This is a genomic window from Bacteroidota bacterium, from assembly GCA_018266755.1.
In the GTDB taxonomy this organism is placed as follows: Bacteria; Bacteroidota; Ignavibacteria; order Palsa-1295; family Palsa-1295; genus JAFDZW01.
The window spans coordinates 403,699-461,369 of sequence record JAFDZW010000005.1; the positions used below are offsets into that span (position 1 = coordinate 403,699).

Genomic DNA, 57,671 nt, shown 5'->3' on the forward strand with positions numbered 1-57,671 from the left:
TCTCGACGGCATCGAGAAGAAGATGAAGGTACCGGCACCGGTCGAAGAGAATATTTTCGAATTCACCGACGAGGCCGCTGCCGCTCGTGGAATCACCACCGTTGCGAAGAACCTCATGGAAGCCCTTGACGAACTCAGAAACGACAAGGTCATCCGTGCAGCACTCGGCGAATTCTGCGTCGAGAAGCTCATCGAAGCGAAGACCGCCGAGTGGGACAGCTTCCGCATGTCCGTCACCCAGTGGGAGCTCGATCGCTACCTCGAACAGTATTGATCGTTTCTTAGCCTCATTTCAAGCCCCTGTTCGTTTCGACGAGGAGGGGCTTTTTATTTCCTGATGTTGGACACAGTACATCTCTCCTTTTATAGAGTAATGTACACCTCAGAGAAGCTGTCTTAGAGTTATGTTATAACGGCCTCGAACACATTTTGAAACCCAAGCAGCCGTGGGAAACAACGGATGAGAGCAGGCGGAAGTGTAAACCCGCTGATCTCATGACGTGTAATACGATAGCCGGCTTCTTCAATCAGTGTGCGAGCGCTGCTTGCCGTAAAGAACTTTAGGTGTGTTCGATCGAGAATACCGGAGTCGGTGTAGTCGAAATTACCCCGCAGGAGTCCGAGCCGTATGCGCCAATACGCAATATTCGGCAGACTTACGATAATATTTCCGCGGGGTGCAAGCAATGTACGGGCTGCACGTAGCACACGATCGGGGTGTGGTGTGTGTTCGAGAACATCGCCGAAGATGATCGTGTCGAACCGCGTCCAGCCCATTGCCTCGACCTCTGCTTCCCAACCCGGCTGCCAAAGATCGACGAGCGCAACGCCTGCCAACCGTTTCGCTGCCTGCGCCAGCGCTACGGAATCTGCATCGATACCGATGACGTGCGCCTGTTTATGCTGTGCGAGCGCCTCACCGAGAATACCGGTATGGCATCCGACATCAAGCACCCGCGCATATTCGGGTACCATATCGAATTCAAGGCGATGCACATTGATCGGATTCGCAAGTTGCAATTGAAATTCGTATCGTGTGTGGGCCAGCGGACGATCCAGTTCGAGGAGCATAGGAGTAGTGTTTGTGTACTCCTAACGGACACCCGAACTCCGCATATCATAAGCGTGGAGTTCGGGCATTAATCGTTGACCTACTCACTGCTCAGAGCAGTCGCATCGCGATCATCGCCACCGACATCACGATCATAAGCCCATCTTCGAGAATTGTGATCGTTCCCATCGGTAGGTTGAACACTGTCCCGAGACACGCACATTTGATCGTACGTTTGTTCGTCACCGACTCGATGACTCCGACGATACTCACCGACATCACCGCAAGCGAGGCTGAATAGAGCCACAGTGTTTGCGGAAAGAACAGGAAGCCGATTCCAAAGCCAAGTTCGATGAATGGATAGATATACCCAAATCCGAGCCAGCGTTTGGTAATGATATCGTACGACGAATATGATGCCGCAAACCCACGAAGATCGAGCAGTTTGAAGAACGAGAAGGACAGAAAGAATCCGCCCATGAAGTCACTCATGAGACGCTCGGCCGAGTATCCGCGTACTACCTGCTGCAACAGAACTATTCCAATGATATAGCCGAGCACAAGTCCGAGTGGATAGTATGCACGAAGTCCGGCCGGTGTCTCCGCTTGTGGAAAGTCGATGTTAATTGGCATTGTCGCAGGTGCCTGGTGCACCGCCGAATGGCTCCCCTCTTCTGTCAAGCGATACGCACCGGCCGTGCTCAGAGCCTCATTGAGACGTTCGGTATCTATATGACGGCGCATCGTGATCGTCGCACGAGGTGGATCTTGTGTTACATCAGCGCGTTCGACGTCCTCCAGCGTTTCGACCGCCTTCTGTACGCGGGCGGCACATGAGCCGCAATGCATGCCAGTTATGGAATATGTATGTGTCATGGAATGAATCGTGAATATATCTATTCTCGATTCATCCTACTCGGAAGCGTATTACACAGTTACCACGAACAGTTACAGGATTTTATGGCTGAGTCACCGCATCGATTGCCGTTCGTTTTTCGCCTTTGAGGATCTTAAAGTATGATGGCGTGAGCCCGGTGACCTTCTTGAACTGGTTCGAGAGATGCGCCGTACTGCTATACCCGACCTTCCGAGCTATCGCAGCGAGCGTAAGTTCATCATATACGATCAGCTCTTTTACATATTCCACCCGCTGCAGGATCGCGTATTGTTCGATCGTGATATTCTCAGTTGCCGAGAAGAGTGCGCTCAGGTATGTGTACTCCCTGCCGAGTTGCTTAGCAATATGATCGGACAAATTTCCTCGGACGCGATTTGGATCGCGAACCGCGTCGATCACAATATGTTTGATCTGCTCGATCAGCCGCGAACGGTGGTCCTCGAGCAGTTCGAACCCGTTGCGACCCATAGCCTCGGCAAGCGCATCATACTCGTCGTTGCGTACGGGGCGTTCGAGGGTTACTTCGCCAAGTGCAATAGACGCAATTGGAACTCCAAGCCGAGTTATCTCCTCTCGTACGACCCGAATACATCGGTCGCAGACCATATTCTTGACGTATATGACGGTATGGGGGGTGGATGACGGCATGTAAAATTGCTCTATTCCAAATTAACAGTTGGACATGCCCATTTGTTTTCTCGTCACAATGCTTGTATTCAACACCCATTATTGCATAAGATCGCCGCTTCGCCGATAGGAATTATTCCGACGGACTCGGTGCTCTTCGGTAGTTCATCATTATTACGATCATCCACTTCATGAATCATCTCTATCCTTCGAAGATTGTCCGATGGGTGTTACTATGCTGCCTGATATCAACAGCCATCGGCTGCGGATACATCATTGATCCACCCAAACCATACTCCGGTTGGACGATGAACACGCTCTGCTGGAGTACCGATGGGACTAAGCTCTTTGTGTCCGGCACACAATCTGACACGTCGTATGAGAGCAATTTAGGCATCTACGATAGTACCGGTACGCTTATTCAAGAGTTCGACTCCCTGTCATTTGCAACTGGGTACTACAGTCAATCCGCAGCCAGCTCCGATCCTCAGTCACTATTATTTCAACAAGGTAGTTTAAATCCGTTCGTCATGCGGTACTTCCCGTTGTCGGATTCTACCTCAATCATCGCAGGCGGCTATATGTATGCAATTTCCCCCGATAGGCGCCTTTTATTGCTCGGACCAACATCGTATAACAATACAAGAGCTCGGATGCTGGTGGTTGATGTGAGCGGCCCGACACCACGAACCGTCTTAAGTTGGGACGAGGATATTGGTCCGAGTCGTAGTATTGGTGTGTGGCTGTCTTCGACACGATTCGCATATCCATCGCACAATTCGCTGAACCTCGAACATCTTGTGATCCGCGATACCTCAGGTGCAATTCTCGATTCGATCGAGTTTACTCACAGTCCGTTCGATCCGGGGTCGATGCCTGCCAACGTGTGTTTTGCACAGGGGACGTTCTTCTTTAGTACTAGTGCTGGCGTGACAAGAGTCGATTCGGCCACGAAGCAAATATCCACCATCTCGGCCGATGTCAGTTCGAATATGCAGATCGCTCAAGATGCATCGTTCGTCGTGTACCGCAGCTCCACCAACTATCAGGTGTCGATCCTCAATTTAAAGACTGGTCGTATCCAGTCGTTGGGAATATCTCCGAGCTTCTTCGTTCTTAGTCCGGACTCACGGCACCTTGCAGTGTCGTCGAGATCGTCTTCAAAGACTCTGCCTAAAACTCTTGATATTCGTTCGGTGAGTGCACCGTAATCGAACACATATCTACAGACTGATAACAAAACGCCACTGCTTCCCTTAGACGGGAGCAGTGGCGTTCGCATTCAGATATTCGGCTGATGGAAACCCTTAGTTTCCGAACCGGCCGAGGATCTGTGCTTCACTGGCAGCAGTGTATGCCCGAATGACCATTGAACGATCGACTTTGTGGAAGTCGTTGTCGGGGTCGAGATCCAGCAATACAGCACCCGCAGCAATGATGCCGATGTGTTCGGCGTCTGAGCCGCGCGAGAAGTTCGGCGCTTCAACTGCGAGCATCGAACGCGGTATCTCCACCGTATGGTGGCGATGCCGTTCGTCGGAAACGGTACAGCGGAAGTAATCCGGCCCTTCCTGCCACTTCACCAGTGTGACATTGACCATGCGTGTATCCTCCTTTGTTACTCTTGATGAGAAATGATCGGACTCTTGCCCAACCTCTCGCCTATTCCAAAGGTTCATCCTCGAAGGTTATCCGTTCGTGATATTTTCTTAGCAGGATCATTAACGCCGAACGGCTGAAAATGAGAAAAGTCTCATGAACCTTTATTAAGACTTAATCTTTATTACTGACGTCAATACGCAAGGATGACGGGGCGGGTATGTGGGCCGAGGTTCACTTTCCATCATCTGCGCTATGTATCTCAATCCTACAATCAAATTACTTGCTATTCTTGGAGTGGCAAGCGTCGTATCGTCGTGCAAGAGTACTTCCGAACCTGAGACCTCGGTAGAGGCGAAGAAGATAGAAGTGGGAAGAAATATATTCTTCGATACGAAATTATCAAACCCTGTCGGTCAATCGTGCGCAAGTTGTCACTCCGCGTCGACAGGCTTCAGTGATCCGAACCATGCGATCGTCTCTGAAGGAGCGGTGAGCGGATTATTCGGCAATCGAAATGCACCGTCCATCGGATATGCATCTTTCACTCCGCTGCTTCACTATGATACTACCGATTCCACCTGGGTCGGCGGTCTCTTCCTCGACGGCAGGGTCAATACGCTCGAAGAGCAGGCCAAAAAGCCGTTTCTCAACCACCTCGAGATGAATAATACCTCTGTTGCGATGTTGGCGAGCAAGCTACGGGCAGCATCGTACTATCCTCTCTTTGCAGAAGTATTCGGGACAACCGCTTCGGATGATTCCGTGTACGAATATATCGCGCAGGCAATTGCCGCATTCGAACGTACTTCGGCGTTCGCGCAATTCACATCGAAGTACGACTACTACCTCAAAGGAATGGCGACGCTCTCCGAACAGGAAATGCGCGGACTTCGGCTCTTCGAAGATACAGCCAAGGGGATGTGTGCAAATTGCCATATTACAACTCCCGATGCGACAAGCGGGAAGGTACTCTTTACAGACTTCACCTACGATAACATCGGCGTCCCCAAAAATCCGAACAACCCATACTACACGCTAAGTGCGAACGAGAATCCGAGCGGCAATAATTATATCGACCGAGGACTTGGTCCGATCGTCGGGCAGAGCGAGTCCGACGGTCAGTTCAAAGTACCGTCCCTTCGCAATGCGGCCGTATCCGGTCCATACTTTCATAACGGATATTTCTCGACGCTTGAAGAAGTGGTTCACTGGTACAACGTTCGCGACTCAGCGACTGCCGCAGGTGGCTTCCCTCCCCCGGAAATCGAAGGGAATGTCAATCATGAAGAGTTGGGTCATCTACACCTCAGTCCTCAGGAAGAAGCGGATATCGTTGCATTCATAAAGACACTGACGGACGGATACAAATAAGTCGTCGCTGTCGCCGTGGGAAGTGGCTCAGTGTGTGGCGTCTACCTGAGCCACTGTTCGGCATCGAAACCGGATGCGTACTTCGCTGACAAAACGGGGCCAAAATCGACCGGATCTGTGTTCCTATTGCCAATGAAATCGCTCCTACAGCTCATACCTTATTTCAAGCGCCATCGTTGGAAGTACGTTTGGGGACTCCTGTTCACGATCCTCTCGGCACTTGCGACCGCATTTCTGCCTCGATACGTCGGTCATGCCATCGATTCGCTTCAGGCGGGCACGGCAACGACAGCTTCGCTGCTTCGCGACGCAGGTATCGTGATCGCGACAGCGGTAGCCTCCGGATATCTGTTCTATTTGGTGCGCCAAAATACGATCGTGGCAAGCCGCGAGATCGAGTACGATCTGCGCAACGATTTCTTGCGTCACCTTCTGAAGCTCTCGATGCGATACTTCCAGAACACCCCCCAGGGTGAAGTGATGGCATACGCGACGAACGACATCAATGCAGTGCGAAACTTCGTCGGACCGGCGATCATGTATGCCGGTGATACGATCTCGACATTCGTATTCACCTTGTTTTTCATGATTACGATCAGCCCGAGGCTCTCACTGATCACGCTTGCGCCGCTGCCGCTGATGTCGGTTGCCGTGTATCTGATCGGCAGAAAATCGCATCCCCTGTTCGACGCCGTACAAGCGCACTACTCGGATATTACCGCTCATGCGACGGAATCGATCAGCGGCACGAAAGTCGTCAAAGCATATGTCCGCGAAGAGTACGAATCGAAGGTGTTCGATGAACTGAGCTACGGGTACTATCTCAAGAACATGCGTCTCGTCAAGCTCCAAGGCTTGATGATGCCTGCAATCTTTGGTTTTGTTGGGCTTTCTATCGTCTTACTTCTCTTGTTTGCCGCACCGAACATCATGTCCGGCCAGATGAAGTTGGGCGAAGTAACGCAGTTCATCATCTACCTTGGCATGCTCACATGGCCGTTCATTGGCATCGGCATCATCACAAATATGGTGCAGCGTGCGGCGGCCTCGATGACCAGGCTCGATAAGGTGATGACGCTTGTGCCCGATATTGCCAATGGTGCATCTGTTGATCCGTCGATCAATTCAATTGACGGTGAAATCGAGTTTCGTAACGTGCGCTTCCGCTATCGCGAAGAACTGCCGGAGGTATTACGCGGGATCTCACTGAAGATCCGGCGCGGACAAACACTCGCCATCATCGGAAAAACCGGCAGCGGCAAATCGTCATTCGTTCAGCTCATCCCGCGCCTCTACGACATAACGGCCGGACAACTACTCGTCGATGGGCACGACATCAAAACGATCCCAATCGAGGTACTGCGCGAACACATCGGCGTCGTGCAACAGGAGTCGTTTCTCTTTAGCGAGACGATTCGTGAGAATATTGCATATGGTCTCGACAACCCTCGTTCTCCACGCGTCGAAGAAGCAGCTCGATCGGCGGAGATCTATCAGGACATCGCAGATTTCCCGAACGGCTTCGAGACGATCGTGGGTGAACGCGGTATTACACTCTCCGGCGGACAGAAGCAGCGTACGGCGCTCTCGCGTGCCATCGCTCGCGACCCGAAGATCCTAATCCTCGACGATGCAATGAGCGCGGTCGATACACACACCGAAGAGCGAATCCTCTCGAACATGCGTTCGGTGATGAACGGCCGGACCAGCATTATTATCAGTCACCGAATCTCTACTGTCAAGGATGCGGATATGATCATCGTCCTCGACGACGGGCTCATCGCCGAACAAGGTACCCATGAAGAATTATTGAATCTCAGGGGACAGTATCACGATCTTTACCGGAAGCAACTGCTGGAGGAAGCGTTGCAGAACGCGTAGAGCATCATTCCCTCGGGAACAGAACGCAAATATCGTTGCCCTACTCTTCGAAATCGGGCAGCATGAGCTTTTCGATCATTCGCCCGATCTTCTCTGTCTTTTCGAAGAGGGGCTTGATCTCAACCTCGGGGACATACTTAAATCTGGCGGCGAGTTCAAGGTGCGTCTGCAACATCCCAAGTGTTGCAAGCGCGTAGGCGTAGAACCGGAATTCCATCCCTTTGCGCCCGCACGAATACCCTGCGCCGATCTTCGCAGGTATCTTAATTGCGACATTTCTCATCTGCCGAATCAGCACCGCTTCTTCGTTCGACGGGAATCGATCGCTGATGGCGTACACTTCTTGCACTAATTCCATCGCAGAATGCCATACGTCAAGATCCTCGAATGCTTTGATGTTCTTCATTGGGATGGGATGAATGGGTTGTGAATGCTGAACGACACTCGTGATCGCGACCGCCGCGGCACAGGGTGCTCCGCGGCGGTCAGGATCGAACAATACCCTACCGATGCATTATCCGTGCAATGCGGAATAGCCGGCCTCGCCGTCGAAGCTCGAAAGATTCTCGGTCTTCACGACGTCATAGCCTGCCTTGCTGATGCCGGTGATCACATCTACCACCTGCTGATACGAACACGTACCGTTCTCTGCGGCAAGGAACCGGGCACGCCAGAAATCGGTGTAGGATGCAACCGGCTGTGCATTCGGATACACCTTCACGCCTTTGTTCTCGATGATCGAAAGCTTGAGATTGCCGGACGACACTTTCTCGATATCGGCCCCGATCTTTTGCGGTTCACCACCGCTATAGTCAAGAAAAATATCCACGCCGTGCAATTCCTTTTTGGCCTTGTACGACGACTTCGGCGTGACGCCAAGCTTCATCGCTTCATTGGCCTTGCTATAGTCAGCCACTTTCAAGAGCTGCGGCTTTTGGCCAATGCGAGCGATGACTGCTTCAGCGAACTGCTTCGTCCCGACCTTCTGCTTGCTGACACCATCTTTGAAGATGTCGTAGGTGTGCACTCCGTCCTCAAGTGTGCGAAGCCATGCGTTATGCACCTTCTCAGCCACATCGTTCTGTCCGATATGCACGAGCATCATCACGCTGCCGAGCAATAAGCCCGACGGGTTCGCAAGGTTCTGGCCTGCACGCCGGGGCGCCGAACCGTGAATCGCTTCGAACATCGACGCGGTCTCGCCAATATTGGACGAGCCAGCCAAACCCACCGAACCGGCGATCTGCGCAGCAACATCGGAAAGTATATCACCGTAAAGGTTCGGCATCACGATGACATCGAAATTTTCCGGCGTGTCGGCAAGTTTTGCCGCGCCGATGTCTACGATCCAGTTCTCATTGATGATGTCCGGATACTCCGTCGCGATCTCGTCGAACACTTTATGGAACAGGCCATCGGTCAGCTTCATGATATTATCCTTCATGAACACCGTAACCTTCTTGCGGCCATTCGTGCGAGCGTACTCGAACGCATACCGGATAATCTTCTCCGAACCCGGACGCGAGATAAGCTTCAGCGCCTGATAAACCTGATTGGTCTGGCGGTGTTCGATGCCGGCATAGAGGTCTTCTTCGTTCTCACGCACGATCACAACATCCATTACCGGATGCTTCGTACCCACAAACGGGTGATAACTCACGCACGGACGAACGTTCGCATACAGACCAAGTACTTTGCGGGCCGTCACATTCAGGCTCTTGTAGCCGCCGCCCTGCGGCGTCGTGATCGGCGCTTTCAAAAAGACTTTCGTGCGGCGCAGCGAATCCCAGGCGCCGGGTTCGATCCCGGTGTTGATTCCTTTGAGATAAAGCTGTTCGCCGATTTCGATCTCTTCGATATCGAGTTGTGCGCCTGCTGCGAGGATAATATCGAGCGTCGCTTGCATGATCTCCGGTCCGATACCGTCTCCGCGTGCGACCGTAATTGGGGTCTTGGCCATAATAGAATCGTATTCGTTATACGTTAGATGATAGAGATGCCTGCTTCACGTGCACGATGCGTTCCTGAGGGGCCGTGACCGCAGAGTCACGGAAGGTGCCTGACGTGATGTATCCAGACTTACAAAATTACGACGATTCCGCGACGCGGTCCGCACTTGCACGTCTGAGCCGGTCATTAATCGCACGACCAAGTCCGCGCTCAGGTACCAACTCGGCATAAATGACATCGACATCGAGTTGGTCGAGTTCTCGTAGTGCAGCGAAGACAGCCCGAGCGGCCTCTCGCAGGTCTGCTTTTTCTGAAAGAATACGTTGATTCTCCGGAGGAAGATAAGGAGATGTAGCCGAGAAACCCAAATACCCCGTCCGACTATCACAGTTGGTCGGTGGCGCGGCGATCACTACACTTTTATGCGGTGCGTAATGCGACGCAAGCATGCCCGGGCCAACCGGCAAACTATCGGAGCCCGGCCTCACGTCCAGTGTGCCGAGATATGGCTCGAGCTGCTCCAACGCAACCCCCCCTAATCTGAATACTGACGACCGTCCTTCTAACTCACCGACGATCGTCGACTCCACACCGACCCTGCATTCCCCTCCATCGAGAATGTAGTCCACCGTATCGGCCAGCTGATCGGCAACATGCTGCGCTGATGTCGGACTGATATATCCAAACGGGTTCGCGCTCGGCGCCGCAAGCGGGAACGGTAATTGTTCGAGCAATTCTAGCGTCAATGCGTGATTCGGCACCCGCACGCCGACGGTGTCCAACCCCGCAGTCACAATGTCTGGGATAATCTGGCGTTTCGGCAATACGACCGTGAGCGGACCGGGCCAGAAATGTTCGCTCAGCACCTGTGCCCAATCCGGCACAGACCGCACAACCGAAGCGAGGGTGTCCGCCGAAGCAATGTGCACGATGAGCGGATCGAATGTCGGGCGATTCTTCACCTCGAATATGCGAGCGACTGCAGCGGCATCGAAGGCGTTTGCGGCAAGTCCGTACACGGTTTCGGTCGGGATCGCCACGATCCCCCCCGAACGGAGTATGGCTGCAGCTTTTTGAACGTCTGTTCCGATAATGTTCATCGTTGCTACGAATATACCATTGGATCGAGCCCCCCACTATCTAATACGACGAGATTTCAAAATACCACCGACGGGGTGAGTATTTTTGTAATGAAATGAATGCTTTCAGCCGTACCCGCTTCCCCGAAGCCGTAAAGTACTATGCCCTCGGCCTCTGGAATGGGCTCGATGAAGATCACTGCTTCATTTTCGCCTCCGGCATCGCGTTCAATGTGCTGCTCTGTATCATTCCCCTCTCGCTCATCTTGTTTCAGGTCTTCTCCATCATCATTCAGAATGATGAGACCGCTAAGCAAGCGGTGATTCAATACATCCAGAAAAGCCTGCCGATCGAACAATACGGCACCGTACTCCAGGATTGGGTACAGACTCAGTTTTCCTATTTTTCAAATGCGTCACTCATTCCGGGCATTATTGCGATCGTGGTTCTCATTTGGCTTGCAAGCGCTTTGTTTTCGTCGTTGCGCTCGGCGGTGAATGGTATATTCCATATCAAGACGCGGCATAATATGGCCCTGTTGAAATTGAAGGATATCTGGATGATCTTTGTTGTATCGTTCTTTCTGTTAGTCACCGTCCTGATTAATCCGCTGATCGGAACCCTGCAAAAAATAAGCGACGACCTGCTGCCGCCAATTATCTCCGGCCTCGTTCACAATACAGTGGTCACGATCATCCCGATCGCATTGATGGTCGTGCTATTTCTCTATCTCTACAAAACATTGCCGCACCAACGCATTCCGTGGCGCGTGGCCGCACTTTCGACAGCGATCACGGTAGTATTGGTCGAACTGATGCGTTACGTCTTTATCTTCTATCTCGAACGCATCTCGAGCCTCGGCGCAGTCTACGGGACATATGCCTTTATCGCTGTCGTCGCGTTGTGGGCATATTACGTCGCATTGGTGTTTACGATCGGCGCGCTCTCGGGCAAACTTTATTATGCGCGGATCGCTGCAAAACACTGAGTCGACGCCTCCCCGGTACTTCATTCGTATATTCGTATTGGATTCTTGAAGCGAATTGACCTGCAGGTTTCCCCGCCTGCACCCAGCTGCCTCATATTGTGTGCCCCCGCCTCAATAGAGCAACATCCCCCCCAGGTCCCCGCCTGGTGAATGCATCAAGACCAAAACCCTAAACCAAACTGAATCATGTATTCCCTGGACGAACAATCGATCCGACCGCAGTCAACCAAATTTGGCAGTGGTTTCATGACCGACCAAGGGCGTCGTCCGGGTGTCGTATTTCACACATCGACCGACACGAAGTTATTGATATAATATAAGGTTGCTCGCATATCGTCCTCGCCTGCACTACGCAGATATATTCTGCAGTGGGTTTTTATTTTCTTGTTTTTTGTTGTATGGTCCCAAAAGTATATTATATTTGCCCCCATCGTGTAGCGTTATGTGCTATGCGGAAACACACGAAGACTTCATCTCTCTTCATCCGCGACAGCACGAACGGGATACTGTAACTTCATCGATCAACCCTAAACTCACTATGAAATCCAACTTTCGTGTGTGGAAGCGAGGCGTCATGGTGCTTGTCATTACGTCGGTAATCACAGCGCTTTGTGGACTTTCTTCAAACTCTCTTGCTCAGAATGCGGGCCGCGTGAATAACTATGGCCTGCTAACATTCTCCGGAGGCTTCACCGATGTCACCAGTAGCGGGACTCCCCTCTACCAGTATTGCGGTAGTTACTCATACGCCTTCGGCAGCAATGTCGGCTCTGTCAGCATGCCGTTCGCATTCAATTATGACAGTGTGAACTACGCCGCCGGATCGCCGCTCTATCTGCGTTGGGATGCGACTATGGGCTTCCAGCAGACATACAATTCGAATTACGGCGGTGGTATGACTAACGGCTCGATGCCGAACCAGATTATGATGTGGTCGCAGGCATACAACGGCTTCATTGGCTGCTATTCACCACGCTCAGGCGTGTACTACCAGACCGTCGGTACCGCGCCGAACCGTGTCTTTATCGTTGAATATGCCAACGTTGCCTTTTACTGCTACTATGGGTATAACTATGGCTACTATGTATCCGAAGAGGTGAAGTTCTACGAAACCTCGAACTACATCGACATACTATATTCACAGAACGGCAAGTATATGTACTATGCGTACAAAGGCAATATCGGTCTTACCGGCCGTACTTCGCCGAGCTACGTGTATAAAGCAGCACAATCAAGTAGTGATTTCAGCGGATTCCAAACATGGAGCACGCCGACGTCAAACTATCGCTTTAGCTGCCCGCAGGTTCGGTTTGACCGAAACATGTCGACTACCCCGAAAGTCGTGACCTTCTCGAACACGATGGTCGGCGACTCATTGACACAATACGTAACGGTTAGTCATGTGGGCACCGAACAGAACCTTACCGTCAGCAGTGCAACAACCGTCGGTTCGGCAGATTTTTCTGTCGTATCTATCCCCGGTCCCATTGCCCCGGGCGGATCCGATGTGATTGCTTTGCAGTTCAAACCCACAATCACCGGCAACCAGACGGCGACACTCACGATCGTATCGGACGGCCGAGACAGCGGAACGCAGTCGATCGTACTCAACGGGACAGGACTTGCCCCATTAATTACGGTGGATACGAACATTCTGTTCAAGAAGACACTCACAAAAATGGGACAATCCCAAATGCGACGTTTGATCATAAAGAATGTCGGCAGTGGTGTCATGTATTGGAATTCGTTTACCTTTACCGGCATCGATGCTGATCAATACAGCATCGCACAGTATCCGACAAATAATCCGATCGCAATCGGCGATATGGATAGCGTTTTTGTAGCCTACACCCCGACACGCGAGGGCCGTCATACGTCGACGATGTATATCAACACGAATGCGCTGAACAATCCGTCGGTGCCGATCCAGTTGATCGGGACGGGTATCCTGCCGCATATCGTGGTGACACCGAGTGTGATCCGGTTCGATTCGACCTACGAAGGCGATACGGCCCGTCAGTCGCTGACGGTGTACAACCCGGGCTCGGACACGCTGATCATCAAGCAGAACATGCTCGTGAGCAACGACGCCGATTTCGGTATCAACGTGCTCACCGGTACGGATGCGATCATCCCGCCGGATAAGAGCCGCACGATGACCGTCACGTTCGTCCCGAAGCAGATGGGTGCACGTCAGGGCCGCTACGTGCTCAAGACGAACATCATCCCGACGTTCGAACAACCGAGCCGCGATACGGCCGGCACCATCACGGTCGATTTCGCCGGGACGGGCGTCCCCTTCGGCGTGCTTGCGCAGAGCATCGGCGGTGCCACCCACGATACCACGATCAAAGGCACGCAGGTCTGCCGCATGGATACGCTCAGCAATAACGGCGATGCCGATATCATGCTCACCGGCTGGAACATCTCCGGCTCCAATGCTACCGACTTCACCGCGTCGGGCATCACCTTCCCCTATCTGTTGAAGGCTCGCTCGTCGGTCGTCGTGAACATCTGTGGTACGCCAAGCGACTTCGGTCTGCGCTCGGCAAAGCTCACCGTCAACGGCACCTCGAACAAGAAGGCCGTTGCGGTCAACGTGACCCTCAACGTCTACGGCTTGAAGGTCTGCGCCTCGGCCGACCCGTCGGGTCTCTTCAACGGTGCGTACGTCCTCGAGAATACCGACTCGAGCGAGTGTGTCACCGTGACCAACTGCGGCGAGCTCGCAGCGGTCTACACCGTGAAGCTCTCGAACAACGCCGATTACTCGGTGACCCCGAGCCAGTCGGCCTCGATCCCGGCAGGCGGCACGACCACCTTCTGCGTGAAGTTCCATCCGGCAGCCTACGGTGCATCGAACGCATCGCTGACCGTCTCGACGCCGAACGTCAACGACATCGTCGTCCCGATCACGGGTATCGGTGCCTGTGCGAACGTCAGTGCTCCGCAGCCGGCGATTGCATCGACCGGAAAGGACGGACACCAGCCGTTCTCCGTCACGATCACCAATGCGGGTAACTACACCTGGACCCCGGGGACCGAGACGATCACGCCGAACGACGGTGTGTTCGCCATCACCGGCTTCACGCCGGTCACCGGCAACAACGGACAGGTCGTCGTCAACGGCACGTTCAACCCAACCGAGATCAACAAGACCTACTCGGCGCAGGTCACCTTCCCGCAGGCCGCTCCGGCTTGCGCGTCGGCTCTGACGATAAACCTCTCGGCACAAAGCACCAGTGCTTCGGTACCGACGGTCGTCGAGCAGGCCGGCTTCAGCCTCGGACAGAACTATCCGAATCCGTTCGCTGCTTCGACGAGCTTCCGCTACACCACGCCGACCGAAGCACCGGTCTCGATCACGATCAGCGACCTTACCGGTCACCTCGTGAGCACGATCGCCAGTGGCCGTGTCAGCGCCGGGGAGCATCTCGTCAGCTTCGATGCTTCCGAGCTCGCTAGCGGGACATACGTCATCAGCCTCAAGAGCGGAAGTATCTCCCTCGCACGGCAGATCGTCGTCACCAAGTAATAAAGCATACTACACAGAGGTCCTAATTACACACACACGGATAGCCGGGACGTGTTGCTTCCGGGCAACACGTCCCGAATCCGCTTGATATCCCAGATTTCTTCTATGTAGAAATAACCACCCGCAATGCGGGTGGTTATTTTTTTTTGTTGAGGAAATTTTTTTTGTATTATATTTGTACCCACTGTGTAGTTTTGTGTGTGATTGGCGCAATTGGACCATCGCTCGTTCGTTGCGTCGGTACTATGAGACCCGGGACATAACTAAACCCCTGAAAGATACTGGCAGCGTACCCGGCATCAGTGTGTGTGTTTCAATTAACAACCTAAACCAACCAACTCTATATGAACACCAGGTATATTTACCTACCTCTTGTCATTGGATTGTTGTTACTTGCCTGTCTGGCTCCTACTGTCCAGACCGTGCATGCGCAACCTTCCCCGAACGGTTATGCGGCCCGAGTGAACAACTACGGCCTGGTGAGCTTCACCGGTGGTTACACCGAGATCTCGTCGACCGGTACACCGCTCTACCAGTACTGCGGTTCATACAGCTATTCGTACGGCAATAATGTCGGTTCGATCAGCATGCCGTTTGCATTCAATTATGACAGCGTGAACTACGCCGCCGGCTCACCGCTCTATGTTCGGTGGGACAATACGGTTGGTTTCTCGCAGAATTACAATGCCAACTACGATGGTACCGGTATCCAGACCGGCAGCTTCCCGAACCAGATCATGATCTGGAATCAGGCGTACATGGCATTTCAGGGATGCAGCTACCCGTACTCTGGTGTGTACTATCAAACCGTTGGTACGGCCCCGAACCGTTCACTCATTGTCGAGTACTATAATATCGCCTATTACGGATATTATGGATACTACTATGGATATACGGTTTCCGAAGAAGTAAAATTGTACGAAGCCAATAATAACATTGAGCTTCTGTACTCGTCGAATAATCGCTACATGTACTACTGCTACAAGGGGTCGATCGGCCTCTGCGGCAACTCGTCTCCGACATACGTGTATAATGCAGCACAGACCACGACGAGCTACAACTTCGGTACATGGTACACGCCGACAAACAATATCCGCTTTGTCTGCCCGTTGATCAATTACAACCGAAACATGTCTGCAACGCCGAAGGTCGTGAACTTCTCGAACACGATGGTTGGCACGCTGTCCACTGCGAACATCACGATCAAGCATGTTGGCACCGAGCAGAATCTCGCGATCCAATCGACCACACTAGCCGGTTCGGCAGACTTTTCGATCCTCTCCGCACCGACTTCCCTGTCGCCAGGGCAAAGCGGGACGCTTACCGTTCAATTCAAGCCGACGATCTTCGGCAGCCAGACCGCGACGCTCACGATCGTATCCAACGGTCGAGACAGTGGAACGCAGTCGATCGTGCTCAACGGTACCGGCCTCGCTCCGCTTATTGTCGTGGATACGAATATCCTCTTCAAGAAGACGCTAACCAAGATGGGCCAAGGCTCCACCAAGCGCCTACTCATTAGCAATACGGGTACCGGCGCTATGATATGGAATTCGTTTACCTTCACCGGCATCGATGCTGATCAATACAGCATCGCACAGTACCCGACGAATAATCCGATTCCCATCGGTACGACCGACAGTGTATTTGTGACCTACACTCCAACCCGCGAGGGGCGTCATACATCGACGATGTACATCAACACGAATGCGCTGAACAATCCGTCGGTGCCGATTCAGTTGATCGGTACGGGCATCCTGCCGCATATCGTAGTGACGCCGAGTGTGATCCGGTTCGATTCGACCTACGAAGGCGATACAGCCCGTCAGTCGCTGACGGTATATAACCCGGGTTCGGACACGCTGATCATCAAGCAGAACATGCTCGTGAGCAACGACGCCGATTTCAGCATCAACGTGCTCACCGGTACGGATGCGATCATCCCGCCGGATAAGAGCCGCACGATGACCGTCACGTTCGTCCCGAAGCAGATGGGTGCACGTCAGGGCCGCTACGTGCTCAAGACGAACATCATCCCGACGTTCGAACAACCGAGCCGCGATACGGCCGGTACCATCACGGTCGATTTCGCCGGTACCGGCGTTCCCTTCGGCGTGCTGGCTCAGAGCATCGGCGGTGCTACGTACGACACCACGATCAAAGGTACGCAGGTCTGCCGCATGGATACCCTGATGAATAACGGCGACGCCGATATCATGCTCACCGGCTGGAACATCAGCGGCTCCAACGCTGCTGACTTCTCCGCCTCGGGCATCACCTTCCCCTATCTGTTGAAGGCTCGCTCGTCGGTCGTCGTGAACATCTGCGGTACACCGAGCGACTTCGGTCTGCACTCGGCAAAGCTCACCGTCAACGGGACGTCCAACAAGAAGGCCGTCGCCGTCAACGTGACCCTCAACGTCTACGGCCTGAAGGTCTGCGCCTCGGCCGATCCGTCGGGTCTCTTCACGGGTGAGTACGTCCTCGAGAATACCGACTCGAGCGAGTGCGTCACCGTGACCAACTGCGGCGAACTCGCAGCCGTCTACACCGTGAAGCTCTCGAACAATGCGGATTACTCGGTGACCCCGAGCCAGTCGGCATCGATCCCGGCAGGCGGCGCGACCACGTTCTGCGTGAAGTTCCATCCGGCAGCCTACGGTGCATCGAACGCATCGCTGACCGTCTCGACGCCGAACGTCAACGACATCGTCGTCCCGATCACGGGTATCGGTGCATGTGCGAACGTCAGTGCTCCGCAGCCGGCGATTGCACCGACCGGCAAGGACGGACACCAGCCGTTCTCCGTCACGATCACCAATGCGGGTAACTACACCTGGACCCCGGGGACCGAGACGATCACGCCGAACGACGGTGTGTTCCTGATCACCGGCTTCACGCCGGTCGCCGGCAACAACGGACAGGTCGTCGTCAACGGCACGTTCAACCCGACCGATCTCAATAAGACCTACTCGGCGCAGGTCACCTTCCCGCAGGCCGCTCCGGCTTGCGCGTCGGCCCTGACGATCAACCTCTCGGCACAGAGCACCAGTGCGTCGGTACCGACGGTCGTCGAGCAGGCTGGCTTCAGCCTCGGTCAGAACTATCCGAATCCGTTCGCTGCATCGACGAGCTTCAGCTACACCACGCCGACCGAAGCGCCGGTCTCGATCACGATCTGCGACCTCACCGGTCACCTCGTGAGCACGATCGCTAACGGCAGAGTCAGCGCCGGTGAGCATCTCGTCAGCTTCGATGCATCCGAGCTCGCTAGCGGTACGTACGTCATCAGCCTCAAGAGCGGAAGTATCTCCCTCGCACGGCAGATCGTCGTTACCAAGTAAACAAGCGTACTACACAGAGGTCCTAATTACTCGTAAGGGGCCCGCCGCAAGGCGGGCCTTTTGCGTTATGACAAGTCCATTCGCTCCGTCAGCCTGACACTTCCCTGCCAACCTGTCCGCCACTTCGTCCGTCGTGCGCCGTTCTGTCAGTCCGGAAATCCGACTCTCCCTCGTTTTTCGCGTGTATTCGACGTTCTCGAGTTTGGCACGCTTTTTCAATTAGTGTCCATCAGAATTTAATAACTAATTGATGAGAATCATGACAAAGATCATTGCAAGACCCCGTAACGAATTCGATGTATTCCCCCGCTACTTCCGCCACATGTTCGAGGACATCAACCGCGAGCTCGGCGCTGTCGCACCGACCGGTTCGTATGTCCCCCGCGTGAACATCTCCGAGGATGCGCAGAACATCTACGTCGCCGCCGAACTTCCGGGCATGACGAAAGAGGACGTGAAGATCACCGTGACCGAAGGCGTGCTCACGATCCGTGGCGAGAAGAAGAGCGAAGCAAAGCAGGAAGGCCGCAACTACCATCGCATTGAGCGCCGCTTTGGCGAGTTCGTGCGCCAGTTCACGCTCCCGGACAACGTGCAGGAAGAGAACGTCCACGCTTCGTTCAAAGATGGCGTCCTTGAGGTCGTCGTTCCGAAGAAGGAGCCGGCAAAGCCGAAGGAGCGCCAGATCGAGATCAGTGTCAACTAAGAGACACGATAGTGTTCGCATGCAGAACGTGGTCGGGCCTCGAACGCCCGGTCACGTATCTGCGTGTGCAAGAGATTGAATTCAACCACCGGGGCCACTGTTACAGGCGGCCCCGAACCTCGCAGAAAGGACGAACGGCTATGTTCATCAAGATCGTAATCTGGATCATTGTCGTGCTGGTGGCGGGACTGACCGGCGCCCAGTTCATTGCGAAGCCGAAGCGCTAAGCGCATCGGACGAACAAAGTGTATTAAACAGAAAGGTATCAGAACAGTATGAGTAAGATCATTGGAATTGACCTTGGCACTACGAACTCCTGCGTCTCCGTCATGGAAGGCACGCAGCCGGTTGTTATTGCCAATGCCGAAGGCGCACGCACGACGCCTTCGATCGTCGGCTTTACGAAGTCGGGCGAACGCCTCGTCGGTCAGGCTGCAAAGCGCCAGGCCGTCACCAACCCGACGAATACCGTGTATTCGATCAAGCGCTTCATGGGCCGCCGTGTCGACGAGATCGGCGAAGAACAGAAGCTCGTCCCCTACAAGATCACCTCGGGCGACGGCAGCTCGGTACGCGTTGACGTGCAGGGCAAAGAGTACACGCCGCAGGAGATCTCCGCGATGATCCTGCAGAAGATGAAGCAGACCGCCGAAGATTATCTCGGCACGAAGATCACCGAGGCCGTCATCACGGTCCCGGCATACTTCAACGACGCACAGCGTCAGGCCACGAAAGACGCCGGCGAGATCGCAGGCCTCACCGTGCGCCGCATCATCAACGAGCCGACGGCAGCCGCGCTTGCCTACGGACTTGATAAGAAGCAGAAGAGCGAGAAGATCGCCGTCTATGACTTCGGCGGTGGTACGTTTGATATTTCCGTGCTCGAGCTCGGCGATGGCGTCTTCGAAGTGAAGTCCACCGATGGTGATACGCACCTCGGAGGCGACAACATCGACTCGCGCTTGGTAGATTACCTCGCCGACGAATTCGTAAAATCCGACGGCATCGACCTGCGCAAGGACCCGATGGCCCTGCAACGCTTGAAGGAAGCGGCCGAGAAGGCAAAGATCGAGCTTTCGCAGCTCATGCAGACCGACGTCAATCTGCCGTTCATCACCGCAACGGCCGAAGGCCCGAAGCACATGAACCTCACGCTCACGCGCGCAAAGTTTGAGCTTTTGGTAGATGATATTCTCCAGCGTACCATCGAGCCGTGCAAACGCGCGATGGCGAACGCGAAAGTCACGCCCAACGACATTGACGAAGTCATTCTCGTCGGCGGTTCGACGCGCATCCCGAAGGTGCAAGAGCTTGTTCGCAATCTCTTCGGCAAGGAGCCGCACAAGGGTGTGAATCCGGACGAAGTCGTTGCGATCGGCGCAGCCATCCAGGGCGGCGTGCTCGCCGGTGAAGTGAAGGACGTGCTTCTTCTCGACGTTACCCCGCTCACGCTCGCGATCGAAACGCTTGGCGGCGTTGCCACGCCGATGATCCAGGCGAACACAACGATCCCGACACGCAAGAGCGAGACGTTCTCGACGGCATCCGACAATCAGCCGTCGGTCGAGATTCACATCACGCAGGGTGAACGCCCGATGGCGATCGACAACAAGTCGCTCGGCAAATTCCATCTCGACGGCATCCCGCCTGCCCCGCGCGGCGTCCCGCAGGTCGAAGTCACCTTCGACATCGACGCCAACGGCATCCTGAACGTCAGCGCAAAGGATAAGGCCAGCGGCAAGGAGCAGTCGATCCGCATCACTTCGTCGGGCGGACTCTCGAAGGAAGAGATCGCGAAGATGAAGACGGATGCCGACGCGCACAAGGCCGAGGACCTCAAGCGCAAGGAAGAGGTCGATCTGCGCAATCAGGGCGATCAGCTCGTCTTCCAGTCGAAGAAGCAGCTTGAAGAACTCAAGGACAAGATGAAGCCCGAAGCGCAGGGCAAGATCAACGATGCGGTCGCATCGCTCGAGACGGCGCTCAAGGGCTCCGACACCGGCGCGATCAAATCGGCGATCGAAAGCCTCAACAAAGCCTGGAGCGAAGCTTCGACCCAAATGTACGCCGACCAAGGCGCCGCTGCCCCACCGCAAGGCGAGCCGAATCCCGGCTCCGCCAGCACCGACGGCAAGAACGTCGAAACGGCGGACTTTGAGGTGGTGGATGAGAAGAAGTAATTCGTGGATAGACCGAATTCGCAAAAGGCGGGCAGCAGTGCCCGCCTTTTTCTTTTGCGCTAAGGCCCAACCACAGTAGGACGGACTCTTAGTCCGTCCCGAAGCGATGCGAAGCGAGCGAGGCGGTGATTCCGAAACGGCGCAGCATTCCCGAAGGCCAGCTATTAGGCTACTTCAAGATGGAACGAAATCCTATGGGGGGTCACTTATATTTGAGTGAAGACTAATGCAATCTAAGAATTTCTTGTAGTAAGTCTGTCAAGCACTTCTTGGCTGACAGACCAATTCAACTTGTTGCCATCACACTTATTTAATTAGCCATTGTGACAGTTGCGCTGGCAAAACTATCAAGCCGTAACCGTAATGAGCAAGTATAAATTTATTGTTGCTGAGAGGTATGCAATTTGGAAGGTTCTAGGGCCGCAGTGCAGATGGTGCAATCAGCCCGTGGAGTACTCTGAGTGCCACATTGATCATATCATACCAGAAAGGCTTCTAGAAAGGGGTCGGGAGAACGAGAAGCTTGAGGTACTGTCAAAATATGGACTCGACACTTCATTTGAAATCAACTCCTTTGCCAACTGGATCCCAGTTCACTCCTCTTGTAATTTGAGTAAACAGGGGAAAGTGATTGAAGCTGCCCCAATTTTCCTCGATTTACTAAATGAGGTCAAGCAGAAATCAAGTGACACAGCAGCTCTCTCCGAAAAATGGAAGAAGGAGAACAAAAGTGCGAAGCTCCTAGCCACGATTGAAAGAGGAGCTGAATTAGGCTCCATCAGCATACAAACTGTTACGCGAATCTTCGCTGGGATTAATGATAACCAATCGCCCATCGCGGGGCTAACTGGCAGTACGATCAACAACTCTGTTTTCTTCGTCCCAAACAACCAAGTTTGGCAAGTTCTGTCGACCGAAGACGGCTTTTATACTTTGCAGAAGGATGGGATGGTAGGCCTTTCGCCAGTGGACCCATCTGCTGATCCGAAGTGGCTTTGTACACACTGTATGAATTACGGACCTTGGGATGGAAACCAGTGTCTAATCTGTGGCAAGTTTTCATTTGACTAATTCTAACTACGAACATGGCAGAGAAGAAGATTCCCTACTTCGCGGTCCCAGGGACTATCACGAAGATATTAGAGAAGATCAAGACAGCGGCCACCCCTGAGAATTTTAACGGCGACTTTCTTGAAAACACACTTTTATTCAAAGGAGGCAACTATAAAACATTCATTCAGTGGGGAAAGAAAGTCGGCTTGATAAATAGCGATGGGACCCCGACTGCACTTTATAAGAAATTCAGAAATCCAACCACGTCAAGGAGCAGCTTGGGAGAGGCTCTACGGACAGGCTATGCTGATATTTTCGCAATGGACGAGAATGCTGACAAGCTTGAGAAGTCGAAATTCAAAGCTTTGGTAATGGAGGCGACGGGTGAGGCTCATGATTCCAAAGTTTTGGAGTTGATGGTTAACACATTTTGGAATGCAAAAGCTTTGGCGGATTTTGATTCGAGCACAAGCAAGAGTGAGCAGGATGTCGAAGAGGCGAACACCAATGTTAACGACAAGGCACGGATTCACCAAGAATACAAGCAACAATCCAGCGGGGTCAAACTTGGATTAAGCTATACCATCAATTTAGTTCTGCCCAAAACAGACGATCCTGCTATCTTCAATGCAATCTTCAAGTCATTAAGAGATAACCTCCTCAATGGATAAGTACGAAATAGAGTCAAAGGTTAGGTTGTTTTCGCTTGCAAATTCTTTAGCCGAAAACAGCTTGGACAAACTCGAGGTAGACCTGAATCTGGACCTCGGTAGAAAGGTACCTGTAGAGACACAACAAAAGGACTATTATTTGCAGTTTAGCCATTCCTTTCGTCAAGAAGCCCGGGAGATGGCCGTGCATTATGAAGTGTTTTACTGTCTAGAGAAGTCAATTCGAAGTCTAATAATGCAGTTGATGCAAGAGAAATATGGCTCTGACTGGTGGGAAGAAAAGGTTGACCCAACAATTCAAAAGAACGTTGAGGATAATATTAAGCGAGAGGAGGATTCTGGGTTTACACAACGATCTGAGCTGAAAATAGACTATACTACTTTCGGCGAGCTAAGTCAGATCGTGAATGCCAAGTGGGAAGCGTTTTCAGACTTATTTCGAAATCAAAGGGCGTTTCAGAAGATTATGTCAAGTCTAAACCAGCTTCGAGGACCAATCGCGCATTGTTGCCCCCTAGCGGCTGACGAGGTGGTCAGACTAGAAATTACGGTGAAGGACTGGTTTCGTCTCATGGAATAATTGTTTCGGGCTCCACTCGACATGGAATAGTCTCGACTGAAGTCAGTTGGATTGACCCCGCTTGCTTGGAACAGTAGGATACCTGATAAGTGGTGCGCCAATGCGACGTATCATTTTCGCACATAGGTGCCCGTAATGTTAAATTTTAAAACAAACAACTTACCCTCTTTGCAAAGACGACAACTTACCGTACATTTGCAGGAGTATGATTTGGCAAAGTAACAGCACCCGATCTTCGAACAGAGTCCGCCATGGCGGACTCTTCGGTTTTAAAGGGTGGGGTGAGTTTGTGCATATTCATATTGTTGATATTATAGGGGTTGCAGGTACGGGTGCTCGTAATGTATTGAGGTTACGGGTAGCCGAGGACGGACGCACGGAAGGCTCTGTCACCCTGTATTTGGCCGTTGTCCCGGATTCCTCCCTTCGGTCGGAATGACAGTTGCGGGGTGGGTACTACGGAACGATGGCCGTATCTTTCTTCTTGTAGCGCGAAATAAGTTTGTCGGGTATTCGTCTAACCATACAGACGGAGACAATGACGACGCAATTAGCATTGAGCCCTGCACAGCGACACCAGGCGACCAGCGAGGCGATCAGGATTGAGCGGCGAAAGCTGCTCGACTTCATACGCCGTCGCGTCCCGAGCGAAGCCGATGCGGAAGACATTCTGCAGGATGTCTTCTATCAGTTCGCGAACGCAATGCAGGACGGCGTTATCACCCAAACAACCGCCTGGCTCTACCGTGTTGCGGGAAACCGGATCATCGACTGGTACCGCAAAAAGAAGACCGAGAACTTCTCGCAGGTGAATGCCGCAATGGGCGGCAGCGAAGACGGAGAATTCGACATCGAAGACATGATCTTCGACCTCGAGGACGGACCTGAAGCAGTGCTCGAACGCGAGCTGATCTGGGACGAAATCACCGCTGCGCTCGACGAGTTGCCGACCGAACAACGCGAGGCCTTCGTCCAACAGGAAATGCAAGGCCGCAGCTTCCGCGAGATGTCTGCCGAAACCGGCACACCCATTAATACCCTCATTTCACGCAAACGCTACGCCGTGCTTTTCTTGCGCGAGCGGTTGCAAGATCTCTACGACAATCTGTTTTGAAAGAAAGGAAAGGTTATGTTTACTCATGATATGAACGACCGCAACAAGTGGATGAAAGTCCCGATGGCGATCCTCTTCGGAGCCCTAGCGGTTGGTGTCTTCGGGTGGGTCGCGATGTCGCTGTGGAATTTCACGGTGCCCGACCTCTTCCACGGCCCGGTCCTCTCCTATTGGCAGGCGGTTGCACTGCTGATCTTGTCGAAGATATTCTTCGGCGGATTCCATGGCAGGCATCGCCACCGCGGCGGGCATCATGGCCCTCAATGCGGCAGCGACACGATGCCGAACGACTTGCACAACGAGTCGGACAAGAAGGAATGGTCACGCTACCTGCTTCGGATGATGTGGATGAAGCAGATGCACAAGATCTACTGGATGAAGCATCTCACTCCCCAGGAGCGCGAGAATCTGACGGAAGAGTGGAAACGCGGGTGGACCGAACCCTACAAGCCGTGGGAGGACATGCCGGGTGATTGGCTCAATCAATCGGAAAAGGAGGAATGGTCGCGGTACGTCTTGCGCATGCTGTGGCTCAAGCAGATGCATAAGATCTACTGGATGAAGAACCTCACCCCGGAGCAACGTGAGCAGATGCGAGAAGAGTGGAAACGTAATTGGACCGAAGACTTCAAACCGTGGGAAGAAGAGACGAAACCGAATCCGTGAAATTGCATGTCATTCTGACCCTGAACGAAGTGAAGGGGAAGAATCTCTTCAGGCGTGTACGAAGCCCGGAGGCAATCCGAAAGGGATTCTTCGCTTTGCTCAGAATGACGTGATGAGGAGAATCAGAATCCGAATTCCTTCCAACGTTCATTGACACGGGAGACGATCACCGGATCCATGATGCACGGATTCGGATACCCTGTCTTCCACGTGGCATCGATGCCCATGATGCCTCGATAGATCGGGACGGTCCGTTCAAGGTGCGACGACGTAAAGAATACATCACGCGCCGCATCGAAGCGGGTGAAGATGCCCCAGAGGACTTCAAGATCGGAGTTAAGGTCAACGTCCTCGCTAACCGCCGCGACGATCTTTGTGCCGCGAGGCAAGTAGCGGACAGCATCGACAGAGATAAGCTTCTTGACGACTTCGCTTCCTACCGTCTCCTGCGGCGCAGCAAACTCAGCCTCGGTCTTCTTCGCCGCATTCTCAGCCGTAGAGAACGGGCCTCGTACTTTGACAACCAACAGCGTATCCTCAATGAGGCGAGAGCCGACGATTCGACCGTCGATGTTCGAGAGCTCAGCGGAAGCCGTCCCCGTCATCCCAACGAATTCGTTAACCTCACGGGCAGGATATGCTCCCCCGCTCGCCGACGCCGAGAATTTCCTCGTTGCATCGAGGATCATCTTCGAGCCGAGGTTCATCGTGTAGGACGTGAAGTCGAGCGTATCGAGCGGGACGCGGGGAATGATGATCAAATCGTAGTGCGGATCGAAATTCTCGCCGATGGCACGAATGAGGGCACGATGATCTCGATTCTTGACGTCATGATCGACAACGACAGCACATTTCGTCAGCGAAAGCTGACCGTCGGCAACGAGCGACAAGGCGGTCTTCATCGCCTCTTTTCCGTAGCGTTGCTGCATTGCGATTCCGAGCAAGTTATGGAATCCGGCCTCAAAGAATGCCCAGATGTCGCTGACTTCGGGGTGCATGAGTCGGGCCAACGGACTTAAGATCCGTTGCGTGGCGTCGCCAAGCCACTTGTCTTCCATCGGTGGCTTTCCGACAACGGTTGCTGCGAAGATCGGATTTTCGCGGGTAGTGATCTTCTTGACGTTGAAGACCGGAAACATCCCCGCATGAGAGTAGTGACCGAAGTGATCACCGAACGGGCCCTCGAGCCGACGCGTCACGCGCGGCACGATGCCTTCGAGGACGAACTCGGCATCGGCGGGTACTTGGATGCTGACCGACTTCCCTCTCGTCATCCGAGTCGCCTCGCCGCGAAGAAAGCCGGCGAACATGACCTCGTCGATCCCCTCGGGCAGCGGCGCGATTGTCGCAAGCAGCATTGCAGGGTCGGTCCCAACGGCAATGGCGATCTCGAGGTCGCGGTTCATCGACTCGGCAACGCGGTAATGAAAGCCGCCGCCCTTCTGGATCTGCCAGTGAATGCCCGTCGTCTGCTCGTCGAAGACTTGGACACGGTACATCCCCACGTTTCGTTTGCCGGTACGCGGGTCGTAGGTAAAGACTTCGGGCAACGTGATAAACTTGCCGGCGTCGTCCTGCCAGGTTTGCAGGATCGGAAGATCCGACAGCTTCGTCGCAATATCAAGCCTCGGCGTGGCAGTCGCCTTGGCACGGGCGGCAACAATGCGACGGCCGAGCGACATGGCCGACTCGTAGATCGCCTTTGGCTTCGGGGGCATCAGTTGCTCGGCGACGTGAATGAGTTGCTGACCCAAGGCATCGGGCGACGTACCGATCGCAAGTTCGACCCGACGGTCGCTTGCGAGGATGTTCATTGCAAGCGGATATTTCGAGCCTATGACATTCTCGAACAGAAGGGCTTTGCGTCCTTCGCGCATCGCACGGACGGCGATCTCGCTGGTTTCGAGAAAAGGGTCTACCGGAGCACTGATCCGCAGAAGCTCTCCTTCGGCGTCGAGAACTCGAAGAAAATCACGAAGCGTATGGATCGGAGCGCGGCGCATGGGTTATTCGAGGTCCTCGCTTCGCCAGCCGCCGCCGACATCGACGCCGCAGTGTTGCAGGACTTTGTCGACAAACCCCTGGACGTACTTCTCCACTGTATCAGGCACATAGTACAGTGGAGGGCTGATCGGCATAACAATGACGCCTTCACGAGAAAGCATCGCAAGCTGTTCGAGCGTGATGGTCGAAAGCGGCGTCTCGCGAACGCAGATGATCATCTTCGTCCGCTCCTTCAGGCAGACGGCTGCCGTTCGCGTGATAAGCGTATCACCAATTCCCGCGGCGATCTTGCCGATCGTCGAGGTCGACGCGGGGATGATGACGTATGCGTCGATGCGGTTCGTGCCTGAGGCTAGAGGCGCTGTCAGGTCAGTATCGGCAAAGGCACGCTTGTAGTAGGGCGCAAGCTGCTTTTCAGGATCGGCGAGGCCAAGTTCGTCCTTGGCAACAGCCTTTCCCCACTTACTCATGACGACGAACTTGTCACCCGGGCAGCGTTTCAGAAAATCCTGAGCATACACACTACCGCTCGAGCCGGTAATCCCGACGGCAATGCGAAGCGGCTTTGGTGCGGCGATTTCACTCATGGCAACGCAAGCTCCACACCGGTGAGAACGAAACTGAAGACGACAAAGCCAAGCAACGCATTGATCTTGAAGAATGCAAGTTCGACATCTTCCGCTTTCGCCTGTTCGAGATACAGCAGGTATCCTGCGGCGATCAGCAGGATGGCAACAACGATGCTCCCTGCGAAGGCAGAAAGATAAACACCAGCCAACAGTAGGAAGGCGAGCACATGAATGAAGCCGGAATAACGCAATGCGCGCTTCTTGCCAAAACGAGCTGGGAACGAGAACAGGCCCTCCTTCTTGTCGAACTCTTCGTCGGCAGTAGCATAGATGATATCAAAGCCTGCCACCCAACACCACGTAAAGAGGAAGAGACAGGCTGCGGGCAAGATTCGCATGTCAACCATGGGGTTAACCGCGAAATAACCGCCGAGCGAGCCTAGTGCGAGCGAGAGGCCCACGCCAAAATGCGCGAGCACCGTGAATCGTTTGAGAAACGGATACAAGCCGAACACCAGCAGTGGGATCGGAGAGAGCGCAAAGCATAGCGAGTTGATCTGCGACGCGGCGATGAGATAGATGACAATACCCGCCGCAAGGACACTGTATCCTTGTGACAGTGTCATTCTACCACTCGGGAGATCACGTGTCGCAGTACGAGGATTCTTCGCATCAATGTGGCGATCCACGATACGATTCATCGCGAAGCCGGTCGTGCGGGCTCCGGTCGCGGCAACGAGCACCAATACCCCAAGCTTAATGAGCTCGAACGTGCTCGGCACAGGCTGATGTGCGTTCGAAAGCGCAAAGTAGCCGAGCGCCATACCCGAGTAGATCATCGGGAGCGAAAAGAGCGTATGCTCGATCTTGACGAATGAAAAATACTTGTTCACGATATCGTTGCAGCGAGTGTCCGAAGCGCCTCTTCATACCCGGCGGCTCCCTTGCCCATGATACGCGTCACATTGGGCAGCCCCTCAAACACCGATCGCTGCCGAAAACTTTCACGTTTCGACAGGTCGGAAAGATGCACTTCGGTCAAGGGTTTAGCGAACGCTGCAATCGCGTCACGCAGCGCATACGAGTAATGTGTATATGCCCCCGGATTCATGATGATGGCATCCGCCCACTTGCGAAATTGATGAATCAGGTCCACGAGCACCCCCTCATGATTCGACTGGAATGCTCGGACGCCAACACCCAGCTCGGCCGCAATACGGTACAAGCGTTCGTTAATATCAGCGAGCGTATCGTGTCCGTACACTTCCGGCTCACGTTCGCCGAGCAAGTTCAGATTCGGGCCGTGCAAGATGAGAATATTCATACTACCGAAAGGGCGAATGCGATCGCGCGTTTGATCGCGGATGTGTCAACATCGTTGACCGCCACTGCTCTACCGATACGCTCCAGCAGGATCAACCGGTTTGCTCCACGACTACTCTTCTTGTCCGAACGCATGTGCGAGTATACCTCATCTACGGTGCAATCGACCGACGGCACCGGCAAACGACCAAGCACCACTTCGATCTGTTGCCAATCGTCCTCGGGAAGCATCCCTTCCTCCATCGACAACCACGCGGCAGCTCGCATCCCGAGCGCAACGGCCTCGCCATGAAGCAGTGAAGTAAACCCGGTGGCAGACTCGAACGCATGAGCGAACGTGTGGCCGAAGTTCAGCAGCTCCCGCACGCCGGACTTTCGTTCGAACTCGTCGGAGTCGGTGTAGCGAAGCTTTTCCTTGACTGCATCACGGATCAGTACCTCGTATCCGGGATCGATGCCCCGCAGCAAGCGTCGGATGGACTTGGAGAGTCGAGCCCATAATTCCTCGTTACCGATCAACGCATACTTTAGGAGTTCAGAGAGACCGGACTGCAATTCGCGTTTGGGAAGCGTCTGTAGGTAGAGCGGATCAACGATCACACGTCGCGGTGGATAGAACGCTCCGAGCATATTCTTGCCCCCCTCGAAATCGATCCCTGTCTTGCCTCCGATCGAAGCATCGATCTGACCGATCAAGCTTGTCGGAACGTGAACCAACGGGATTCCCCGTTTATAGATACTTGCAGCGAAGCCAACCAGATCCGTTACCACACCACCTCCGAGGGCGACTACGAGATCGTCCTTACGCGACACTCCAAGCGTCGAGAACTCCCGGAGCAGTTCAAAAAGCTGCGTCTCGTTCTTGTGTGTCTCACCGGCATCCACAGTAATTTGATGGATCGACAGCAAGTCGCGCGTTTCTTTGGCCAGCGATTGTGTGAGTTTCTTCAGATGGAGCGGAGCGACATTTGAATCGGTCACGAGCACGATGCGGCTCGCGGCGAAATCCCACGCTGAGCGCGCAAGTTCGACCGCTGTGATACCGCTACCGACGGAGACCGGATAGTCGCCGAATGCAGAGCGTGCGATCAGCGATTCAAAGCGCGGACGAAGTTTGACGCGCCGCGACATCTGCTCGAGTGCCTTCATCAACTCTTGCGCCAGGTCCTCTGCATCGCGCTCCCCTTCGCTCTGGAAGCGGGCGACAAAGTGAAGCGTAGCCTGCTCGTAAAACTTCTGACGTGCGTTGTATAGCTCACGCAACTTCGTCGTAAGCTCTTCAACGGAGTTCGAGCGTAACAGCGGCCGCATAGTCCCGGAGAGGACACCGGCAACAACATTCTTCGCGGCTTGACGCACTGTCACGTCGATCCATACGACCACGCCGCTCCCACGCATGATCTGGCGGTTGAGCGAACTGACAGGAGTACCGCCTCCCGTTGCGATCACGTACGGCTTCTGATGAAAGTTCTGATCGGCAAGCTCGGCCAGCACATTCGTCTCAAACGCTCGAAAGGCCTCTTCGCCACCACTGTCGAAGATCTCACTGATCGTTCGTCCCGCGCGCCGTTCGATCTCCGAGTCGAGATCGATGAACGAATAGCCGCTCTTCGAGAGCTCGGAAGCAAGCGCGCGGCCGATACTTGTCTTGCCGGCACCGGGAAGGCCGGTCAGATAGATATGTCGTCCGCGCCACGTCACGATCTCCGCACCTCCTTCGCCCGGCGTGCATCGATTCGCTGCTGTAACTCAGCGAGGGTGTCGCCGCCGAATGTGTCGAGGATGGCGGCAGCAAGGGTGGTAGCAACGACCTGTTCCACAATGATCGCGAGTGCGGGCACCGCACACACGTCACTGCGTTCGATATGGGCGGCCACGGGCTCACCACTTGAAAGATCGACCGAGCGCAGCGGACGCATCAGCGTCGAGATCGGCTTCATCGCCGCACGAACGATGAGTGGCATGCCGTTGGTCATTCCCCCTTCAAGCCCGCCTGCGTGATTCGACGCTCGAGTAAGTCTGCCATCTTGCAATAGGATCTCATCGTGGTCTGCAGACCCGGGGTTCATCGCCAGCGAGATGCCGTCTCCGATCTCCACAGCCTTCACTGCCTGAATGCTCATCACCGACTGCGCGAGTAGCCCGTCGAGCTTGCGATCCCACTGGACGTGGCTCCCAATACCGATCGGCAGACCGTAGAACTCGGTCTGTACGATGCCGCCGAGGGTGTCGCCATCCTTCTTTGCTTGGTCGATCAACGCGCATGCGGATTCCGTCGCGGCCGCATCGAACATCCTGACGGCCGATGACGAAACCGTCGAACGCAGGTCATCGACTGATGCCGGTCGCCTGTGTTCGTCAACAACAACTGGTCCGATAGAACGCACGAATGACACAGAACCGATGCCGACTTCCGAAAGAAGCTTCGAACACACGGCACCGAGCGCCACTCTCATCGCGGTTTCGCGTGCACTCGCTCGTTCGAGGACGTTTCTCAGATCATCAGTGTGATCGTACTTGATGGCACCGGCAAGATCCGCATGGCCGGGGCGAGGAACGGTCACTCGAGCGACGTCAGTCTCAGTCGGAGTGACGGACATTTTCTCTGTCCAATTCTTCCAATCTTTGTTCTTGATGCGAACGGCGATCGGTGCACCTGTCGTAACGCCAAAGCGAACGCCGCTGAGTATTTCCGCCTTGTCGGATTCGATCGTTTGCCTGTGTGAGCGGCCGTAGCCCTTCTGACGCTCGGCAAGTACAGGATCGATGTCACGATCTGCCACGAGCGACAGCCCAGATGGCAGCCCCTCGACGATGCCAATAAGCGCCTCGCCGTGCGACTCGCCTGCGGTCAGTATGCGGAGCGTGGCCATCAGTCTGCGAGGTGCTTCGTGAATTTCTCCTTGAGCGAACGGTACTCGTCGTTCGTCAACGGTGACGTAGCCGGGATCATCCCATTTTGCCAGAACACCTGCGAGAGCGCAGCTTGCTCGATGAGCATCCCAAGTCCGTTCATGGTCTTTGCACCGGCGCTCGCAGCTGCGGCAAGGATAGGTGTCTGCGTAGGATTGTAGACAAGATCGATGGCCATGTCGCGGTCAGTCCATGCGAATCCGGCGAGCAGATTGCCCGGATGATTTCGCTGGCCAACCGGTGTAGCCTGAATGACGAGACGATGGCGCGATTCCGGAAAATGATTGACAGCATCGTTGATGTTCATCGTAGCGACCGAAGGCCCGGGAGCCTCGGCCACTGCAAATTCCGCAAGTGCTTTCGCGCTTGATGCAGTGCGGCTGACGATCGTCAGAGAAAGCGGCATCCACTTCGTACACAGCGCAAACGTAACGGCCTTTGCGGTGGCACCATCGCCGACGATGACAAGATGATATGGCTCCAGATCGAACTGAGGATACTCCCGCAACAACGCAGAGAGAAACCCTGCGCCATCGGTGCTTCCGCATTCCGCCAGCGCTCCGGTGAACCGTACGGCATTCGCGGAGCCGATGCTTGCCGCTGCGCCGACGTGCATCGCGGCAGAACGGAACAACTGCGTCTTGTATGGGTACGTGACGTTCGCACCAAGGTAGCCGCTCGACGATGCAGACTTCAGCCAAGAGCTGACCGAGGATTCATCGGGACATTCGACGAGGTCATACTGTAGCGTAGCGACTCCGTCCGGAGCTTTCGGACCAACGAGCGGAAATATCTCTCGATGCAGCGCATCGGAGATGGAGTGGGAAAGCTCTCGACCAAGCAGTGCTGCTTTGAATGCGGTCATGTTATCGTTATCGTCTTGCCGGCGGCCGCGGCGATCCGCGTGAGTTCGGCAAAGAACGTAGGGAAAGAGATGGAAACAACGGATGCGTCCGGAATGGTTACCTCGCCCGGGGCGCGAAGTGCGGCCACCGCCATCGCCATCGCAATACGATGATCGCCGAACGCATCGATCTGACACTGACGCGGTACAAATTCGGTTCGGCCGTCGATCTCGAGCCCGTCTTCTCGCTCTCTGACCGGTGTACCGAATTTCGATATGTTTTCGACAAGCGCCGCGATCCGGTCGCTTTCCTTGCGTCGTAGCTCTGCGGCACCGGAGATGCTACTCGTTCCACCAGCGAACATCGCAAAGACAGCAAGGATCGGAATCTCATCTTGGAGATTTGCAAACACATCAGCACCAATCCCGATCGGCTTGTACGATTGAGCGGCACGAGCGTTAATGGATATCGTCCCCCATCGTTCGCCATGAACTTCACACACGTCACTGAAGAAGATCGGCACACCGGCATCCGTGAGCACATCGAGAAATGCCGTCCGTGTTGGGTTCAGCCCCACGTTCTTGATCTCGACGTCGAGACGGAGGATCGCTGCCGCAACGACGAAGAACGCAGCGCTTGAGAGGTCCCCTGGGACCGAATACTCGAACGAGTTCGGAGCAATGATGGAGCTACTTTTGCGTATTCCTGCCCTGCCCTCTTCTCGAGTGATGTCAATCCCGAGAGCACTCAACATTCGTTCGGTATGGTCGCGACTTTGGGCGGGCTCCTCTATCCGCACCGCACCCCCGGCGACAAGGCCGGCCAATAACAACGCCGACTTCATCTGTGCCGAAGCGACGGGTAGGGTTATGTGCGCATCATGAAGTTCTCTCCCCGTGATCCGCACAGGCATCGTACCTTCATCCGAACAGGCGATCTGTGCACCAAGATGGTCGTTGAGGATATTCGCGAGCCGCTGCATCGGTCTTCGCGAAAGAGATGCATCACCGATTAGTGTGCTATCGAACGATTGTCCTGCAAGGACACCCATCAGTAGCCGTGCTGTCGTGCCGGAGTTCTCGCAGTTGATCGGTTGGTCGGGCGTACTCAAACCGCGAACCCCTACTCCATGGATGACAATTTCCGCATCAGACAGTTCGATGTGTACACCAAGCTGCCGCAGAGCCTTTAGCGTGGTTTGAACGTCATCGGCAATCGGCGCATTGGTCGGGACCGCCACAGTGCTCTGCGAGAGGGAAGCGATGACGAGAATGCGGTGCAAGATTGACTTGTCCTGCGGCACAGCACAGATCAGCCGCTCAGCCGAATGCTCAGCGACCGATTCATCGGTTCGGATGGATGCTGTTGCCATAGCCAGAAATGCAAAGACGCCCGAGAGGCGTCTTTGCTGGAAGGGTTATGCCGCCTCGCTGTATTCCTCGATGGGCGGGCAGCTACAGACAAGCGTACGATCGCCGTATGCCCCGTTCACACGCCCAACCGGCGCCCAGAACTTGTTGGATCGGAGCCAATGTGCAGGATAGGCAGCCTTCTCGCGCGAGTATGCGTGCTTCCACTCATCGGCGATCACCGACTCCATCGTGTGCGGCGAATTCTTCAGAACGTTGTCCTCCTTGTCAGCCGTACCCGCTGCTATCTCCTCGATCTCCTTCTTGATCGAGATAAGCGCATCGCAGAAGCGGTCGATCTCATGCAGCGACTCGCTCTCCGTCGGCTCGATCATGAGTGTCCCGGCGACCGGGAAGGAAACGGTTGGCGCATGGAAACCGTAGTCGATGAGTCGCTTTGCGATATCCTCAACTTCTATGCCGACCGAATGCTTGAACTGACGCATGTCCACGATCATCTCATGAGCCACGCGTCCTTGTTTGCCCTGATACACGATCGGGAAATGCTTCTCCAATCGAGTCTTGATGTAGTTTGCGTTGAGGATGGCGATCTTGGTCGCATCGGTCAGTCCATCATAGCCCATCATCGCAATGTAGGCCCATGAGATGAGCAAGATACTCGCGCTTCCCCACGGTGCTTCGCTCACAGCATGCGTACGATGTTCACCGCCAAGATCGACCACAGTGTGGCCGGGCAGGAACGGCGCGAGGTGAGCGGCAACGCAGATCGGTCCCATGCCCGGTCCGCCACCGCCATGCGGGATGCAGAATGTCTTGTGGAGGTTCAGATGGCATACGTCTGCGCCGATTGTCTTCGGACTTGTCAGACCGACCTGTGCATTCATGTTCGCGCCATCCATATACACTTGCCCACCATGCGAATGGATAAGCTCGCAGATCTCGACGATCGTCTCTTCGAACACGCCATGGGTCGACGGGTACGTGACCATGAAAGCAGAGAGATCGTTCTTGTGCTCCTCGACCTTCGCCCGAAGATCGTCCATATCGATATTGCCGTTCCCATCGGTCTTCGAGACAACGACCTTCATGCCTGCCATCACTGCGCTGGCGGGGTTAGTGCCGTGCGCCGACGCAGGAATGATACAGACGTTTCGATGTCCCTGGCCTCGTGACTCATGATATGCCTTGATGACGAGCAAGCCTGCATACTCGCCTTGGGCACCTGAGTTAGGCTGGAGCGAGACAGCGTCAAAGCCGGTAATATCGCGAAGCGCTTTCTCGAGCGATTCGAAGACTTCCGTGTAACCCTGGGCCTGGTCACGCGGCACGAACGGATGGATCGCGCCGAATTCGGGCCACGTCACCGGGATCATCTCCGACGTTGCGTTGAGCTTCATCGTGCACGACCCGAGCGCGATCATCGAGTGAGCGAGAGAAAGGTCTTTGTTCTCGAGCTGCTTCAGGTACCGCAACATCTCCGTCTCGGAGTGATGGCTATTGAAGACGGGATGCGTCATGAACTTGGAACTGCGGCGCAATGCAGTAGGAATGGCATTGAGGTCGCCGTTGGCAAGGGCCTCGAAGCCGATCGCAGCAGCCGTCGTCTTGTTCGCGGCGGCAAAGATCTCGACGATCGCTTTGACGTCTTCTACCGTGGTTGTTTCGTCGAGCGAGATACCGACGGCGCCATCGAAATAGCGGAAGTTCATTTCTTGCTTCAGCGCGGCAGTACGGATCGCATCAACGTTCGGTACCGATACCTTGATTGTATCGAAGTATGCACCATCGGCGATTGGATATTTAGAAGCCTCCAACGCTTTCGCCAGCAGCACGGTCAGCGAGTGCACTCGCTGTGCAATCGTTGTCAGTCCCGCAGGTCCATGATACACGCCGTACATCGCCGCCATGTTTGCCAGCAATGCCTGAGCTGTACAAATGTTGCTGGTGGCTTTGTCTCGCTTGATATGCTGCTCACGAGTCTGTAGCGCCATACGGAGTGCAGGCTTGCCATGAGAATCGATAGAGACGCCGATGATGCGGCCCGGCATCTGACGCTTGAACGATTCACGCGAAGCAAAGAAGGCCGCATGAGGACCGCCATACCCGAGGGGTACGCCGAACCGTTGTGCAAGACCGAAGACAATGTCGGCGCCAAGCTCGCCCGGGGGCGTGAGCAGTACGAGAGCCAGCAGATCGGTGGCGACGCTCACGAGTGCGCCATGTGCATGAGCCGTTTCAATAAACGCACGCGGATCACTAACAGTACCGTTCGAATCCGGGTATTGAATGATTGCGCCAAAGACAGCATCGTCCCAGTTCTTTGCGAATTCCGTCGGATCAGCGACGATCACTTCAATGTCAAGCGGCGCCGTGCGCGTACGAATGACATCGATGGTCTGTGGGAAGAGCTTGTCACTGACGAACAGCTTCTCCGCGTTGCGTTTGACAAGTTCTTGCGAGCGCTGTGCATACATCAGATGCATCGCTTCGCCGGCAGCCGTCGCTTCGTCCAGCAACGATGCGTTGGCAATCTCCATGCCGGTCAGATCCATGACCATCGTTTGGAAATTCAGCAACGACTCGAGTCGGCCCTGTGCGATCTCTGCCTGATACGGCGTGTACTGCGTGTACCAGCCCGGATTCTCCATGAGATTTCTCAGGATAACCGTCGGGGTGATTGTATTATAAAACCCCATCCCGATGTACGACTTAAAGATCTTATTCTTCGAAGCGATCGCACGAAGGTCCTGAAGGAATTCGACCTCGGTGCGAGCCGTAAGACGACTCATCGGTTGTTTCAAACGGATCGAGGCCGGGATCGTCTGGTCGATCAATTCGTCAACCGACGAGACTCCCATCATTTGGAGCATCAGATCCTGTTCTTCGTGAGAGGGGCCAAGGTGGCGGTTAGAAAAAGCTTCGAAACGGGTAATGGCTGTATTCATCCTAAGAATCGTCGTAGCATAAATTGAGAAGAAAGAAAACAATAGAATTGGTGGAAAGATTTGATCGGTGCGAATCTGGATGTACCAGCGTTCGAACGGTATACTGAGAAGTCATTCTGAGCGAAGCGAAGAATCCCTTGATGAAACCTTGTGAGGCTCCGCCAAATGGATTCTTCGCTTCGCTCAGAATGACAACTTAACTACAATATCATCAATAATCCCCTCTATCGTGAATCTCTTGACCGTATCATTCCAAGTCTGTCCTCGGGGTATGTGTTTGTTGCTGATAATACAATGCATAGCTGTACACTCCGTTTAGAGATTCTGAAGTCCTGACTTACTTTTCCTACCGCAATGACCATCGAAGCCACTCGGAATTCCCTCCCCCTCTCAAACGTTCTACCCCGCTCTGTAGCACAGGGACGGGCCCTTAGCTCAGTTGGTTAGAGCAGTCGACTCATAATCGATTGGTCGCAGGTTCAAGTCCTGCAGGGCCCACTTAATAGAGAATGAACCTGGAAGGATCAATCACACTTGACCTCCGCAGAACAGACGACAGCCCCTATTCCTCATTATTCAATGGAATCCAACCCGTTCGCACAACCACATGAGTATTGGATGCGCCTTGCGCTGCGAGAGGCGGGGCGTGCGTTAGAAGCAGATGAAGTACCTATCGGCTGCGTTATCGTACAGAACGGGAAGGTCATCGCGAAAGGTCATAATCAAACAGAGCAATTACTCGACCCAACTGCGCATGCTGAGATTATCGCCATCACGTCCGCATGTGCAACCATAGAGAATAAGTTCTTGACCGACTGCACTCTCTACGTCACACTTGAACCCTGTCCGATGTGTGCTGGGGCGATCGTAAACTCCAGAGTTGGGCGTGTAATCTTCGGGGCATACGACCCCAAAGCCGGATCGTGCGGAACACTCTTTACCATTACGGAGGATGAACGGCTAAACCACCGTGCGCCAACACTCGGTGGTGTCCTTGACGGCGAGTGCGGTGCTATTCTGAAAGAGTATTTCCTAAAGAAACGAAAAGCGTCAGACAAGATGAAATAAGAACGGGGCCGAGGCCCCGTTTGCATTTGATACCGTATTAGAACGATCGTTGGAAGCGGAAGAAGAAGCGTCCGGTCTCCTGTTGGTCCGTCCTGAACGCAACACCGAGCTGCAAGCCATTTGCATGGCCGATACCGACCCCCCAAGTATAGAGGAATCGAGAGAATTTCATCCTTGTGAAACCGTCAAACACTCCGGCACCGGGTTCGACGAGGTCGATGTACCCGAAATCATTGAGCACAAGAATCTCGGCATCCGTTGCGTCGAAAATTGAGGACAACTGTTCCAACGACAACCGAAGTTCGGTATTCAAGAGCAGCATGCGATTACCTCCGAACACTTTGTTTTTGTAGGCCGGAAGCGTCGAGGGGCCACCGAGGAAGGAGAGTTTTTGCCACGGAACGTCGCCTGTCTCGCTTTCAAGTCTCAGTCGTGTATCGATATTCAGTCCGGTGAAAACCGGAGTAAAATCACGAGCATCGAGGATATAACGAACATACGAAGTGCCGGTATTCATCGGCACGACATTCAGTGTGTCGTGATGATCGCCGAACTCCACTTGCAACAGATACGCGCGTCCTTTAAGATTCTCAATCGACACCTTATCACCAAAGATATTTTCCACCCTGGTGTTTTCGGTCGATACCTTTTCTTCGCCAAGTGTCATCACCCACGAATTGATACGGCCCGTCGAGACCATCGGGTTATCCGGGAGATCTTTCATCCCACCCCATCGTCCGTGGAATACTACTTGCGGCAAATTATAGTATATATCGCTGCGATATTCCACCTGAAGCTCAGTCTGTGGGTCTGGGCGGAATGCCAGGTGAGCATTCCATCCGTCTACCTTGAAGTAATCGCGGAAATCTTCGCGTACGAGAAACGCATACGCAGCATTTTCCATCCGTCCAGTACGCCACTCGTCCTCAGTGGATGTTTTATCATGATATTCGGCGCCAATCGCGATCGTCGGCAGCCAATGCCAATGTTCGACGGCCGCCGCTGTATCTCCGGTCTTGCCGAGCGGAATTCGGTATTCGCCGCCTACAACCGACTGCCCTTTGTGTTCGGCAAAGCCATACCCAAGACCGAACTTGATCCCGATCTCATCGTGCCGCCCGAGATCGATATAATCCGGGCTGCCGAGCCCGAGGAAAAACCCGTTCACGCGATTGAAATCGAGCATCGAGAACGATTCGCCGAACGGCAAGAACCGATCATACGGATCATGTGTGATAATAAACGAATGGTGTCCGCGTCTGAGACGCTTGAACATCTTTCCGACGCGCAGCTCGTACATCAGCGAGTCGTCGGTGGAGTCGAGCGCATGGTCAACGCTGTCGAACTCGGAGTATGAATTCGGATGCAGGAGCTGAGTGAGTGACTGATTCAGGAGGGCACCTCGGAGCAAATCGTGAAGAAATGTCGTGTCACCGACCGAAAGGTCGAGGTGGACACCATCCGAGCCGGTTTCGGAACTCACGGAAGATTCTCGGTTGAGATAGGACTGGGCGGAAACTGTGGATACCGCTATCGTGACGATCAAAGCGGCCAGAAGTGTCGATCGACGCACTGCTACCTCCGGGGTTATGTGGTGAAACGCTACAGGCCCTACGCACCCGTTAGTTTGAATGTTACAACTATTTACGCGAATTTTGGTTCGGCATATTCGCTTTTCCTATCCTTCCTTCGATGCCGTTTCTCCTCGTGCAGTAGGATTTTTCCACAACTATCTATCCTATTTCGGGTTTTTCAATAAAATATACGAGTTGTAGGATACGGACCGAAGTTATTACTGATCTATGCGAACCCTTACCCTGTGTGCGCTGCTGATACTCGCAGCGACAAGTCTTTTCGCACAACCGGCCTCGCAGTGGGTTGTGGTACAGCGAAGCTCGAATGGAATTCCATCGGTATTGGTACCTCGTACCCCCGTGCCGCTTGCTCAGCACCCCATCTCAACGCAATCAACGCGAACTCTGACGGATGATGTACGGGAAATGGCGGCTTCTTTGTCGAGCAGTGTTCTCAATATTCCATCTGGCATTTCGCTTATCGAACCGGCTGCGACCACAATCAACAATACAACAGATTTTACCATTGCTGCTGCCGCGAACGGGATTGCGATCCGCGATGCACACTTGATCCTGACGGTCGGTTCTCTCAATCGCTCGGTGATCGCCGTCCGGAATTCCATCCCCACATATTCGCCTGTCTCACAAGAGGCTTCGGTGTCGGCGGTCGATGCGACTCGCACTGCTCTCGACGCGCTCGGTGCAGGTGCCGTGGTCTCTTCAGATCCTGCGTTGGTCTATGTTCGCAACGACTCGCATCGGATGCTTGATCTGTGCTATGATATTCGCACGAAGGATAGTAATGGGATGAGCTGGCGAATCACTGTCAATGCGACAACCGGAGCGGTCACAGAACGCCGGCAACTTGCCCATTTCTTTGGTGGTGATGAAGCGGCGACCCCGCTCGCCCAGACAGCAGTTGTGCAAGGAAAAGTACATTTAAAGATTCCTACCGATACACTCACACTGGTAACGTTGCCGTTCGTCATGGTCGCCAATGGAGCAGACACGATCGTTGCAGATTCAGCAGGCCGTTTTAGCGTCCCCGCGAAGGGGTCGAATTTGATCGCGTCATTGCGTTCGCCATATACAGCCGTCGTAAACAACGTTGCCGGATCGAAATCGGCATCGCTTAGTGCGAATCTGCCGCTTGCCGCAACGAACCTACTCTTTAACAATACCAATAGTGACGTTGCGGAGCTCGATGCGTACCATACCGTAAACGGAGCTCGCAGCTATATCCACCGCATCGATACGGCATTGCATCGTATCGATCAGTTCTTGCTGGTTAATGTCAACTTCAATTCGGCATGTAACGCATTTTACGACCCGCCCACCGTCTCGCTAACGTTCTTCTCCGCCGGCAACGGCTGCGTCAATACAGCGGAAATCGCCGATGTCGTCCAGCATGAGTTTGGGCATCGGACACAGCATGCCATTTATGCGACGGTTTTCGGTCAGGATAGCGACATCGTGAATTCGTCGCTCGGTGAAGGCTTTGCAGATGTGTATAGTGCGTTTATGCGCGACGAGCCACAAATTGGCATCGGGTTTCAAGGTACCGGAACAGAGTTACGTAACTGCGATAACACTCTAAAATGGCCGACCGATTTGTCTATCGATCCGCACGCCAATGGCAGCATCGTAGCCGGTGCGTTTTGGGATCTGCGCAAGTTGATCGGGCTCGACACGGCGACGCATTTATTTCAACAAGCACTTTGGCATACGCCGGACGCACCGGACGTATTCTCCGACCAAGCACTACAGGAAGCGTTTGTGAATACGCTGCTGGCGACACTCATCGCCGATGACAACGACAACAATCTGACGAACGGAACCCCGCATACCAAACAGATTCTGACCGCCTTTGCCAAGCATAATATCACGCTGAGCAGCCTGATCTCTCTCGACGTGCCGCAGCTTCCCGATCAAGATACCGGCTCGTTCCCCTATCCCATCAGTATTGGTGCAACATATAGCGGACCGGTAGGATCGATCGACACGAACTCGCTGACGCTTTATTATAGTATCGACAAAGGCAAAACATATAGTCACATTGCTTGTGCCCCGCATCAATCATCCTTTATCTCGTTGATCCCTCCTCAGCCGGCAGGGTCAGTCGTACTATACTACGTCGCTGCAAAACTGAATATCAGCAACGACAGTATCGTTGCACCTACGATTCCGTATTCGTTTCTGGTCGGATACAAGACGCTCGTAAGCGATCCGTGTGAGACGAACACGGGATGGAGCACGAGCTTACCGAACGACGCTGCATCAACCGGACTTTGGGAATTGGCGAAGCCGGTCGGCACATATCAATACCCTTCGACACCGCCGTTTTTCATCCAGCAGGATACCGACCATTCTCCAAATGGAGTAATGTGTTACGTGACTGGCAATAAGAACGCGCAACAAACAGACATACGGAATCCGTCAACAGACGACGTCGATGGTGGAGCAACAACCCTTACAACCCCCAATTTCCAATTCGACACCCTGCGCAATCCCGTATTCCGTTACTGGTACTACTATTCGAACGACCAAGGTAGTAATCCGGGATCGGCCTCATGGGTAGTCAAAGTAAGTTTTGACAGCGGGGCTCATTGGCGGACCGTTGTCAACTCTCCTACGTCGACCGACGGGTGGACACAGGTCGCTCTGCGTTTATCCGATTATGGAAAGCCGACCCGACAGGTACAATTCCAATTCGTCGCAAGCGATTATCTCGGCTCTCTCGTCGAAGCCGGTATCGACGACATCGAACTGCTCGATGTCATTCCCCCGACTTCGGGAGTTCCGAATACGATTGGCGAGAAAGCGCTCGCAGTCTTTCCTAATCCCGTCGTCTCAGGCGCGGTGTTGCATGTGAATGATGAAGCCTCGGTTCTGACGCTAACCGATGTTACAGGGCGACTTATTACCAGCGGTCGAGGTATTAGACTCCGGATCCCGGATACTACTCCGTCGGGTGCATATCTGCTACGCGTCGAGACCCCGGACGGGCATTCAGCGCTCCGGTCGGTGATCGTAACGAAGTAAGGCTCCGCAAGTATTCTATACGACCCAGCCCGCGACCGATCTCACTCGGTCGCGGGCTGTTCGTCTTTTCACCTCGATAACACAAAACGATAGTCTCAGATCATCGACTTCCGCGAACTCGACGGATAGACTCGATATACGATCTTGCGGATCGTGTCGAACTGCAAGTATGGGTACATATCACGAAGTGCGGAAATGGCTTCGGCCGTGCGCATGTGCGATTCTGCTTTGAGCTTCAGAAACATCTGTCGGATGATATAATCGCGAAGTGATTTCTCATTGAGCAAATCGTTTTGGCGCAACAACGAGTACACTTCGTCACTGACGAGTTCTGCCAGCGGATTGGAAATTCCATTCTGGAATTGGTTACGGACCGACCCGAGATCATCGGGAGTCGAGAAGGAGTTGACGATCGCCGCTTCGCGAGCGGCTACATCTGCACTGATTCGGGTTTGCATAGTCGTAGAATCCTCTTTGATTGATGAATGACGGTTCGACATTCAGTCCGCTATCCTGGACCGATCTGTGGCCTACCCACATCTCGGTTGTCAGTTCAATTCAACACCAGGCACAGACAGAAAAAACAGTATCAAAGAGAATAGTACGCTATCGATTGAATTTATTAAAAGCCTCGTGCGAGAAATACATATCTCCTCGCACATATATAAGTACCCACAACATGCCAATTTGTTACAAAAAAAATTAGGGCACAATACTGTGCCCTAATTTATCTCGCAATTGTTTGGCTAAACCAACCCATCTAACCGCTTATTTATCAGCCTATTAAGCGCGGCAACCTGAGAATCTCAACCTCCGGTTTGATCAACTGCCGCTAACTACCAAGTGTGCTGTTACGGCCTTGCCGTTCTGCGTCATAACGATGGTGTATGACCCAGCGATCTCCGGTGTGGCGAATGCTACCGTATGGGAGCCTGTCTCGCTATACTCATTTGCAATCGTCCTGAGCTCGCGTCCGGCTTCGTCAAAGAGTCTCATGTTCATCCACCCAGGGTTGTTTGTGGAGTACCGGATTATCACATTTCCTGCTCGAACCGCCGGATTCGGCGCAATCGTCGAAATCGAAAGAGGAACATCGGCGACAGTTTGTGGTACATCGACCGTGGTGCGCGGAAGGTCGGTAATGTTCAAGCTATACATACCGCGACCGTACGTCGTTGCAAGCAGATAGGAAGGCGATGAACCACGAACGCGCAGCTTATTGACTTGGACAAGCGGAATCCCGTCGGTCAGAGCTTCCCACGTTACACCGCCATCAATCGAACGCATTACCCCGAGGGTATGGCCAAGGAATAAGTCTCCATTTGGCGCGCGTGCAATGGCACGGTAGTCGAGGTTTGGCAACCCCACCGCGGGATAGCTCCAGGTGCTGCCGTAATCGTTCGACTCCGCAAAATGATGTCCGCCAAATCCTGAGATCGCTACCCAAACGTGTCCTGCATCTTTGGGATCACTTGCCCAATCGGAGATCGTCCCGAGCGAGCTAACGGTACTCTTGGTCCAAGCGCCAAGGGTGGCTTCCTTCGTCACGTATGACGTCCCACCGGCGCTGCAATACACCACCGCAGAGTTGGCAGCGGGAACGTGTACGGTAGACGTAGTATTTAGTGAAGGCTTCGTCCCACTCTTTGAAATCGAGTTCAACGTGTTCGCTCCGTCTGTGGTATAATAGACATTCGCTCCGCCGGCGATAGCAACTACCGAAGGATCTGACTCGCATACGTCATAGTACATGTAGAACGGGACCCCTTCGTTTAGCAATGGGCAGCCGTTTGGAATCACGTTATGATCGCCTCGCGGTCCGATGTCCCATGTTTCGCCGCCATCAGGAGAGCGTTGCAGTGATGCACTCACATACGTTGAGTAGCAGACAAGGCCATCGATCTGATCAACATAGCAACGGCCACCGTCGCCACCTACTTTCTGTGTGAAGGTCGTACCAGTCATCGCGTTTGTCTTGCTCACGCCATTATCCTGCGCACCGCCAAGAGCGAACGTGAAGTTCTTATCGGCATCACCACCGACAAACAGTAGTGTAGCGAGCCCCGAATTGCGCGGAGACCACGTCTTGCCATTATCACCGCTTTGAAATACACCACCGTCAGTGAGTGCCCAGAGGCCGCCACCGCCATACGTCAGCACGTGAATATCTGCGTGGGTGTAGTTGGTCCCGCCCGGAGCAGAGGTCCAGTCGGTCTTATACGGGAATGATGTGCCACCATTCGCCGAAGCATAGATGTCCAGCCCGCCGACAATCACATAGTTCGGGCTCGATGGGCTCACTGCACATGCATTGTCATAGAACGACTGCTGAGACATATACCCGCCCCCCGGGTTCGTAGTGATTGACCAAGTCTTACCCGAATCGACGGACATCGCTACACCAAGTGAGTTACCGCTGCTAATCGGAGGCGGTGGCAATCCGATGCTTGCATAAATAATCGCGGAGTTCTTCATTGACATTCCTAATGTCACTGTGTATTTCGAAGTAAGATTAGCGGCAACATCTCCTGTCCACGTATCGCCATAATCAGCGGATATCTTGATCACCCCCGCGCCGCCGGCGATCAAGCGATTCGGATTGTTCGGATCGATGATCATGTGCGTCGTACCGCTCTGAGGAAGCACTTTCTTCCATGTCTGACCACCATCCTCGCTACGACGGATACCATCGTTTGCGGTGGTATAGAGTCGTGAAGTGGTCACCGGATCGATCAAGACCTGGTAAATTAATGAGCCGACCTGATTGGTACTGGCAATGTGAGTCCAGTTCAAGCCACCATCAACCGACTTGAACATACCGTCACCTTTGCTAAGCTCACCGTCGTTGCCAGTGTATAGATCGCCGGTTCCCACATACACAATACTGTCGTTGGTCGGATCGACGGCTACGCTACCCATGGCATTCGTGGTGAAATTCGGATCGTTGACCGGCACCCATTTGCCACCGCTGTTCGTGGATTTGAACAGTCCTCCGCCGCTCGTAGTGAGATAGATATACGCAGGGTGCTGCTTTGAAAATCCCAGTCCGGTCGGACGTCCGCTCACGACTCCGTCAAGTGCTCCACCAACCTGTTTCCACGCCGGCGTCACAGCCTGGAGCATCATCGCTTTTGAACGCGGAATGGCTGAGAATTCCTTCTGTGCTTGGCGACGCGCTTCGGCAATGTTGGTGTCCGGCCCGGACTTTTCCCACGTTGCCCAATATTCTGCCGCCTTTTGGAAGTTCTGATGCTCGCCCCAATCTTCATCAGGCATAGCAACCCCTTGGGCACCCGCAATACGAGCGAAGAAACTCAATGACACAACAAGGACCGTAACGATTGACGTTTTTTTCTTCATGAATCCATCTCCATTTAAGATTATTGCAAACAATACACCGTAAAGAACGGTTTATTGCATGTTCAGCGGTAGTGCTTCAATCTGACGTGCGGGCGGCTCCCGTGATTGTTGTACTCCCTACTCTAAAGACACAAATCTCGATCAAATGTCTCATCGAATTGGTACACCGATCGATCGCTCTCGTGAGCCATACTCGTTATATTACGATTTTCACACCAACGAGTTACGAAAGCTTTCAGCGCTCGAAGCTACCACACGGCTCGGGGGCGGAAAGAAAAACATTGAGAAACAGCATGAAAAAAATAAGCTAACGGCCCGTGAACGCATTGATCTGCTTATCGATGCAGATAGCAGATTCGAAGAGATCGGTCTATTTGCCGCTCACGGAATGTATGAAGATGAGGGCGGCGCTCCTTCTGCAGGCGTTGTAACCGGCATCGGCCGCGTTGGCGGGAAATTATGCGTCATCGTCGCCAACGATGCGACCGTCAAGGCCGGAGCTTGGTTTCCGATGGCTGGGAAAAAGAATTTACGGGCTCAGGAAATTTCGATCGAGAACCGTCTTCCGATCATCTATCTGGTTGATTCTGCAGGGGTTTACCTCCCAATGCAGGACGAGATCTTCCCGGATAAGGAGCATTTCGGGCGCATATTCCGCAATAACGCGGTCATGAGCAGCATGGGAATCGTCCAGATCGCTGCCATAATGGGCCCTTGCGTAGCCGGCGGGGCGTATTTGCCAATAATGTCGGACGAAGCTCTCATTGTCGAAGGCACCGGCCACGTTTTTCTCGCCGGAAGCGCGCTGGTCGAGGCGGCGATCGGAGAAAAGATCGATAACGAGTCGCTCGGGGGTGCACGCGTGCATTGTGAAATTTCCGGCGTGACCGATTACAAGATGCCAAATGATCAAGTCTGTATCGAAACAATCCGCTCGATCATGGACAAAATGGGTGATAAACCGCGAGCCGGTTTCAACCGAATCGCGTCCACCCCTCCCCTCCTTCCGGCTGACGACCTTCTTGCGCTCTTGCCAACAGCGACGAACAAGCCATACGACACGCATGAGGTTATTGCCCGAATTGTCGACAATTCGGAGATCGACGAATATAAAGCGGACTACGGCAAGACAATCGTCACTGCGTATGCCCGCATCGATGGTTGGGCAGTGGGGATCGTCGCAAATCAACGAAAGATTGTCAAGAACGCCAAAGGTGAAATGCAAGTCGGCGGCGTGATCTATTCCGATTCCGCTGACAAGGCCGCTCGGTTTATCATGAACTGCAATCAGCAGATGATCCCGCTTGTGTTTTTGCAGGACGTCACCGGCTTCATGGTCGGTTCGCGAAGCGAGCACGGCGGCATCATCAAAGATGGTGCAAAAATGGTGAATGCCGTTGCCAACTCCGTTGTACCGAAGTTCACGTTCATGATCGGCAACTCCTACGGAGCCGGTAATTATGCCATGTGTGGAAAGGCGTATGACCCACGGCTGATTTTTAGCTGGCACAATGCACAGCTTGCGGTGATGGGTGGTGCGCAGGCTTCGAAGACATTGTTGACACTCAAGGTCGCAACCTTGGCCAAGCACGGCGAGAAAATCACCCCGGAGAAAGAGCAAGCCCTTCTGGCCGAGATCCAGCAACGATATTCCGATCAGTCCGGTCCGTTGTATGGTGCTGCTCGCCTATGGACCGACGGGATTATCGACCCACGCCGAACACGAGAAATCATCTCGCTCGGTATCGAGATGGCCTCTCACAATCCGGACATCCCGAAGTTCAATCCGGGCGTGATCCAAACCTGAGGGGCAGATTATTTCTTATCTACAAGGAATACGAGCAATACGCTCGCCAATACAGCGCACCCTGCACCGACGGAGAACGCGGCCGCAGGACCAAGCACCTGCCAGAGTGCCCCAAAGCCGACACTCGCCGGAAGTGCACTCAGACCAATCACCATATTGAAGTAGCCATATGCCGCTCCGCGCCTGTCTGCCGGCACCAAATCGGCCACAAATGCTTTCTCGACCCCTTCTGTAAGCCCGTAATACAGCCCGTAGAGCACAAAGAGCAGCGATACGATCGACGAAGATTCAGCGACCGCAAACCCGAGGTAGATCGCTCCGTAAAGCATCCATCCGAGAACAATCACTCGCTTCTTTCCGAGGCGGTCAGCGATGAGACCTGCAGGATACGCCGACACGGTCGTAACGAGGTTAAAGAGTGCAACTAACAGAAAGATCTCGCTCGGATGCAGCCCCGCAGCACTCGAGCGCAGCAACAGAAATGCATCGCTCGACATCCCGAGTGAGAACACAAACAGTATCAACAGATACCGTTTAAAGTAGGATGAGAACCCATCTCGCATGTTGGCTCGCTGCCTACTCCCACCGGAACTCCCGTGGAGCTTAACATCACGGACGAATAGCGCAAGGAGTATGACGGAAATAACGGACGGGACGGACGCTACAATGATCAGCGTCTTAAATGTGTCTCGCGAGATTGACAGTGACGAATCGCTCGTAAACAACGCAGCCACTGCTGCCGCGAGCAATGCGCCGATCACTGCGCCGAGCGGATCGAGCGTCCGTTGAATGCCAAATGCGCGACCTCGGTTACGTGAATCGACCGAATCGGCGATCAAGGCGTCACGCGGAGCGGTCCGGATGCCCTTTCCCGCGCGGTCGAGGAAACGGCTGACAAGCGGAAGTACCCAGGTGTTTGTCCAAAACAGCAGTGGCCGAGCCACTGCTGTAAGCGAATAGCCAAACAGAGTCGGCCCCTTCCGTGTCCGGAAACGGTCGCTATACCATCCGGAGACGAGCTTTAGCACAGAAGACGTCGTGTCAGCGATCCCTTCGATCAATCCGACAATCGTTGCGCTCACACCAAGCGTCGCCGAAAGGAACAGCGGGAGTGCACGAGTAACGATCTCGCCGCTAATATCATTGAACAGGCTCGCGATACCCAGCCAGATAATATTCGGATGGAGTCGTTCTTTCATTGATAGAATCTAACAACCCATAGAAAACAATAAAGCCGAGGTCAAACGACCTCGGCTTTATTCGAAACAATCACTTCTACGACGTTACCATTTCGGGTTGGTGCGAACAACCATGAAATGTGGTGCATACGCACTATTTCCATCCGGCCGATTGCGCTGACCTACGCAAATGACTTCATAGACCGCACCTTTTTGCGGTGAAAATTTAAAGTCTGGGATGGTCTCAGCACCAGAGTTGATCTTCCCACTAATAGTGATTTGTTGATCCGCGGGAATACCAGTGAACGGCTGCGGAGCACCTGCGGGTCGCGGCTGCATTGTAATCGTATTGGAGCCGATTGTGAAATCACCCTTCAGCACTGTTGGTGTCGATTTTGTACCGACTAAACAGTTCACGAAGATAATTGTCGCGCTATTGGCATCCGACTGGTCAGGCACCGGAAGAGTGAACGCAAACGTAGAATCATACGGAGCCACTGCCGTTTGAGCACTCTTGCTCGAATGCGTTGTATCGTTGATAATAAACGATACCAACTGGTCGGTCTGAATGCGTGCTGATGTTCCATAGAAGCGGAACAGAATACTATCCGAAAAACTCGGATTCTGTCCCACCGGCTTTACCAATTTGATATATGCCAAGCCGGTGTACGGAATTGCTTTCGGGTCGCTGATTAATACCTTGTTCGCTGAATTATCCGGATCGACTTGCTCAATATTACCCCAAAACGGAAGCGGGGTAAACGGCATGACATTCTTATAATCGTACACCGTATTGTTGTTAATCACGACATTCAGACCACCGGAAGCTGTATAGTCCGGGAAGCCTGCCGCGTGTGCGCCGGCGTTCGGGGGCATCAACGCATTAATAATGTTATAGCGCATCGTCACCGGCACCGGAAGCTGGTCATTGCCACTTTCGTTATCGTCAAACATGTGGACACGGATAGAATCGTCCGGGATATGATTTCCGTTAAAATCGGTCAACCGGCACGTCTGGTCCAACTGTCCTCCCCATGTGATCGTATGGTACGACCCCGAGGTAAGCGATACACCCGAAAGACGACCAAGAATATTATTGTTCGCATCCGTTACGAAGAACGTAACAGTGGTATCGAAACTCGTGGGGATGCCTTTGTAGTCAGAGATATGCCCGAAATCAACAGCGCCGCTGAAGTCCGTTCCGTTCGGATCTCCTAAGTACAGGTGTTCCGGTCCGCCTGGGTTGACATTCATAAAACGGAAATACGCCGTATTCGCAGTCGGATTCGAGACCGGAAGATCCTGAATCTTCACAGAATGGTAATTCCCTCCGTCAGGCTGGAAAAGCACCCACGTCCACTTATCGCCGGGCTTGAGTGTAATATCGGTGTGATCGAGTTCAGTCGTCGTCCCAGCCACCAGTGCAACGACGCGGTACGTCTGGCCGGCACCGCGGCCGGTCGACAGATTATTCACGTATGGCGTCGAGACTCCGTACGTCACCGGCGTGGGGGTATTGAGAACCGTATCGCTGATATTGTCCAACGGATACGCGATGAACCGGACGGCCGTGCACTGGATGAAATGCATGACACGGATCGACCCGAAATCGACATACGACGGGTCGGGAGCTGTGTCCTTACACCCTGAAAGTATCGATCCGATTGTCAACGCACCCAGTGCAACACACAGACTTAAAAGACGAATAGAATGCTTCATCATGTTCGTTGTAAAAATCGCTGTGAGATGACACAACAAAATATCGATTGCCATGTAGGTAACACGCAACCGGTTCAAAAGTAGCAGCGAGAAATTCAGACTGCAAAGATACGCTTTTTCAGGCCGATTTGAGCAAAATTCGGCACTCAGAGCGAATCCGTCGCAAAGTTCTCCAGGTAGTATTTTACCCGCTCGGTAAACTGCACCCCGTACATGCCGTCGATCATACGGTGATCGTACGACAGTCCGAGGAACATCATCGAACGGATTGCGATGTAATCGTCCCCGTTTGCATCCGTTTTCACAACCGGACGCTTCACAATAGCGCCGGTTGTCATAATCGCCAGTTGCGGCTGATTAATGATCGGCGTCCCGAACAGGTTGCCATACATACCCGGATTCGTCAGGGTAAATGTGCCGCCGGAAATATCATCCGGGGTCAATTTCTTTGTACGGGCCTTGTTTGCCAGATCGGCGACGGCGTGTGCGATCCCGACGTAGTTGAGGTTCTGCGCACGCTTGATCACCGGCACGATGAGTGCCGGCGGCAATACCGAGCCTTCGGTCGGCGGGACGCTCACGGCAACGCCGAAATTAATGTCCTTGCGGACGATGACGTTCGTGCCGTCGATCTGTGCATTGATGAACGGGAAATCCTTAATCGCGCGAACCATCGCTTCGATGAGGATCGGCGTGTACGTCAGGTTGATCCCCTCGCGACGCTTAAACTCGTCCTTAAACTTCTCGCGGAATTTCACCAGCCCGGTTACATCGACTTCGCTGACACTCGTCACATGCGCGCTTGTATGCTTGGAGCGAACCATGTGTTCGGCGATCTTTTGACGGATGTTATCCATCGGGATCGTCATGTCGCCGGTGAAGACAACTGCCGGAGCGCTCGGTGCTGCCGGGGCCGGAGCTGGTGCCGGAGCCGCTGGTTTTGCTGCAACTGCAGCTACCGGTGCGGCGGTCGCGACGATGTTGCCGGAACCACGTTGTGCGGCATAGGTAAGAATATCATTCTTATTCACTCGTCCGCCGAGGCCGGAACCAGTAATCGCTTCGAGTTCTCCGAGTGAGATACCTTCCTTTGCAGCAATCGAACGAACAAGCGGTGAATAGAATCGTCCCGACGGGCCGTGTGCGGTTACCGGGCCGCTCACTGTAACGGGAGCGCTCATGACGACTGGGGCTGCAACTGGAGCAGCCGCAATCGGGGGTGCCGGTGCGGCAGCGGGAACCGCAGATGCGACGGCGTTTACAGCAGCACCAACACCGGCGATGTACGCAACGACATTACCAACCGGCACGACCTGTTTTTCTTCCGCGACGATCTTGGTTAATGTCCCAGCAATCGGAGATGGTACTTCGGTATCGACTTTATCGGTCGAAATCTCAAGAATCGGCTCGTCTTTCTTTACCGTGTCACCGGGCTTCTTGAGCCAACGGAGGATCGTCCCTTCAGTGATACTCTCGCCCATCTTAGGCATGACCACCGCTTGCTCGCCTGCAGCGGCCATCGTTACAGGGGCCGGAGCGGGTGTTGCTGTAGGCGCTGGTGCTGGTGTGGGTGTGGGACTTGGAGCGGCGGCTGCCGTAGGTGTGACAACAGGAGCACTTGCGGTCTCGCCGGCTTCGCCAAGCACTGCGATCGGAGTACCGACGGCAACCGTCTGCTGTTCCTGAACGAGTTGTTGGAGCAGGACGCCCGCAGCAGGTGCCGGGACTTCGGTATCGACCTTGTCGGTCGAGATCTCGAGGATCGGTTCGTCCTTCTTCACGGTATCACCCGGCTGCTTCAGCCAGCGAAGGATCGTCCCTTCGGTGATACTTTCGCCCATCTTGGGCATTACAACGTTCGTTGCCATCTGATCAAATGATTCTAAGAAGGGCTAATAACAGCATTCGTCTGGAGTTTGCTCCGAGAAACTCCGGCGATGTTCGTGCAGGCCTTCGGCAACCGATCATTCGGAAGGATCCCAGAAATGCTTCTGCATATCGACATGGCGCCCCTTGAAGGTCACGCCTTCGCGTTCGAGACGCTTACGCATCGGCTCATACCCGCCAAACTTATGGGCTGCAGAAAGCTCTCCGAGCCGGTTTAGGACGCGATGAGCAGGCAATGACGGATCGTCAGGGATCAACCCCATCGCATAGCCAACGACGCGGGCTGAGCTCCGTAAGCCCAGAGCCTGGCCAATTGCGCCGTAGCTTGTCACCTTCCCTTTCGGAATTCGAGCAACGACCTCGTATACTCGCGCATAGAAATCCGCCTGCTTCGGCGATTTTTGTTTGGCCAGATCAAAATAATCCGGCAGTGTTCGTTGTTTAGTCCTTCTCATTTCGATACAAATCTACGTGAAGGCTCCGTTTCGAGTTGCGGTAATCGGTGGTGGTGTGAGCGGCCTTGCAGCCGCAACGGAGTTAGCGCTTGCCCCGAGCGACCGGAAGATCGAGGTCACGCTTTTCGAGGAGCGTGCGATCTTCGGCGGACGTACGCGTTCACTGACTGAGCGCACGACCGGCGACATCATCGACAACGGCCAGCATCTAATGATGGGTTGCTACACCTCCACGATGCGGTACCTTCGGAACATTGGAACGCTGTTAAAGGTAGACAGGATATCTCCGCTCGACATTCCGTATTTCAAAGCAGGTCATGGGAACGTTGGTTCACTGACGGTCTCGACGACAATACCCTCACCAACGAACCTACTCGTTGGTCTGCTCCGAAGTGAATTACTTGCATCGTTCGAGAAATCAGCCGCGATACGATTTGGTCTGGGCATCATGCTCTTTCGCTTCGACAAGGCGTTTGCGCACCGAACATGCCGACAACTCTTCGCCGCCGCCAAACAGCCGGACTCTGTCATCGCGAAACTGTGGGAGCCTGTCGTACTGGCGACAATGAATGCGTCGATCGACGAAGCAAGTGCCCAAGTGTTTTTGAATACGATCCGAACAGTCTTTTTGATGGACCGCCGCTTCCCTGCTCTCGTTGTACCCCGGTGTGGACTTTCGGAGCTTCTTGTCGATCCGGGAGTCGAGTTACTTCGTTCGCAGGGACACCACCTCCGTCTTGGCACGGGTATCCTCGAAGCCGACGAACGTTCTGGCGTTGTCTATGTCAAAACGGTTGGAAGAGACGACTACGAGGTATTCGACGCGGTCATCGTAGCGGCGTCACCGTTTCCCGAGTGGGTGCCGGTCGCAGGCAAGCGCCCGACGTTACGATTTTCACCGATCGTCAACGCGTTTCTCTGGACCGATACACCTATACTCGATCACCCGATCAATGGTTTTGTAGAGACAACGCTCCAGTGGGCATTTCCAAAGAAATCGAACCGGACCCGGCAGCTCATTGCATGCACCGTAAGTGCGGCGAAGACGCTTGTTGACGAACCGTCGGAACGCATTGTGGCAACGTTGACCGGCGACCTTCGTTCCGCTCTGCCGCATACATTGTTCGGGTCGATCGAACACTCCGTGGTGATCAAAGAAAAGCGCGCTACGTATCTGCTCGATCCCGATACCGAGGCAAACCGACCACCGATGCGCTCGACAAGTGCGCACATCTACATCGCCTCGGATCTCGCCCATAATGGCCTTCCGATGACGATAGAAGGTGCAGTCCGAAACGGCCAACGGGCGGCAATCAAACTGGTGCATGATCATTTGTTCATCCGCATCCCGGAAACACATCCATAACTCGTGCGTATTTTTGACTTCCCCCGAACGCAGCCATTTATATTGACCACCACATTTTGTACGAATCAATGAGTACTTCTCAGAGCGATCAGGCGATGCAGGCATTCCGGCAGAAGCAGAAGAAACAAGTCGTGCGTCGGTGGGTCTCGATCGTGATTCTCCTGCTTGTTGCCGGCGCTGCCGTCTGGTATTTCGTCTTCAATAAGAAAGATGCTGCGGCCATCACCGTCTATCGTTTTGCTGCAGTCGAGCATGGCGATATCATCAAAGCGATCACTGCCACCGGGACGATCCAGGCGACGAAGACAGTACAGGTTGGCACCCAGGTGTCCGGCGTGGTCCGAGAGCTCCATGCGGATTTCAATTCGAAGGTCAAAAAGGGCGAGTTAATCGCAGTGATCGATCCGACATTCTACGAGGCGGCGATCAAACAATCCGAGGCTAACTACCAGAAGGCGCTTGCCGACCTCAACAAGACAAAGCTCGATGCTGAACGAGCAGAGGCGCTCTTCAAAAAAGATCTGTTGTCGAAGGCCGACTACGACGCTGCCATCGCGGCAAGAGCTACCTCCAGCGCAACGGCTCAGCAAGCAGAGGCGGCGCTCGAACAAGCAAAGGTGAATCTTGGATACACCCAGATCCACGCACCGATCTCCGGGACGATCGTTTCTCGCAATGTCGATGTCGGCCAGACAGTTGCGGCATCGTTGAATGCGCCGGTGCTCTTCGTAATCGCAGAGGATCTCGAAAAGATGCAGGTCTGGGCAAGCGTTGACGAAGCCGATATCGGCGGTGTCAAAGCGGGTCAGCCGGTGAACTTCACGGTGGATGCATACGGCGACGAGAAATTTCACGGAGTAGTAAATGAGGTTCGACTGAACGCCACAATTACACAGAATGTGGTCAACTATACAGTGATCATCGATGCCGACAATCCGGATCTGAAGTTATTACCGAGCATGACAGCAACGGTAACGATTATCAATGCTTCTAAGCAGAATGTTCAGCGTATCCCGGTCGCAGCATTGCGTTTCACTCCGCCGGATATGGAACGTCAAGGCGGCGGTCAGAAAGGTCAACACGGCGGAGGCATGCGACAAGGCGGCGGCCAAGGACAACATAAGCCGGAAGGCGGCGGTGGGGGGCAAGCCATGGCAGCAGCCGAAGGCGAGGATAGTACTGGCACGAAGGGTGTAGTGTTTGTAAAGTCAGGGGTCAAACCGGACGGTACTCCGAAGTTCGAGCCCGTACCGGTGATGACAGGCATTTCAGACGGTCTCTACGTCGAGTTGATCTCATCGGCACGACAACTGCAGCAGACGGATAGTCTGGCCGTCGGTTCGTACACGCTTACCTCAGGCGGCGCAGCGGGCTCTTCCGGTCAACCTGGCACGAATCCCTTCGGCGCCCCGGGCGCTCGCGGCGGCGCAACAAGGAGAATGTAATGCTGAAGAACATCTCCTCGTCGATCTCGATGGCGTTCGAATCGCTCGGACATAATAAGGTCCGAGCGTTTCTGACCATGCTTGGTATTATCATCGGCGTGGCTGCCGTCATTACGATGACGGCAATCGGCCAAGGGGCCAAACAAGCGGTGAACGATCAGATCGCCTCCCTGGGAACGAACGTGCTGACTATTTTCCCCGGCGCAACATTCGGCGGCGGTATCAGCTTTGGCGCCGGAACATCGAATCGGCTTACCGAAGCGGACGCCGATGCGCTTCGAAAACTTTCACTCATTACCACCGTTGCTCCAATCGTGACGGCATCGTCGCAGATCGTGGCCGGTAATAACAATTGGTCCACACGTGTCAACGGGACCAACGAAGATTACATCGCGGTTAGAAATTGGGGGCTGATCAGCGGTTCCGACTTCACACCGAATGATCTGAAGCACGAGACGAACGTCTGCCTGTTGGGGAAGACCGTCGCCGATCAACTCTTTCCGGACGGACAGCAACCGGTCGGACAAACGATCCGCATTCGCAAGCTCCCCTTCCGAGTCGTGGGTGTGATGCAACCAAAAGGGTTTAATTCGTTCGGCGTCGACCAGGACGATATCATTTTGGCACCGCTTACTACAGTACAAAAAAAGATACTTGGTGTGACGTGGCTCAACGTGATTATTGCCAGCGCCGCGAGTGCCGAGCAAACTCAGGCAGCCATCCAGGAAGTTAATCAGACGCTCCGTTCGCAGCACAAGTTATTGCCGAGCGAAGCAGACGATTTCAACGTTCGCTCCCAGCTCGACCTCGCACAGGCCGCCGACCAGAATGCCAATACTTTGACAAGCCTGCTCCGCAATGCTGCAATCATCTCATTGCTTGTCGGTGGTATCGGCATTATGAATATCATGCTCGTCACGGTAACCGAACGCACGCGCGAGATCGGCATCCGTAAGTCGCTCGGTGCGAAAAATATGGACATCATGGTTCAGTTTCTCACTGAAGCAATGACACTCTCGCTTGTCGGCGGACTGCTCGGCCTCGGTCTTGGGTACGGCATGAGCGCATTCATCTCCGCAAGCAACGGTTGGACACTGTCGATCTCGCCGGTGGCGACAGGTCTCTCGTTCGGAGCCGCCGCGCTTGTTGGCGTATTCTTCGGTTTTTATCCTGCCCGCAAGGCTGCAAAACTTAACCCGGTCGAAGCGCTTCGATATGAATAAGCTCGGGGACGATCCTCGATTCGGCGATCTCATTCGGTCCGATGTAGCATCCGCTCAAGCGGGCGATGTTGTCATCGTTGGTGTTCCTACCGATGAAGGCGTACGCCGCAATGGCGGCCGTGTCGGTGCTGCGCAGGCGCCGGATGAGATCAGAAAGTATCTTCGTAAGATTGCCCTGCCGCTCTCTATGTATGGCGATCATCAAAAGCAAATTTTTGATCATGGAAACATCAGCGGCGCGACGCTGGAAGAAATCCATGACAATGCATGTGCAGCAGCAG

Annotated in this window: 44 protein-coding genes and 1 tRNA gene (2 of these 45 only partly in view); 22 read left to right on the forward strand and 23 right to left on the reverse strand. The window is 54.0% G+C overall.

All coding sequences use genetic code 11. The features are described from left to right. A protein-coding gene (gene glnA / locus JSS75_06295; GenBank protein ID MBS1903293.1) for a type I glutamate--ammonia ligase crosses the window boundary here: on the forward strand, positions 1–274 show its 3' end. The gene continues 1,064 nt to the left of window position 1, outside the view; only the last 274 of its 1,338 coding nucleotides appear in the window; the start codon falls outside the window, past its left edge; its stop codon occupies positions 272–274. Positions 275–402: 128 nt separating this feature from the next. Here glnA and JSS75_06300 read toward each other — a convergent pair whose 3' ends face one another. The 3 genes from JSS75_06300 to JSS75_06310 all read right to left on the reverse strand — a co-directional run bounded on the left by JSS75_06300 (position 403) and on the right by JSS75_06310 (position 2,597). Continuing rightward, entirely contained in the window at positions 403–1,071 is a 669-nt protein-coding gene (locus JSS75_06300) for a class I SAM-dependent methyltransferase (GenBank protein MBS1903294.1), read from the reverse strand. Between the two features lie 91 nt (positions 1,072–1,162). Then, on the reverse strand, positions 1,163–1,927 hold the full coding sequence (locus tag JSS75_06305) for a heavy-metal-associated domain-containing protein (GenBank protein MBS1903295.1): 765 nt from the start codon (positions 1,925–1,927) through the stop codon (positions 1,163–1,165). Between the two features lie 82 nt (positions 1,928–2,009). Next, positions 2,010–2,597, reverse strand: a complete 588-nt coding sequence (locus JSS75_06310) for a helix-turn-helix transcriptional regulator (protein ID MBS1903296.1) — start codon at positions 2,595–2,597, stop codon at positions 2,010–2,012. A gap of 170 nt (positions 2,598–2,767) precedes the next feature. Here JSS75_06310 and JSS75_06315 point away from each other — a divergent pair, with 170 nt between their 5' ends. Continuing rightward, entirely contained in the window at positions 2,768–3,787 is a 1,020-nt protein-coding gene (locus JSS75_06315; protein MBS1903297.1) for a hypothetical protein, read from the forward strand. Positions 3,788–3,883: 96 nt separating this feature from the next. On the opposite strand, the gene JSS75_06320 is transcribed toward JSS75_06315, so the two are convergent. Further along, positions 3,884–4,177, reverse strand: coding sequence for a hypothetical protein (locus JSS75_06320; GenBank protein MBS1903298.1), 294 nt, complete (start codon positions 4,175–4,177; stop codon positions 3,884–3,886). Positions 4,178–4,430: 253 nt separating this feature from the next. Between JSS75_06320 and JSS75_06325 the strand changes: the two genes are divergently transcribed. Together JSS75_06325 and JSS75_06330 are read left to right on the forward strand one after the other, a co-directional pair. After that, positions 4,431–5,549, forward strand: coding sequence for a c-type cytochrome (locus JSS75_06325; protein MBS1903299.1), 1,119 nt, complete (start codon positions 4,431–4,433; stop codon positions 5,547–5,549). A 132-nt stretch (positions 5,550–5,681) separates the two neighbouring features. Then, positions 5,682–7,430 (forward strand): ABC transporter ATP-binding protein, encoded by a 1,749-nt coding sequence (locus JSS75_06330; GenBank protein ID MBS1903300.1) that lies wholly within the window; start codon positions 5,682–5,684, stop codon positions 7,428–7,430. A 40-nt stretch (positions 7,431–7,470) separates the two neighbouring features. Here the strand turns inward: JSS75_06330 and JSS75_06335 are convergent, their stop codons facing one another. From JSS75_06335 to JSS75_06345, 3 genes are all read right to left on the reverse strand, one after another. Further along, the gene (locus JSS75_06335; GenBank protein ID MBS1903301.1) at positions 7,471–7,836 is read right to left on the reverse strand and encodes a four helix bundle protein; all 366 of its coding nucleotides are present in this window, start codon (positions 7,834–7,836) and stop codon (positions 7,471–7,473) included. A 108-nt stretch (positions 7,837–7,944) separates the two neighbouring features. After that, entirely contained in the window at positions 7,945–9,390 is a 1,446-nt protein-coding gene (locus JSS75_06340) for an NADP-dependent isocitrate dehydrogenase (protein MBS1903302.1), read from the reverse strand. Between the two features lie 127 nt (positions 9,391–9,517). Continuing rightward, positions 9,518–10,480 carry a threonylcarbamoyl-AMP synthase gene (locus JSS75_06345; GenBank protein MBS1903303.1) on the reverse strand — a complete coding sequence of 321 codons (963 nt, stop codon included), beginning with the start codon at positions 10,478–10,480 and terminating at the stop codon, positions 9,518–9,520. A gap of 95 nt (positions 10,481–10,575) precedes the next feature. Here JSS75_06345 and JSS75_06350 point away from each other — a divergent pair, with 95 nt between their 5' ends. The 10 genes from JSS75_06350 (at position 10,576) to JSS75_06395 (ending at position 25,297) form a co-directional block, all read left to right on the forward strand. Then, entirely contained in the window at positions 10,576–11,448 is an 873-nt protein-coding gene (locus JSS75_06350) for a YihY/virulence factor BrkB family protein (protein ID MBS1903304.1), read from the forward strand. 538 nt (positions 11,449–11,986) lie between these two features. Next, positions 11,987–14,983, forward strand: a complete 2,997-nt coding sequence (locus JSS75_06355) for a choice-of-anchor D domain-containing protein (GenBank protein MBS1903305.1) — start codon at positions 11,987–11,989, stop codon at positions 14,981–14,983. Positions 14,984–15,327: 344 nt separating this feature from the next. Then, entirely contained in the window at positions 15,328–18,327 is a 3,000-nt protein-coding gene (locus JSS75_06360; GenBank protein ID MBS1903306.1) for a choice-of-anchor D domain-containing protein, read from the forward strand. A gap of 259 nt (positions 18,328–18,586) precedes the next feature. Next, positions 18,587–19,033 carry an Hsp20/alpha crystallin family protein gene (locus JSS75_06365; protein MBS1903307.1) on the forward strand — a complete coding sequence of 149 codons (447 nt, stop codon included), beginning with the start codon at positions 18,587–18,589 and terminating at the stop codon, positions 19,031–19,033. 275 nt (positions 19,034–19,308) lie between these two features. Then, positions 19,309–21,213: a molecular chaperone DnaK gene (gene dnaK, locus JSS75_06370; GenBank protein MBS1903308.1), complete on the forward strand. Its 1,905-nt coding sequence runs from the start codon at positions 19,309–19,311 to the stop codon at positions 21,211–21,213. A 363-nt stretch (positions 21,214–21,576) separates the two neighbouring features. Further along, the gene (locus tag JSS75_06375; GenBank protein ID MBS1903309.1) at positions 21,577–22,284 is read left to right on the forward strand and encodes an HNH endonuclease; all 708 of its coding nucleotides are present in this window, start codon (positions 21,577–21,579) and stop codon (positions 22,282–22,284) included. Positions 22,285–22,298: 14 nt separating this feature from the next. Then, the gene (locus JSS75_06380; protein ID MBS1903310.1) at positions 22,299–22,937 is read left to right on the forward strand and encodes a DUF5343 domain-containing protein; all 639 of its coding nucleotides are present in this window, start codon (positions 22,299–22,301) and stop codon (positions 22,935–22,937) included. Next, positions 22,930–23,517 carry a hypothetical protein gene (locus tag JSS75_06385; protein MBS1903311.1) on the forward strand — a complete coding sequence of 196 codons (588 nt, stop codon included), beginning with the start codon at positions 22,930–22,932 and terminating at the stop codon, positions 23,515–23,517. Before JSS75_06380 ends, JSS75_06385 begins: the two co-directional genes overlap by 8 nt. A 538-nt stretch (positions 23,518–24,055) precedes the next feature. Continuing rightward, complete coding sequence (locus JSS75_06390) at positions 24,056–24,631, forward strand: sigma-70 family RNA polymerase sigma factor (GenBank protein MBS1903312.1); 576 nt, start codon at positions 24,056–24,058, stop codon at positions 24,629–24,631. 15 nt (positions 24,632–24,646) lie between these two features. Next, the gene (locus tag JSS75_06395) at positions 24,647–25,297 is read left to right on the forward strand and encodes a hypothetical protein (GenBank protein MBS1903313.1); all 651 of its coding nucleotides are present in this window, start codon (positions 24,647–24,649) and stop codon (positions 25,295–25,297) included. 122 nt (positions 25,298–25,419) lie between these two features. Here the strand turns inward: JSS75_06395 and JSS75_06400 are convergent, their stop codons facing one another. Genes JSS75_06400 through gcvP form a run of 9 tightly spaced genes read right to left on the reverse strand, consistent with a single transcriptional unit; the run spans position 25,420 to position 37,266 of the window. Then, entirely contained in the window at positions 25,420–27,300 is a 1,881-nt protein-coding gene (locus tag JSS75_06400) for a UbiD family decarboxylase (GenBank protein ID MBS1903314.1), read from the reverse strand. A 3-nt stretch (positions 27,301–27,303) separates the two neighbouring features. Continuing rightward, positions 27,304–27,888: a UbiX family flavin prenyltransferase gene (locus tag JSS75_06405; GenBank protein MBS1903315.1), complete on the reverse strand. Its 585-nt coding sequence runs from the start codon at positions 27,886–27,888 to the stop codon at positions 27,304–27,306. Continuing rightward, entirely contained in the window at positions 27,885–28,763 is an 879-nt protein-coding gene (locus tag JSS75_06410) for a 4-hydroxybenzoate octaprenyltransferase (GenBank protein ID MBS1903316.1), read from the reverse strand. The genes JSS75_06405 and JSS75_06410 overlap by 4 nt, the downstream gene beginning before the upstream one ends. Further along, positions 28,760–29,194: a 3-dehydroquinate dehydratase gene (locus JSS75_06415; GenBank protein ID MBS1903317.1), complete on the reverse strand. Its 435-nt coding sequence runs from the start codon at positions 29,192–29,194 to the stop codon at positions 28,760–28,762. Before JSS75_06415 ends, JSS75_06410 begins: the two co-directional genes overlap by 4 nt. Next, positions 29,191–30,894 carry a 3-dehydroquinate synthase gene (gene aroB, locus JSS75_06420; protein MBS1903318.1) on the reverse strand — a complete coding sequence of 568 codons (1,704 nt, stop codon included), beginning with the start codon at positions 30,892–30,894 and terminating at the stop codon, positions 29,191–29,193. The genes JSS75_06415 and aroB overlap by 4 nt, the downstream gene beginning before the upstream one ends. Beyond that, complete coding sequence (gene aroC, locus JSS75_06425; GenBank protein ID MBS1903319.1) at positions 30,891–32,066, reverse strand: chorismate synthase; 1,176 nt, start codon at positions 32,064–32,066, stop codon at positions 30,891–30,893. The genes aroB and aroC overlap by 4 nt, the downstream gene beginning before the upstream one ends. Beyond that, complete coding sequence (locus tag JSS75_06430) at positions 32,066–32,971, reverse strand: hypothetical protein (protein ID MBS1903320.1); 906 nt, start codon at positions 32,969–32,971, stop codon at positions 32,066–32,068. The genes aroC and JSS75_06430 overlap by 1 nt, the downstream gene beginning before the upstream one ends. After that, entirely contained in the window at positions 32,968–34,323 is a 1,356-nt protein-coding gene (aroA, locus tag JSS75_06435) for a 3-phosphoshikimate 1-carboxyvinyltransferase (GenBank protein MBS1903321.1), read from the reverse strand. Before aroA ends, JSS75_06430 begins: the two co-directional genes overlap by 4 nt. A 45-nt stretch (positions 34,324–34,368) precedes the next feature. Next, complete coding sequence (gene gcvP / locus JSS75_06440; protein ID MBS1903322.1) at positions 34,369–37,266, reverse strand: aminomethyl-transferring glycine dehydrogenase; 2,898 nt, start codon at positions 37,264–37,266, stop codon at positions 34,369–34,371. A 424-nt stretch (positions 37,267–37,690) separates the two neighbouring features. On the opposite strand from gcvP, the gene JSS75_06445 reads away from it, so the two are divergent. Both JSS75_06445 and JSS75_06450 read left to right on the forward strand, forming a co-directional pair. Beyond that, positions 37,691–37,764 (forward strand) — tRNA-Ile (locus JSS75_06445). A gap of 81 nt (positions 37,765–37,845) precedes the next feature. Beyond that, the gene (locus JSS75_06450; GenBank protein MBS1903323.1) at positions 37,846–38,334 is read left to right on the forward strand and encodes a nucleoside deaminase; all 489 of its coding nucleotides are present in this window, start codon (positions 37,846–37,848) and stop codon (positions 38,332–38,334) included. Positions 38,335–38,371: 37 nt separating this feature from the next. Here JSS75_06450 and JSS75_06455 read toward each other — a convergent pair whose 3' ends face one another. Continuing rightward, the gene (locus JSS75_06455; GenBank protein MBS1903324.1) at positions 38,372–39,817 is read right to left on the reverse strand and encodes a hypothetical protein; all 1,446 of its coding nucleotides are present in this window, start codon (positions 39,815–39,817) and stop codon (positions 38,372–38,374) included. 517 nt (positions 39,818–40,334) lie between these two features. Here JSS75_06455 and JSS75_06460 point away from each other — a divergent pair. Then, positions 40,335–42,950, forward strand: coding sequence for a hypothetical protein (locus tag JSS75_06460; GenBank protein MBS1903325.1), 2,616 nt, complete (start codon positions 40,335–40,337; stop codon positions 42,948–42,950). A 95-nt stretch (positions 42,951–43,045) separates the two neighbouring features. On the opposite strand, the gene JSS75_06465 is transcribed toward JSS75_06460, so the two are convergent. Next, positions 43,046–43,300: a hypothetical protein gene (locus JSS75_06465; GenBank protein ID MBS1903326.1), complete on the reverse strand. Its 255-nt coding sequence runs from the start codon at positions 43,298–43,300 to the stop codon at positions 43,046–43,048. A gap of 472 nt (positions 43,301–43,772) precedes the next feature. Then, on the reverse strand, positions 43,773–46,310 hold the full coding sequence (locus JSS75_06470) for a hypothetical protein (protein ID MBS1903327.1): 2,538 nt from the start codon (positions 46,308–46,310) through the stop codon (positions 43,773–43,775). A 145-nt stretch (positions 46,311–46,455) separates the two neighbouring features. On the opposite strand from JSS75_06470, the gene JSS75_06475 reads away from it, so the two are divergent. Further along, complete coding sequence (locus JSS75_06475; GenBank protein MBS1903328.1) at positions 46,456–48,117, forward strand: acyl-CoA carboxylase subunit beta; 1,662 nt, start codon at positions 46,456–46,458, stop codon at positions 48,115–48,117. A gap of 8 nt (positions 48,118–48,125) precedes the next feature. Here JSS75_06475 and JSS75_06480 read toward each other — a convergent pair whose 3' ends face one another. The 4 genes from JSS75_06480 to JSS75_06495 all read right to left on the reverse strand — a co-directional run bounded on the left by JSS75_06480 (position 48,126) and on the right by JSS75_06495 (position 53,356). Next, a complete protein-coding gene (locus JSS75_06480; GenBank protein MBS1903329.1) occupies positions 48,126–49,316 on the reverse strand; it encodes an MFS transporter in 1,191 nt (396 codons plus the stop codon). An 84-nt stretch (positions 49,317–49,400) separates the two neighbouring features. After that, positions 49,401–51,017: a DUF4397 domain-containing protein gene (locus JSS75_06485; protein ID MBS1903330.1), complete on the reverse strand. Its 1,617-nt coding sequence runs from the start codon at positions 51,015–51,017 to the stop codon at positions 49,401–49,403. A gap of 143 nt (positions 51,018–51,160) precedes the next feature. After that, positions 51,161–52,882 (reverse strand): 2-oxoglutarate dehydrogenase, E2 component, dihydrolipoamide succinyltransferase, encoded by a 1,722-nt coding sequence (gene sucB / locus JSS75_06490; protein ID MBS1903331.1) that lies wholly within the window; start codon positions 52,880–52,882, stop codon positions 51,161–51,163. Between the two features lie 96 nt (positions 52,883–52,978). Beyond that, the gene (locus JSS75_06495) at positions 52,979–53,356 is read right to left on the reverse strand and encodes an MGMT family protein (GenBank protein MBS1903332.1); all 378 of its coding nucleotides are present in this window, start codon (positions 53,354–53,356) and stop codon (positions 52,979–52,981) included. A gap of 16 nt (positions 53,357–53,372) precedes the next feature. Here JSS75_06495 and JSS75_06500 point away from each other — a divergent pair, with 16 nt between their 5' ends. From JSS75_06500 to JSS75_06515, 4 genes are all read left to right on the forward strand, one after another. Continuing rightward, positions 53,373–54,722: an FAD-dependent oxidoreductase gene (locus tag JSS75_06500; protein ID MBS1903333.1), complete on the forward strand. Its 1,350-nt coding sequence runs from the start codon at positions 53,373–53,375 to the stop codon at positions 54,720–54,722. Between the two features lie 68 nt (positions 54,723–54,790). Beyond that, positions 54,791–56,167, forward strand: a complete 1,377-nt coding sequence (locus tag JSS75_06505) for an efflux RND transporter periplasmic adaptor subunit (GenBank protein ID MBS1903334.1) — start codon at positions 54,791–54,793, stop codon at positions 56,165–56,167. A gap of 2 nt (positions 56,168–56,169) precedes the next feature. Further along, entirely contained in the window at positions 56,170–57,390 is a 1,221-nt protein-coding gene (locus JSS75_06510) for an ABC transporter permease (protein ID MBS1903335.1), read from the forward strand. After that, positions 57,383–57,671 carry the 5' end (the start) of a formimidoylglutamase gene (locus JSS75_06515; protein ID MBS1903336.1) on the forward strand. 605 nt of this gene lie beyond the right edge of the window, so only the first 289 of its 894 coding nucleotides appear in the window; its start codon is at positions 57,383–57,385; the stop codon falls past the right edge of the window. Before JSS75_06510 ends, JSS75_06515 begins: the two co-directional genes overlap by 8 nt.

What these genes read in the sequence shown, in the direction of transcription:
- JSS75_06480 (MBS1903329.1), bottom strand. Translation starts at nt 49,316, where the DNA reads ATGAAAGAACGACTCCATCCGAATATTATCTGGCTGGGTATCGCGAGC.
- JSS75_06495 (MBS1903332.1), bottom strand. Translation starts at nt 53,356, where the DNA reads ATGAGAAGGACTAAACAACGAACACTGCCGGATTATTTTGATCTGGCC.
- JSS75_06405 (MBS1903315.1), bottom strand. Translation starts at nt 27,888, where the DNA reads ATGAGTGAAATCGCCGCACCAAAGCCGCTTCGCATTGCCGTCGGGATT.
- JSS75_06430 (MBS1903320.1), bottom strand. Translation starts at nt 32,971, where the DNA reads ATGACCGCATTCAAAGCAGCACTGCTTGGTCGAGAGCTTTCCCACTCC.
- JSS75_06355 (MBS1903305.1), top strand. Translation starts at nt 11,987, where the DNA reads ATGAAATCCAACTTTCGTGTGTGGAAGCGAGGCGTCATGGTGCTTGTC.
- JSS75_06385 (MBS1903311.1), top strand. Translation starts at nt 22,930, where the DNA reads ATGGATAAGTACGAAATAGAGTCAAAGGTTAGGTTGTTTTCGCTTGCA.
- JSS75_06485 (MBS1903330.1), bottom strand. Translation starts at nt 51,017, where the DNA reads ATGATGAAGCATTCTATTCGTCTTTTAAGTCTGTGTGTTGCACTGGGT.
- JSS75_06360 (MBS1903306.1), top strand. Translation starts at nt 15,328, where the DNA reads ATGAACACCAGGTATATTTACCTACCTCTTGTCATTGGATTGTTGTTA.
- JSS75_06475 (MBS1903328.1), top strand. Translation starts at nt 46,456, where the DNA reads ATGTCTCATCGAATTGGTACACCGATCGATCGCTCTCGTGAGCCATAC.
- JSS75_06350 (MBS1903304.1), top strand. Translation starts at nt 10,576, where the DNA reads ATGAATGCTTTCAGCCGTACCCGCTTCCCCGAAGCCGTAAAGTACTAT.
- JSS75_06330 (MBS1903300.1), top strand. Translation starts at nt 5,682, where the DNA reads ATGAAATCGCTCCTACAGCTCATACCTTATTTCAAGCGCCATCGTTGG.
- JSS75_06375 (MBS1903309.1), top strand. Translation starts at nt 21,577, where the DNA reads ATGAGCAAGTATAAATTTATTGTTGCTGAGAGGTATGCAATTTGGAAG.
- JSS75_06325 (MBS1903299.1), top strand. Translation starts at nt 4,431, where the DNA reads ATGTATCTCAATCCTACAATCAAATTACTTGCTATTCTTGGAGTGGCA.
- gcvP (MBS1903322.1), bottom strand. Translation starts at nt 37,266, where the DNA reads ATGAATACAGCCATTACCCGTTTCGAAGCTTTTTCTAACCGCCACCTT.
- JSS75_06345 (MBS1903303.1), bottom strand. Translation starts at nt 10,480, where the DNA reads ATGAACATTATCGGAACAGACGTTCAAAAAGCTGCAGCCATACTCCGT.
- aroC (MBS1903319.1), bottom strand. Translation starts at nt 32,066, where the DNA reads ATGGCCACGCTCCGCATACTGACCGCAGGCGAGTCGCACGGCGAGGCG.
- JSS75_06470 (MBS1903327.1), bottom strand. Translation starts at nt 46,310, where the DNA reads ATGAAGAAAAAAACGTCAATCGTTACGGTCCTTGTTGTGTCATTGAGT.
- dnaK (MBS1903308.1), top strand. Translation starts at nt 19,309, where the DNA reads ATGAGTAAGATCATTGGAATTGACCTTGGCACTACGAACTCCTGCGTC.
- JSS75_06310 (MBS1903296.1), bottom strand. Translation starts at nt 2,597, where the DNA reads ATGCCGTCATCCACCCCCCATACCGTCATATACGTCAAGAATATGGTC.
- JSS75_06335 (MBS1903301.1), bottom strand. Translation starts at nt 7,836, where the DNA reads ATGAAGAACATCAAAGCATTCGAGGATCTTGACGTATGGCATTCTGCG.
- JSS75_06300 (MBS1903294.1), bottom strand. Translation starts at nt 1,071, where the DNA reads ATGCTCCTCGAACTGGATCGTCCGCTGGCCCACACACGATACGAATTT.
- JSS75_06340 (MBS1903302.1), bottom strand. Translation starts at nt 9,390, where the DNA reads ATGGCCAAGACCCCAATTACGGTCGCACGCGGAGACGGTATCGGACCG.
- sucB (MBS1903331.1), bottom strand. Translation starts at nt 52,882, where the DNA reads ATGGCAACGAACGTTGTAATGCCCAAGATGGGCGAAAGTATCACCGAA.
- JSS75_06400 (MBS1903314.1), bottom strand. Translation starts at nt 27,300, where the DNA reads ATGCGCCGCGCTCCGATCCATACGCTTCGTGATTTTCTTCGAGTTCTC.
- JSS75_06505 (MBS1903334.1), top strand. Translation starts at nt 54,791, where the DNA reads ATGAGTACTTCTCAGAGCGATCAGGCGATGCAGGCATTCCGGCAGAAG.
- JSS75_06390 (MBS1903312.1), top strand. Translation starts at nt 24,056, where the DNA reads ATGACGACGCAATTAGCATTGAGCCCTGCACAGCGACACCAGGCGACC.
- JSS75_06365 (MBS1903307.1), top strand. Translation starts at nt 18,587, where the DNA reads ATGACAAAGATCATTGCAAGACCCCGTAACGAATTCGATGTATTCCCC.
- JSS75_06380 (MBS1903310.1), top strand. Translation starts at nt 22,299, where the DNA reads ATGGCAGAGAAGAAGATTCCCTACTTCGCGGTCCCAGGGACTATCACG.
- JSS75_06305 (MBS1903295.1), bottom strand. Translation starts at nt 1,927, where the DNA reads ATGACACATACATATTCCATAACTGGCATGCATTGCGGCTCATGTGCC.
- JSS75_06415 (MBS1903317.1), bottom strand. Translation starts at nt 29,194, where the DNA reads ATGAATATTCTCATCTTGCACGGCCCGAATCTGAACTTGCTCGGCGAA.
- aroA (MBS1903321.1), bottom strand. Translation starts at nt 34,323, where the DNA reads ATGGCAACAGCATCCATCCGAACCGATGAATCGGTCGCTGAGCATTCG.
- JSS75_06320 (MBS1903298.1), bottom strand. Translation starts at nt 4,177, where the DNA reads ATGGTCAATGTCACACTGGTGAAGTGGCAGGAAGGGCCGGATTACTTC.
- JSS75_06395 (MBS1903313.1), top strand. Translation starts at nt 24,647, where the DNA reads ATGTTTACTCATGATATGAACGACCGCAACAAGTGGATGAAAGTCCCG.
- JSS75_06450 (MBS1903323.1), top strand. Translation starts at nt 37,846, where the DNA reads ATGGAATCCAACCCGTTCGCACAACCACATGAGTATTGGATGCGCCTT.
- JSS75_06315 (MBS1903297.1), top strand. Translation starts at nt 2,768, where the DNA reads ATGAATCATCTCTATCCTTCGAAGATTGTCCGATGGGTGTTACTATGC.
- JSS75_06460 (MBS1903325.1), top strand. Translation starts at nt 40,335, where the DNA reads ATGGCGGCTTCTTTGTCGAGCAGTGTTCTCAATATTCCATCTGGCATT.